This window comes from Amycolatopsis sp. NPDC051106 (genome assembly GCF_040682775.1).
Taxonomy (GTDB): domain Bacteria; phylum Actinomycetota; class Actinomycetes; order Mycobacteriales; family Pseudonocardiaceae; genus Amycolatopsis.
On the sequence record NZ_JBFBBQ010000073.1, the window covers coordinates 1 to 44,128 of the forward strand.

Sequence of the window (44,128 nt, forward strand, 5' to 3'; positions counted from 1 at the left end):
CGACGTCGCGAAGGTGTGGGACAGGCCCTCGTGTCGGCGTTCGTGGCGTGGGCGCGGGACCGCGGGGCGAACGAGCTGACCGTGCAACCCGTCCTGTTCGGACGGGAAGCGCCTCCGTGCGGCCGGGTTCAGTGGCCGGCGACCAGGTCGAGCACCACCTTCGCCACCTCCGGCGTCACGGCGTCGGGCCGTTCCGCGGGCGGTGGCGGCGTGATCCGGCACCGCTGCGGACCGGTCCCGGGCACGACGAAGCCGGGTTCGTCGGTGAGCACCGAGATCGCGACCGCGTCGGAAGGCACCTTCACGGGCTGGTCGTTGCGGCAGGCCAGCAGGAAGGCGAGCCAGGTCCGGTACGACACCAGCAGCTCGGAGAACGCCAGGGGCGCCTTGCTCAGGCCGAGCCGCTTCGCCAGCCCCGCCAGCCCCTCGGTCATGAGCTGTTCCATCCCCGCGATGCAGGACCACGGATCGCCGTCCAGGTCGGGGCAGGGCAGGTCGGCCACGCCCAGCTTTCCCTGGAACTCGGCGAACCGCTCGGTGACGTGGTCCGTGCCGGGCCAGGTCGGCTGCACCAGGATGGCCGTGACCTCCCGGTCGCCGGCCAGCCGGTCGGCGATCTGCAGGGACAGCGCGGCCGCGCTGCAGTGACCCACGACGAACACCCGCCGGTCGGGTGCCCCGGAGGATTCGGCGGCGCGGAAGAGCGCCGCGGTCTCGTCCGCCAGTTCCGGCACGGCGGCGTAGAGCCGGTCGCCGGAGAGCGCACCGCGGGGATCCACCTGGTGGACCGGGTGCCCGGCGGCCGCGTCGCTCACCAGCTTGCTGAGCCGCGGTGCCGCGGTGAGCGGCTGGAAGTCGGCAACCAGGATGGCCGCCCCGTCCCCGGAGCTGAGCCGGCTGCACAGTGGTCTGGTACCCACGACGGCCTGCATCGAAGTGTCCTTTCCTCGGGCGCTTCAGCCCTTCAGCAGCAGCGGGACTTCGGCGGGCCCGTTGAAGATGAACGTCGCTGCGGGCTTCAGCTCGGTGGCCGGGACGGCCAGCTTGAGGTCGGGGAACCGCTCGAACAACGCCGGCAGCGCGACCATCGCCTCCATAGTGGCCAGCGCGGGGCCGAGGCAGCGGTGCCGGCCGTAGCCGAAGCCGAGGCTGCTCTTGTCCTCGCGGGTGATGTCGAACTCGTCGGCGGTGTCGCCGTACTTCGCGGGGTCGCGACCGGCCGCGAGGTAGTTGATGAGCACCAGGTCGCCCTTGGCGATCGTCACCCCGCCGATCTCGATGTCCTCGAGCGCGCAGCGGAACGGCATCGAGCCGACGGCGCCGTCCTTGCGGACCTCCTCGTCCCACGCCGCTTCCCAGCTCGCTTCCCCGGCGAGGATCGCGGCGAGCTGGTCCGGGTGCGTGAGCAGGTCGACCAGCGTGTGGCACAGGACGTTGGCCGTGGTTTCCGTGCCACCGCCGATGAGCAGGTGCACCGAGCCGACGACCTCTTCGTCGGTGAGGGGCGCCTCGTCGTCTTCGGTCGCCTTGATGATGATGGTGGTGAGGTCGTCGCCCGGCTCGCGCCGCTTGGTCTCGACCAGCCGGCCGAGCGCCTCGTGCCACTGGTGGAGGTTGGCCTCGGCCTCCTCGGCGGTGTTGTCCGTCTTCGCGTTCACCTGGGCGCCCTGCAGCATGGCCTTCTGGTCCTCTTCGCGGATTCCCAGCAGGTCGCAGACGAGGATGGTCGACAGCGGGTAGAAGAACCGGCCCTTGATGTCCACCACCTCGTCGGCGGGCACCGTCGCGAGGTCGTCGAGGAGGCGGTGCACGATGCCTTCGATGATCGGCCGGGACTTCGCCACCTGGCGGCTGGTGAACGCCCGCGCGACGAGCTTGCGGAGGCGGTCGTGCTCCGCGCCGTCCCGGGTCTGCATGTTGTCCATGGCGACCCAGGTGAACAGCTCCCAGTCCTGCGGCACCCGGCCCGCCTGGAACTCGGGCCAGTTGTCCTTGGTGTTCTTCGCGATCCGCGGGTCGACGAGCAGCTGCCTCGCCTCTTCGTAGCCGGTCACCGACCACGCGGTGTACCCGCCGTGCAGTTCGACGCGGGTGACCGGACCGCGGGCGCGCAGGTTCTTGTTCTCCTGGTGGAGATCACTGCCGCTCCGGTCCAGTACGTAAGGGCACTTGTCCATTTCTTACTCCATACTGCCGGCGACACCGGAAAGGTGAAGAAATCTGTGGGCGCTGATCCCGGCCGGGACAGGAATCTCTTGAATCATCCGCACGTTCCGCGCCGACGGCGTCTCGCAGGCTGCTCCGGATCGGCGCAACCCGGAGGTTGCCGGCCGGAGCGGGACACGGAAACGAGCCGGACCGCTTCTGCCCGTTACCTCCCGCTTGCGCGGATTCGCGGGATCTCCGTTCGCACAACCGGTTCGGCAACTTGGGATACGCGGGTGCGGTTCGCGGCTGGTTGACTCGGTGGAACCGTTGGTTTTCCCGAGTCCCGTGAGGAGAGTGCTGAGCCTTGTTCACCACTGAGGCGATTGCCGCGCCGGCAGAAGGTGCCCCGCTCGGGGCCGCGACGATCGACCGTCGCGAGGTCGGGCCGCAGGACGTGCTGATCGACGTGGCGTACTGCGGGATCTGCCACACCGACATCCACCACGTGCGCGGGGAGTGGGGGCCGCAGCCCTACCCGCTGGTGCCCGGCCACGAGATCGTCGGGACCGTCACCGCGGTCGGCGCGGAGGTCACGCGGTTCTCGCCCGGGGACCGCGTCGGGGTCGGCTGCATGGTCCGCTCCTGCGGCGAGTGCGGGAGCTGCCAGGCCGGGCAGGAACAGGACTGCGCGGGCATGGTCGGCACCTACGGCGGCACCGACGCCGACGGCACGATCACCCAGGGCGGTTACTCCGGGAAGATCGTGGTCGGCCAGAACTTCGTCCTCCGCGTCCCGGAAAGCCTCGACCCGGCCGGCGCGGCGCCGCTGTTGTGCGCCGGCGTCACCATGTTCTCCCCGCTGCGCCGCTACGGGGCCGGCCCCGGCAAGAAGGTCGCCGTGCTCGGACTGGGCGGCCTCGGCCACGTCGGCGTCAAGCTCGCCGTCGCCATGGGCGCCGAAGTCACCGTGCTTTCCCAGACGCTGAAGAAGCTCGAGGACGGCCAGCGGCTCGGCGCGGCCCACTACCACGCGACCAGCGACGCCGACGCCATCGCCGGGCTCGCCGGCCGGTTCGACCTCCTGATCAGCACCGTCACCGCGGCCCCCGACGTCGCCACCCTGCTGTCCCTGCTGGCGCCCGGTGGCACCCTGGTGAACGTCGGCCTCCCCGGCGAACCCCTTGTCCTGCCTGCCTTCTCCCTCGTCATGGGCCGCAAGACCCTCGCCGGCTCCCTGTTCGGCGGCATCGCCGAGACCCAGGAAATGCTCGACTTCTGCGCGGCCCACGGCATCACCGCGGACGTCGAGGTCATCACGCCCGACGCCGTCAACGCCGCCTACGAGCGCGTCCTGGCTTCCGACGTCCGGTACCGCTTCGTCATCGACACCGGCAGCCTTTCCTGATCCCGACGGGGAAAGCCCTGGGGTGAGCACGCTTCTCGCTCGCGCGAGTGCCCGCACCCCGGGGCTTTCCCCGTTCGCGTCCGCGCGCTACGTTACGTTCGGCGCTCGTCCGGGCACCCCACGCGTGCAATTCCAGAAGGCGTCGGCACGTGTTCCCCCGTGCGAAACTCCTCGTGCTGCCAATCACGAAAGCAGGAGCAGGGAGTAGATCCATGTCGCAGGAAGCAACCCAATCCCGTTCGGGGCCGGCCCCGGCGCGAAATCTGACCACGCGTTTGCCGTCGCTGACCGGACTCCGTTTCATCGCGGCTTTGATGGTGTTCGCCTTCCACGCGATCGTATTGGCTCCCTTCGCCTCGGAAGGCGCCCAGACCGTCACGAACACGGTGTTCGGCGGCGGCGGCTTCACCGGCGTGACCTTTTTCTTCATCCTGAGCGGTTTCGTCCTCACCTGCGCCCTGCGGCCGCGGGACACCGCCCCGAAGTTCTGGCGCAGAAGGTTCTTCAAGATCTACCCGAACCACCTGATCACCTTCGCGGTCGCGCTCATCCCGGTCACGGCGATCACCGGCACGGTGCTCCAGGGCGGTGTGCTGAACGCGCTGCTGCTGCAGAGCTGGAGCCCCAGCCTCGACGTCCGCACCAGCTTCAACCCGGTCGCCTGGTCGCTGTCGTGCGAGCTGCTGATGTACGCCGCGTTCCCGTTCATCATCAAGCTGATCAACAAGGTCCGGCCGGAGCGGCTGTGGCTCTGGACGCTCATTTCGGCCGCCTCGGTGCTGTCGCTCCCGAGCTTCGCCAAGCTGCTGCCGGCCGGCCAGCAGTTCCCGCAGGGCTTCAGCGACCTCGAGCTGTGGTTCGTCTTCCACTGCCCGGCGGGCCAGCTGCTGACGTTCATCTTCGGCATCTTCATGGCGAAGGTCGTGCTCGCCGGGCGCAAGCTCCCGCTGAAGCTGGGCGGTGCGGTCGCCCTGACCGTCGGCGCCTACTTCGTCACCCCGCTGTTCGGACCGCTCTACCAGTTCAGCGCGGTCATGCTGATCCCGCTCGGCCTGCTCATCGCCGCCGGCGCGCGGGCCGACCTCGACCGGTTGCCGACGTTCCTCGGCAGCCGGCTGATGGTGTGGCTGGGCGACATTTCGTTCGCCTTCTACATGTGGCACCACCTGGTGCTCGTCACCGGCCACAACCTGCTGGGCCAGGGCGAGAACTGGAGCACGCTGACCTCGGCCGCCGTGCTGGCGCTGCTGTTCGCGGTGACCCTGCTGCTGTCCTGGTTGACGTTCAAGTTCGTCGAACAGCCGATCATGAAACGGTTCGCCACGTCCCGCCGCGGACGCGGCACGGCCGTGATCACGTCCGTCCCGACCGGTACCCAGGTCGACCGCGCCGCCTGACGCGCCGCCGCACGAAGAAGGGCGCCCGGAGTGATCCGGGCGCCCTTCTCGTCGTCAGTTCCGGACCGGCGCCGGAATCCCCGCGGCCACCAGTGCCGCGGTGATGGGGGTCAGCGCGGCCACCAGCTCGTCGAGCTCGGCGGGCGAGAGAGCGTCGTACGGCGGGGTGGCGAGGTCGTCGGTGAGGGCTTCGACGTGCTGCTTGGTCTTGCGGCCGGCGTCGGTGAACCAGCCGTCTTCGTCGACGAACCCGCGTTCGCGCAAGCCGGCCATGACCGCGGCCAGCCGCTCCTCGGGCAGGTGGTGGACGCGCCCGAACGACTCCGGCGGATGGATCCCCATCTCCAGCGCGGACAGCACGTGGGCCTCCGTGCCGCCGATGGACGCGCCGACGAGCGCGGCGATGTGCCCGTCACAACGGTGCTCACGCAGCATGGTCGCGGAATGCCACAGCCGGGCGACCGGGTCGCCCGGCACCGGGATCGCGCGCATCCCGGCGTACATCATCCGGCCTTCGGTGGGCGCGCTCGTCGCGGCCTTGGTGGTCAGTTCGGCGGCGCGCAGCAAGCCGGGGGAGCCGGCCAGCTCGTCGCCGAGGATCCGCCGGAGGGAGGCCGCGCTGCCCCGCTCCCGCGCGGCGAGGGAGGCCTCGGGCGGGATCGTCTCCCACGCGCTGGGGATGTGCCGCGCGGCCTCGCCCTCGGCGAAGCTGTAGAAGGCCGCGTGCACGACGGAGGCCGGCACCCGCCCGAGCGGCGCGGCCCGGCTGGCGAAATAGCCGTCCCAATAGGTGCGGTGGCCGAGCGCGGCCAGTTCCTCGTTGCATTCGTCGGCGAAGAAGGTGACCAGGCAGATCGGCTCCAGGAGCTCGAACATGCGACGGGCAAGGCAAGTCATGACGGACATCATGCACACGGTCACGGTGCGTTGACCAGACCGGCCGGCGCGATTCCCGCCGATCGTGCATTTCGTGGCCGCGGGCATCTCCGAAAGTGCGGAGTTCCTTGACAGCGAAAGGTCCTTCCCCCGCGGAATGCGCGAAGGAAGGACCTTTCGTGGAGTGCGTCAGCCGGCCAGGAGGTCGTCCGGGGTCACGGGCGGGTAGGCGAGGGCCGCCGCGTTGTAGCGGTCGAGCAGGTGCTGCGCTTCCTCGGTCGCCGCGCGGAAGCGGGCCGCCGGCTCCGCGTCCCGGAGCAGCACGTCCGCCATCGCCTCGGTGAGGACGACGTTGATGCCGTTGAGGTTGCCGACCATCGGGCCGGCCGCCGCCGGGGTCTGGTCAGCAGACGTCACTTGCGCTGTGGCGCACTGGAAACCGGGGAACGGATCGGCCCAGCCGGCCGCCTTCGTGCGCTCGTAAGCGGCCTGGGTGATCGGCAGCGAGGTCATCGGGTTCCCGGGAACGCTGATCCGGGTCACCGCGTGTTCCGCGTTCAGCTGGTGCTGGAGGAAAGCGAGAGCGCCGTCCTCCTTCTCCTTCGGCAGCCCCGCGGTCAGGAAGAGGGAATGGCCGCCGAGGGGGCCGCCGGGGGAGCGCTGCTCGTCCGGGCGCGGCAGCTGGCCCGCCGTGAGCTCGAAGCCGGCCTCGGCGGCCATGCCCACCATCATCTGGCCGACGGCCGAAGACGTGACCACGAACGCGATTTCCTGGCGCGCGAAGGCCTGCATGCAGGTGAAGTAGTGGAGTTCCTCGGTCGGGAGGTAGTACCCGCTCTCGAGCATTTCCTTCCACCAGCTCGCGTAACCGAGCAGCTCCGGCGAGTCCAGGAAGACACGGGTGGCTCGGCCGGTCCGGCCGTTGCCGCCGTTGGTGAGCAGCGCGTCCTGGCCGGCGAGCTCCTGGTGGAACACCCAGCCGTAGTTGGGCCAGCTGACGCCGTGCCCCGGTCCGTCCGGCAGCGCGGCGAGGGTCGCGCACGCGGCCGTGAGGTCCTTCCACGTCACGGGCATCCGCTCGATCCCGGCGCGGTCCAGCACCGTTTTGTTGCCGTACAGGAGGTTCGTCGTCACCATGCTCGGCACGGAGACCAGTTCACCGCCGACGCTGTAGTACCGGCGGACCGTGGGCACGAGGTCTTCGACGACCACCGGCTCGCCGAGGATCTCGGTCCGGCCGGCGATCGCCCGCTGGATCGGGACGAACATCGGTGCGCCGTCGGCCGCGCGCGTGTCCAGTGCCGTCTGGGTGGACGAGTACGTGTACTCCACGACGTCCGGGGGATTTCCCCGGGCGATCGCCTCGACGACCGCTTCGGGCATCAAGTGGACCTCGACGCGGCGGATGCGCACCTCGAACTCCGGGTGCGCCCGGTTGAACGACTCGGCCGCGAGCACCAGCGGGTCGCCGAAGCCGGGAAGGGTGCTGCCGGGGCTTTCCGTGATCCAGAGATCGATGACTGTCGTCACGAGAGTCCTCCGCCGTTGTCCGACATTCCCGACGCCTGCCCGCGGTCCCAGACCTGGTCCGGCCGCTCGGCCATCGCCAGGATCAGGTCGATGTACTCGGCACCCCAGCGATCGACCGTGCTCGCGTCCACCGCGCTGGGCTCGTACTCGACGACACAGCGGAATTCTCCTGAGGGCACGACGAGGAAGGTCCAGATGAACGCGCCGCGGCGGAACGACGAGGGCTGTTCTTCCGCCAGGGTCACCGGTTCGACGCTGGTGGTGAACCCGGTGTCCTCGTGGTCCGCCGGCGAGCTGATGTAGTTGAACCCGGCCGGCAGGGCCAGCGGATCGCCCGGGCCCTTCATCAGGTCGGGGTACAGCTCGAGGATCGACCCGAGGGGAAGCTGGTGCTGCTGGGCTTCCGCGCTCGCCTTCCGGGCCCGGAGCATGAGGTCGGCGTAGCTCACGCAGTCGTCGAACTCCAGGCGGACGGGCACGAGGTTGGCGAAGAACCCGATGGTGTCGTAGAACTCCCGCGCCGGCCGGCCGCTGTTCACGGTCAGCAGGGTGAGGTCGGCCCGGCCGGAGATCTTTTCCACGAGCGCCATGTAGGCGGCGAGGAAGACGTGCCAGACGCTGCACCGGTGCCGGGCGGCGCCGGCGGTGACCTTCGCCAGGGTGTCCGGATCGATGGTGAAGTTCCGCACCGCGGCCCGCGGCGCCTGCGTTTCGGGGCTGAAGGGCCGATCGGTGGGCATCGTGCACATCTCGGCACCGGCCAGCTTGCCCTGCCAGAAGCGCCGGGCCGCCGTCGCCCGTTCGCTGCGCAGGAACTCCTGTTCCCAGGACGCGAACTCGCGGTACGGAACCGGCTTCGGCAGCGTGTGCGGCACCCCGGTCACCCGGGCGCGGTAGCAGGCCGCGATTTCGCGGCGGAGCACGCCGATCGACCAGCCGTCGCTGAAGAGGTGGTGGGAGACGACGGTGAGCACGGCGTCACGGTCGTCGAACCGGTGCAGGGTGGCGTGCAACGACGGCGTGACCGCGAAGGACACCGGCTCTTCGTTCACCGCGGTGAGCAGCTCGATGGCGATCTCGTCCCGGGATTGGCCGGCCGCCGGCGCGACGTCGTGCACGGCGAGCGGAACCGGCAGCGGCGGCAGCACCACCTGGACCCCGCGGGTCCCGTCCGTCTCGTCGTAGTCGAGCCGGGTGCGCAGGGCCTCCTGCCTTTGCACCACTTCGTCGAGCGCGCCCTCGAGCGCGTCGACGCGCAGTTCTCCCTTGATGCGCAGGGCGAGGGCGACGATGTGCCGGGGCGAGCGGCCCAGGCCGTCCGGGTCCAGCTGCCGCGAACTCAGCGGATACACGTCCACAGTGGAGCTCCATACTCTATCGGGTGAGGTCGGGTACCTGCCAGCCGTCCAGGTCGTACTCGGCGAGGCAGCGGTCGACGAACGCGCGGTAGCTGTCCAGCTTCCCGTCGCCGATCTGGCCCCGCAGCAGCTCGATCCTGGTGTTTTCGTGGTTTCCGGTGTAGTTGAGCTCGTAGAGCTCGTGCCGGCCGCCGAATTCGGTGCCGACCGCGTCCCACAGCAGCTTCATCACCTTCACCCGCTCGACCGCGTCGACACCGTGCGAACCACGCAGGTAGGCGTCCAGGTACGGCCGGATCTCGGCGTTGTGGAAGTCGTCCGCGCCCGAGGGCAGGTAGATCAGCCCGCTCGCGATGTCCTGCAGCACGATCTCCTTGACCCGGGCGTAGCCCACCTGGGAGAACCACCGGTAGGCCATGATGTAGTCCGGGTTGGGCAGGACGGCGTTGTCCCGCCACATCACCGGGTTCCGCGCCGCCGCGTCGGACAGGCCCCAGAACAGGTTCCGCCAGGCGAGCACCTCGCCCAGCCGGGCCTGCACGCCGTGGAAGCCGGCGGCCCCGGTGATGTCCAGGGCCTTGGCCAGCAGCCCGGCGATGAACTCCAGCTTCACCGCGAGCCGGGTGCAGCCGTGGAACATGGCCCGCTCGAAGAACCCGGAATGCCCGCTGAACATGCCGACCTTGACGGCGTCACCGTAGATGAACACGTTCTCCCACGGGATCAGCACCTTGTCCATCACCAGGATGGCGTCGTTCTCGTCCATCCGGGACGACAGCGGGTAGTCGAACGGGCTGCCCGTCGCCTCCGCCGCGGCCGAGTACGACTGGCGGCAGATCAGCTTCAGGCCGGGAGCGTCCATCGGCACGGTGGCCACGATGGCGAACTTGCGGTCCTTGATCGGCAGCCCGGTGTGGGCGATGAAGTTGTAGTGCGTGAGCGCGGAGTTCGTCGCGACGACCTTCGCGCCGGTCACGATCACGCCGCTGTCGGTCTCCCGCTCGACGTGCACGAACACGTCGCCGACCTGGTCCGGAGGGAGATGCCGGTCCACCGGCGGGTTCACGATGGCGTGGTTCCAGTAGAGGACCTTCTCCTGCGATTCCCGGTACCAGCGCCGCGCGTTGGCGGCGAAGGGGTTGTAGAACTCGGCGTTCGCGCCGAGCGTGCCGAGCAGCGAGGCCTTGTAGTCCGGGCTGCGCCCCATCCAGCCGTAGGTCAGCCGGGACCACGTGGCGATGGCCCGCTGGTCGGCGACCAGGTCCTCGGCGCTGTGCGGCGTGGTGAAGAAGCGGTGCGTGTAGCCGTCGGAACCTTCGGCGTCGGTGGCGGTGGTGAGCACGTCGCGGTGCTCCGGGTCGTGCAGCGCGTCGTAGAGCCGGGCGATCATCCGCGCCGGGTTGCGGAACGCCGGGTGCTCGGTGACGTCGTCGACCCGCTTGCCGTGGTGGTAGATCTCGCGTCCGTCGCGGATGCTCTCGAGGTACTCGGCGCCGGTCAACGGCCGTGTCATGGCATTCTCCGGTTTGGCTCGGCACATTCGGCTGGAGGTCGGGAAAAGAACACGCGCGGCATTTTTCTCGGGATCGTCTTCGCGTTCTCGGTAAGTATGCTCCGGTCTCGGATCCGGTCATCTTCATGCTTGCTCGCCCCGGCCGGCCGGGGGCCACGCAACCTGGAAGACGTTGGCCGGCGCTCTTTCCGGCAATCATGGATGCCCATGGGCTCTCCGCCCCTCGGCGATTTCCCGCGACAGATCACTCGAGCCGTTCTCTCACGTCAGGAGTGACGAATGATCCACAACGACGACCGGACGGGGCCCGGCCGGCTGTCCGTGGCTGTGCTCGGCGCGGGCCTCATCGGCATCGACCTCATGACCAAGGTCCTCCGTTCCGACCGGCTGGAGCTCGGGCTCGTCGCGGGCCGGGACGAAGCCACGTCGGGACTGCGGCAGGCGGCCAAGCTCGGCGTGCCGGTGTCGGCGGGCGGCATTCAGTCCCTTGTGGACAACGAGCGTCCGTTCGACGTGGTGTTCGACGCCACCAGCGCCGCCGCCCACGCCGAGCACGTGGCGAAGCTCGCGCCCTTCGGCACGATGCTCATCGACCTGACGCCCAGCCGCCACGGGCAGATGATCTTCCCGACCGTCAACCGGGCGGACATCGCCACGCACCGCGACTTCAGCATGGTGAGCTGCGGCGGGCAGGCGGCCGTGCCGATCCTGCACGCGATCACGCGGACCCACGAGATCGACTACATCGAGGTGGTGACGACCGCCGCCACCCTGAGCATCGGCCGCGGGACGCGCATGAACCTCGACGAATACGTCGACACCACGCAGGAAGCGGTCCGCGGCTTCACCGGTGTCGCGGACGTCAAGGCGATCCTCAACATCAGCCCTGCGCGGCCGCCGGCGACCTTCCGCGTGGCCATGTCCTTGCTGGGCAAGGATCTCACCACCGAATCGTTGCGCTCGGCCGTGCAGGGCGCCGCGGCCGAAGTCCGGTCGTTCGCCCGGGGCTTCGAAGTGAAGGCGTGCAGCGCCGACGACGGCAAGGGCTTCGTCGCCGTGGAGGTCACGTCGTCCGGGGACCGCATCCCGCGCTACGCCGGGAACCTCGACATCATCAATTCCGCCGCGCTCCTGGTCGCGGAGAGCTACGTGGCGGACCGGCTCCCGATGGCAGGCGTGGTGAACTCATGAGCGAGGCAACGACCCCGGACGCCGTCCCCGGCAAGCCGATCCAGATCCACGACCCGAGCCTGCGGGACGGCCACCACGCCGTCCGGCACAGCCTGAGCGCGGAGCAGCTGCGTGCTTACGCACAGGCCGCGGACGCCGCGGGCGTGCCGGTGGTCGAGGTCGGCCACGGCAACGGGCTGGGCGCCTCCTCGCTCCAGGTCGGCCGGGCCAGGCTCAGCGACGACGAGATGCTGTCGGTCACCCGGGAGGCCCTGACCAACAGCAAGCTCGGCGTCTTCATGCTGCCCGGCTGGGGCACGATCAAGGACCTCGAGAACGCCATCGCGCACGACGTCGACCTGGTGCGCATCGGCACCCACTGCACCGAGTCCAGCCTGGCCGAACGGCACCTCGGTTACCTGCGCGAGCGGGGGGTCGAGGCGCACGCGGTGCTCCTGATGAGCCACATGGCGACCGTGGAACAGCTCGCCGGGCACTGCGCGCGCCTGGTCGGCTTCGGCGCCACCGGGGTGGGCATCATGGACTCCGCGGGCCACTATCTGCCGGCCGACGTCACCGAGCGCATCACGGCCATGTGCGGCGCCGTCGACGTGCCGGTGATGTTCCACGGGCACAACAACCTGGGCATGGCCGTGGCGAACTCCATCGCGGCGGCCGACGCGGGCGCGTCCATTTTGGACGCCTGTGCCCGGGGTTTCGGCGCCGGGGCGGGCAACACCCAGCTCGAGGTCCTGGTGCCGGTGCTCGAACGCGTCGGTTACCGCACGGGCATCGACCTGTACCGGCTGCTGGACGCGGCGGACGTCGCCGAACGCGAGCTGATGCCCGCGCCGCCAAAGGTCGACTCCCTCTCCATCGTCAGCGGCCTGGCCGGGGTGTTCTCCGGGTTCAAGCCCCGGGTGCTCGACATCTCGGCCCGCGAGGGCGTCGACCCGCGTGACGTCTTCTTCGAGCTCGGCCGCCGTCAGGCCGTCGCGGGCCAGGAGGACCTCATCGTGGACGTCGCGCTGGCCCTGCGGGGCGCCGGGGCCGAGTCGTGACGGATCCGGTGGATCGCGCGGTCGTCTGCGGCATCGGCTATTGGCTGCCGGAGCGGACGGTCACCAACACGCAGCTGTGCGAGCGGCTCGACGTGTCGGAAGACTGGATCGAAGGCCGGACCGGGATCTCCCGGCGCCGCTGGGTCGAGCCGGGGGAGGCGACGTCCGACCTCGCGGTCGAGGCGGGCCGCGCCGCGCTCAAGTCGGCGGGCGGCGGGCCGGTCGACGCCGTCGTGCTGGCGACCACGACCCCGGACTACCGCTGCCCGGCGACCGCGCCCGACGTGGCCGCGCGCCTCGGCCTGAGCGGCGTCGCCGCGTTCGACGTCTCCGCCGTGTGCACGGGGTTCGTCTACGGCTTGGCGACGGCGGCGGGCTTCATCGCGGCCGGGCTGGCCGAGCGCGTCCTGCTGATCGCCGCCGAAGCGTTCTCCACCCTGCTCGACCCGGACGACCCGACGACCCGGCCGATCTTCGGTGACGGGGCGGGCGCCGTGGTGCTGCGGCGCGGCCGGGCCGGCGAGCCGGGCGCCATCGGCCCGCTCGTCCTGGGCAGCGACGGCGACCGCAGCGAGCTGATCACGGTGCGGGCCGGCGGCTCGCGGCTGCCCCTCCGGGAGCCGGCACCCGACGACGGTTCGCAGTACTTCCGGATGCGCGGACGCGAGGTGTTCCGGCAGTCGGTCGAGCGGATGAGCGCCGCGGCGACCGAGGCGCTGGCGGCGGCGGGCTGGCAGCTGGGCGACGTCGACCGCGTGATCACCCACCAGGCGAACGCGCGCGTCAGCGCCGCCCTGGCCACCCGGCTCGGCCTGCACCGGGACGCGGCGACGACGAACATCGCCGAAGTCGGCAACACCGCCGCCGCCTCGATCCCGGTCCTGCTCGCCCAGGCGGCCGCGAACGGGACCCTCGAGCCCGGCCACCGGGTGCTGCTCGCCGCGTTCGGCGGCGGCCTCACCTGGGGCGCCACCACACTGACCTGGCCCGAGCTCGACATCCACGACGCATAGGCATCCGGCAACGGACACGGGAGGACGCAATGTACGAGCTGCTGAAGTCGGTCATGACCGAGGTGCTGCTGCTGGACGCCGACGCGGTGAGCCCGGACGCGAGCCGCGAAGACGCGGGCCTGGACTCCCTCGCCGTCGTCGAGCTGTCCATGGTGCTCGGCGAGCGCCACGGCATCGAGATCAGCGACGACGAACTGCTCGAGCTCGACACGGTGGCGGAGATCGTCGCGCTCATGGAGCAGCGGAGCCGGAGTGCCGCGGCCTGAGGTCCCCGGCTCCGCCGCCCGGTCAGGTCCGCAGGTACGAGGCGCCGTTCAGGTCGAGGATGGTGCCGCTGGCCCACTCGGCCTCGGCGGAGGCCAGGTAGAACACGCCGGCGGCGATCTCGGCCGGCTCGGCGACCCGGCCGAACGGGCTCTGCGCCCGGATCTCGTCGCCGCCCGGCGGCTTGAGCCAGTCCGTGGTCATGTCCGTGGCCACGAAGCCCGGCGCCACGGCGGAGACCGCGATCCGGTACGGCGCGAGCGCGATCGCCAGTGACTGGGTCAGGGAGTTCAGGGCCGCCTTGCCGGCGCCGTAGGCCGGCACCTCCGGCTCGCCGCGGAAGGCACCCCGGGAGGAGACGTTGACGATCCGCCCCCCGCGTCCCTGCTCCTTCATGTGCTTGACCGCGCACCAGGTCACGTTGGCGGCGCCGATGAGGTTGACCCCCAGCGTCAGCTCCCAGTGCTTCTGCCAGGTCGCGTAGTCGACCTCCGTGATCGGGTGCGCGACGAAGATGCCGGCGTTGTTCACCACGACGTCCAGCCCGCCGAGCTGCCCGGCGGCGGAGTCCACCGCCGCCGACACGGCGTCGCCGTCCAGCAGGTCGGCCTCGACGACGACGTGCCCCTCGCCGTCGAGCCCGGCCACCAGGTCCCCGGCGAGGGCGGCCGGCACCTTGTCCAGGATCGCCACCCGGTCCCCGGCCGCCGCGAACCGCCGCGCGACGGCCTGCCCGATACCCCGGGCCGCGCCGGTCACGAGCACCGCGCGCCCCCTCACGTTCTCACCCATGGGTCAGTACCCCGTTCGCCAATCGGTCGACAGCTTCGGCAATTACCTCGTCCGGCAGGGAAAAACAGGCGCGGACGTACGGACGATCCGGCGGGTCCAGGTAGAACGCTTCGCCGGGCACCGTGCCGACGAGGGCGTTCTCCAGCAGGATCTCGGCCGCTTCCACCCCGGTCGCCACGCCCAGCCGCGAGCAGTCGACGAACAGGTAGTAAGCGCCTTCCGGTTCGTTGGGCGACAACCCGGCGGCGGCGAAGCCCGCCGCCAGGGCGCGGCGTTTCCGGTCGTACATCGCGCGGAAGTCGCGGTAGTAGTCCTCACCCAGGTTCAGGGCCTCCGCACCGAGCGCCTGGAGCGGAGCCGGGGCGCAGACCACGAACGCGTCGGCCGCGACCCGGATCGCGCCCATCAGCTGTTCCGGGCCGCAGGCGTACCCCAGCCGCCAGCCGGGCACGCTGAACGACTTCCCCAGCGATCCCAGCGTCACCGTGCGTTCGGCGAGGTTCCCGACCGTCGCCGCGGCGAGGTGCGGGTCCGGGCCGAAGTAGATGTCTTCGTAGACCTCGTCGGTGATGACGAGCAGATCGTGGTCGGCCGCGACGGCCGCGACGATCTTGAGCTCCGCCGCGGTGAGCCGGCGCCCGCTCGGGTTGTTCGGCGTGCAGATGATCATCGCGCGCGTCCGCTCGGTGACGGCCGCCCGCAGCGCTTCCTCGGTGATTTCGAAACGCGGTCCGGTCAGCCGGACCGGCTCCGGGCGCAGGTTCAGCATCCTGGCCGCGGAAAGGTAATAGCCGTAGAAGGGTTCGAAGACGATGACGCCGTCTCCCGCGTCGAGCAGCGCCGTGAGCGTCGCCATGAGCGCGCCCGTCGCGCCCACCGTGGCGACGACCTGGGTGGCGGGCTCGACGCTGAGCCCGCTGCACCTCTTCACCTTGTCGGCGACGGCTTCGCGGAAGACGGCGAGTCCTTCGGGCTGGCTGTACGAATGTCCGGCGTGTTCGAAGTTCCGCGCGGCCTCCGTCAGCAGCGAGGCGGGCGGCGGAACCCGGCTGAGTCCTTGCGCGAGGTTGACGGCGCCGATCTCCTGGCAGCGCACCGTCATGGCCCCGATGACGGACGCCTGCAGGCCCCGCATCCGGTCGGCGATCTTGACCATCGTCAGCCTCCGGTGCTCATCCGGTCCAGGAGCTGGTCGAGTTCCGCGACGGTGGGCGCGTCGAACAGTTCGTTCATCGAGATCTCCAGGCCGAACGCCGGGCCCACCCGGCTCGCGATCAGCATGGCGTCGATCGACTCGCCGCCCATGATGAAGAAGTCGTCGTCGACCCCGCACCGGGTCCGGGAGAGCACCTCGGCGAAGATCGTGCACAGCGCTTCCTGGCGAGGGGTGCCGGGTGACCGGTAGGGCAGGAGGCCACGCAGGTCGGGTGCGGGGAGTGCTTGCCGCTCGGGCGTTCCCTCGGAGTCCACCGGGATGGCGTCGACGACCACGATGGTGGCCGGCACCGCGCTGCCCGGCAGCAGCTCCCGGACGTACTTGTGCAGCGCCACCAGGTCGAGGCCCGGGCTGGTGGGCACGACGTAGGCCACCAGGACCTCACCGACGGGTTCCTGGACGTGCGGCACGACCGCGACGTCCGCGAGTCCGGGGTAGGCGGCCAGCACGTCTCGCACGTCCTGGATCGCAGTAACAGCCATCAGCCGCTCACCTTCCATTCGGGCTTCGAGAGTCTCCCGGACCACCTTCGCAGGCCCGGGCGGGCCGGCAACCTCCCGCATTGCTCAGATTCCGGTGCCGGCTCGGCAATTCAGGAGTTGTGTTCCCGGTAACGGGAGCGGCACGGTAATGCTCGAACTGCGCAATTGCGGCGGTGCGCACCGGGTCGCGGGGCGAATGGCCGGAAGACCCGGCAACGTAGGAGGTGCGCCGCCATTCGGCGTAGCGCGAGGATGGGTTCGCCGGACCTCGGGCACACATTCCGGCCGATTTCCCCGACAGCCGCGATCGTACTGATTTGAGGCGAGCATGCAGCCGTACCGAGTCGAGATCCCGCAGGCAGCCATCGACGATCTGCGCGAGCGGCTGGCCGCCACGCGCTGGCCGGAGGAACTGCCCGGCACGGGGTGGGACCGCGGCGTGCCGCTCGCGTATTTGCGAGAGCTGGCCGAATACTGGCGCACGTCCTATGACTGGCGCGCCACCGAAGCGGCACTGAACAGCCACCCGCAGTTCGTCACCGAAATCGACGGCGCGCCGGTTTATTTCCTCCACGTGCGTTCGCCGGAACCCGATGCCCGCCCGTTGCTGCTCACCCACGCCTGGCCCGGTTCGGTCGCCGAGTTCCTCGACCTGATCGGCCCGCTGACCGACCCGCGTGCGCACGGCGGCGACCCGGCCGACGCCTTCCACGTGGTCATCCCCGCGTTGCCCGGCTACGGTTTCTCCAGCCCGCTGCGCGAGACCGGCTGGGACGTGCCGCGCATGGCGCAGGCCTGGGCCGAGCTGATGCGCAGGCTCGATTATCGCGAGTACATCGCCCAGGGCGGCGACGCCGGCGCGGTGATCTCGTTGGCACTGGGCACTTTGGACCCCGAGAACTGCGCGGGCGTGCACGTCAACATGCTCATGACGTTCCCGAGCGGCGACCCCGCCGAGCTCGCCGCGCTCGGCGAGGAAGACTTGGCGCGCCTCGGTTTGCTGGCCAAGTTCGACGAGGAGCTGTCCGGCTACATGAAGCTCCAGCAGACGCGCCCGCAGACGGTGAGCTACGCGCTCACCGATTCGCCGGTCGGCCAGCTGGCCTGGATCGTCGAGAAGTACAAGGAGTGGACCGACTCCGACAAGGTGCCCGAGGACGCGATCGGCCGCGACAAGATCCTCGACGCGGTCTCGATCTACTGGCTGACCGCGACCGCGGGCACGTCCGCGAACTTCTACTACGAGGGCGCCGCCGCGTTGCGCGCCATCGCCGCCGGCCGGAAGCCGCCACCGCCCGCCGTCCCGGTCGGGGTCGCGGTGTTCCCGCACGACATCTTCCTGCCGGTCCGCAGCTTCGCCGAACGCGATCTGCCGACGCTCGCGCACTGGACGGAGTTCGACCGCGGCGGTCACTTCGCCGCGCTCGAGCAGCCCGAGTTGCTCGTCGGCGACATTCGCTCCTTCGCTCGTTCTCTCCAGCCGCTCGAAAGGTGAACCCGATGGAAAGCCGTTGCCCAGTCCTGGACACGACGGGACGTGACATCCACGGAGAGGCCGCTCGCCTGCGGGCTCTGGGCCCGGCGACCCGGGTCGAGCTGCCCGGTGGGGTGCTCGCCTGGTCGGTCACCCGGGCCGAGGTGATCAAGAAGCTGCTCGCCGATTCGAGGGTCACCAAGAACGCGCGCAACTACTGGCCGAAGTTCATCAACGGCGAGATCCCGCCCGACTGGGAGATGATCAGCTGGGTCGCGATGGACAACATGGTCACGGCCACCGGCAAGGACCAGGTCCGCCTGCGCCGCCTGGTCGGAAAGGCCTTCACCCCGAAGCGAACCGAGGCGATCCGCCCTCGGATCGTGGCCCTGACCGAGATGCTGCTCGACGCGCTCGCCGCGGCCGGGCCGGACGAGGTGGTCGACCTGCGCGAGCGGTTCGCCTACCCGCTGCCGGCGATGCTGGTCGCCGAGCTGATCGGAATGGACGAGCAGGCCCGCGCGGCCACCGCCAAGGTGATCGACATGATGGTGGACACCACTGTCACCCCCGAGCAGGCCCAGTCGGTCCTCGCCGGCTGGCGCGGCGCGATGGACGAGCTGATCGCGACCAAGCGCGCCAACCCGGGCGAAGACATCACCAGCGACCTGATCGCCGCCCGCGACGAGGACGGCTCCCGCCTGTCGGAGCAGGAGCTCGCCGACACGATCTTCGCGATCCTGGGCGCCGGCTCGGAGACCACGATCAACTTCTTCGACAACGCGATCACGGCGCTGCTCACCCACCCCGACCAGCTGGCGCTGGTGAAATCGGGAGAGGTCGCCTGGAGCGAGGTCATCGACGAGACCCTGCGCGTCGAGTCCCCGCTCGCTTCGCTCCCGCTGCGCTACGCGATGGAGGACATCGACCTCGGCGAAGGCGTCACGATCCCCAAGGGCGACCCGATCCTGGTCAACTACGCGGCCATCGGCCGCGACCCGTCGCTGCACGGCGAGTCGGCGTGCGAGTTCGACATCACCCGAGCGGACAAGGAGCACCTGTCCTTCGGCCACGGCCCGCACTTCTGCCTCGGCGCGGGAATCGCCCGCTTGGTGGCCACGGTCGGCTTGTCCAGCCTGTTCGAGCGCTACCCCAACCTGGCGTTGGCGGTCGATCCGGCCGACCTCCAGCCGTTGTCGACGTTCATCATGAACGGCCACCGTGCCCTTCCGGTGCACTTGAAGGGCGTGGAGCCCGCGACGGTCGTGTAGTTCTCTGCCCGCCCGTGAAGGCGGCCTCTGTCCGGCAGGCGCTGGGCAGGGGCCGCCTTTTCGCGCCTGGCGCGCGGTGGCGCATCGCCGGCTTGCCAGGCCGCGCCGCCCAAACGCCGGGCGTGCCCAGCCGCGGGCTGGGCACCGCGCCGGCGTCTGGTGTGCGCACGGCCGCGGGGCGGGTGGCGCATCGCTGGCCACCGGGCTGCGCCGCCCGGCGGACTGGGTCGCAGAGGGCGGTGAACGCCGGGGTCCAGTGTCGGGATGCCCGGCCGCGTCGCCGGCGTCTGGTGTGCGCACGGCTGGGCAGGCGCCGGCGACTGCCCAGCGTCGGGGGAGTAGCCCGAGCGAGGTCAGGCGGCGTCCGATGTGGAAGGCGGTGCCTCGGTGGGTGGCTCTCCGGGTTCCGGTACCCGTCCGGCCCGGTCGGCCAGGTAGCGCAGCTTGGTCAGGTGGCGCCGGACCAGGCCGGCGCGGCGGGCTTCGTCCAGGGCCGTGCGCGTGGCGCGGTTGGCGCGGCGGCGCCGGTGGCGTCCGGCGGGTTGTTCGGGGTCCACGGTGGGGTCGGCCTCCTTCGTTCGGGGCGCGGTCGGATTCGCTCGATCGGGTGGTCTTGGTGATGCCGGTCGTACTGGGGGGTGCCATCGCTGGGCGTGACGGTTCGGCTGCGCAACAGTGGCTTCGCCGCCGGAGGTCACAAGGTTGTCTCGGGATGAACTCGGTAGGGCCCCGTTGGGCCACCTGGCCGCTCACGCGGTGCGACTTCCGGACTCCTCGGGCACAGGAGCGCGCACGACGATCGTCCACAGTGGGGGCACGTCGACGGCACCCGAGCAGGGTCCCGGCATGAGACCGATCACGTGGCCAGGGTGCGTCGTGCGCAGCCGCGCACGACGTCTTCCCTGGTGGCGCCCCCGGCAGGACTCGAACCTGCGACCTAGAGATTAGAAGGCTCTTGCTCTATCCAGCTGAGCTACGAGGGCCCGCGCCGACGGCTGCTGCCGGTAACCCGGCACTGGCAGCTTAGTCGTCGCCATCCTCTCGATCGTTCGACACCGGCGAATCGTTTCAGGTCTCGTTCGACGGAATTCGGAAGTTCGGGCCAAGCGCCGTCGAGAACGTGGTGTGGACCTCCTTGAGTGTCGGGTGCGGTGCTGAGGGTGACCGAACGGGCTTCCCGGCGCGCCGCGAACCTGTAATCTGGCGATCAGAAGGCTCTTGCTGTGTCCAGCCCGACCACGCTCGCCCGCACGACCAGCGGCCGGGCAGGCAGCGCCGCGAGCGTCCGCACGCCGCTGCCTCCCAGCCGCGGCGGGCGGCGCGGTCGTCACCTCACCTCCGTAAACGTGTCGCGGGCTCTCCCCGCTCGACCACTCGCGCGACCGGCGTCCGTCCTCCGCGGTCGGCTTGGTCGCTTAGCCGGAAGAGGGCCAGCTGAACCCGGCGTGGAGCCGCCGGGCCGTCCATAAGCCTCGCTGACGCGTTGCAGGCCCCTCAACGACCGAGGGGACGCCACAGCGGCCGCCGAACCGGCCGAGAGCCGCCCCGCCCGGCCGCCGGAACCTCCGCGTGCGTGAGAGCCGCGAGAACGGTGAGAGCCGTGGGAAGCCCGTGGGCGCGCCCCGCCGCTGGGGCGCGCCCACGGGGTGGGGCCGCTGTCGGGGGAGCGGCCCCGGTCGGGTCCGGCCGCCGCCGCGAGCCGGCTCTCCCCCTGGAGCGGACGGCGGTGCGGGCCCGGGTCAGGCCGTCACTCCCAGATCTGGATCCCGCGGACCAGGAACGGCGCGTCCGGGACGAACGTGCCGCCACCCGGGTAGGTGACGAAATCTCCCTCGGTCGAGCATTCCTCGCTCTGGTACACCGTGACGTCCCGCGTCAGCAGATTCGCGAACGACGATCCGGCGAATCCCTCCGGTAGGGGAATGCATTCCCCCGGATTCGCGGTGCGCAGGTCGAAACGCTGGGCGTCGCCGCCGTAGTCGCCGGTCGGCCACAGGCAGAATTCGCCCTTCTGACACCCGGGAGCTTCCTGTGCCGGCGCGGCTTGAGCGGTTCCGACGCTGGTCAGCAGACCCAGTGCCGCCAAGACCAACAGGTGCGGCAGCCGGGCACGGAGACGGCGTGAAGACATCGTGGATTTCCCCTCTGGAATCGCGGCTTCGGGGCCGCGGTGAACTGGTGATTCCAGATTGACGGGCGGCGGAAGATTTGTCAGCCCGCGATTTCGGATCTGTGGACAGGTCGCCGGGCGGGAGCCGGTTGTCCACAGATCCGCGAACGGTCTTGCGGACGAAAGAAAACGGTGCTAAGCGTGGCCCGGCCGCCCGCCTCAGCCACGCTGGAGACCACGCTGAGGCCACACTGGGATCACGGAAAGGGGGACGGATGCGGGACCGGATCGCGGTGTTCGCCGTCTTCGCGCTCAACGGCCTCGCGCTGGGCTCCTGGGCGTCGCGCACCCCGGCACTGGCGGCGCAGGTGCACGCCTCACCAGGCGTTTTCGGGCTGGCGTTGCTCGGCGCGAGTGTCGGGATGCTCGCCGCCGCGTCGGTGTCCGGCCGGATCATCGAACGGGCCGGTGCCCGCGTCGTCGTGGCCGGCAGCACCGTGAGCGCGGCCGGCTCGATGGTGCTGGTCGGGTTCGCGCCGACCGTGCCGCTGCTGGCCGGCGCCCTGCTCCTGATCGGCGCGAGCGTCGGGATGCTCGACGTCGCGATGAACGTCGCCGCGGTGGCTGTCGAACGCCGGATCCGCCGCCCGATCATGCCGGAGTTCCACGCGGGCTTCAGCTTCGGCGCGCTCGCCGGTTCGCTGGCCGCGGGCCTCGCCGCCGGCCACGACTGGTCTCCCGGCCGCCACCTGAGCGTGGCCGCCGTCGTCGCCGTCACGATGCTGCTGGTCATCATCCGCGCGGTCCCCGGCAGCCGTCCCGAGCACAGTGAAAAGGCCGCGCCGAGCCGCGCGCCGGTTCGCCGTCCGGTGCTGTGGCTGCTCGCCGCGGTCGCGCTCTCCTCGGCCATCGCGGAGGGTGCGTCCTCGGACTGGTCCGCCTTGCTGATGGCCGCCGAACGCGGCGTCGGCCAAGGTGCCGCGGCCCTCGCGTTCGCCGGCTTCCAGCTGGTCATGGCGCTGACCCGGCTCGCGGGGTCGTGGGCGCAGCGCCGGTTCGGCCCCACCCGCTGCCTCGCCGCGGGCGCGGTCCTGGCCGCCGCCGGATTGCTCGCCGCGGCCGCGATCCCGGTCGCCGCCGTCGGGTACGCCGGCTTCGCGCTCGCCGGCGCGGGCCTGGCCGCGTCGTTCCCGCTCGCCCTCAGCCTGGCCGGCGACGCCGGGAAACGCGGCGACGGCACCGGTGGCGAACGGGAGATCGGCTTCGTCACGGCCATCGCCTACACCGGCTTCCTCGGCGGGCCGCCGATCGTCGGCGGCATCGCGCAGGTGACGGACTACAGCGTGGCGTTCGGGTTCGTCGGGCTGGTCGCCGCGCTGATCCTGCCCGCCGCCCTCGGCGCCCGGCGGGCGCGGAAGCGCGAAGACGCCGCGCTGGCGGCCGAATCGTGACTCCAGGGCGAAGCCGACTGGCCGCCGCGAGGTTCCGGCAAAGGCGCTCGCGGGTGCCTTGAGGTCACGTAAGCGCGGGTTCGTCGGGCTGGTCGCCGCGCTGATCTTGCCCGCCGCCCTCGGCGCCCGGCGGGCGCGGAAGCGCGAAGACGCCGCGCTGGCGGCCGAATCGTGACAAAAAGCCGGGAGCCGCTGTCTCCCGGGCCGCGTCTCTCTTCGCGAACGGCCCCTATCGCCGAAGCCCCCGTTGACAGTGTGGAACCAGGCGGGGCAAGCTGAGCTCGTCGTAAACTGAAATGAATGCACCGACGTTACGAGTTCAGGTGGGCTGGTCAGGGTAGGGGCCTTGACCCGGGGAGGACGTCGTGAGGGTTGTGCTGCTCGGCGGCGCGGGGGCGCTCGCCGGCGGGGCCGGGCTCCCGCTCGTGCAGGGGGCGGTGCCGAGGCTCGTGCTCGTGCCGGTCGCGTTCCGGCTCGCCTTGTTCCTGCAAGCGATCTGGGCCGGCGGCCCGCTGGGCGCTCCGGTGCTCGCGCTCGCCATCGTGCTCTACCTCGTGCCGAACCTGGCCGAGGTGGCCTGGGTCTTCCACCGCAGCACCGGCATCCGGCGGGTGCTCGCCGCCGACACCGCGTACACGCTCGTCACGAGCCTCGCGGCGGCGGCGTTCGCGCCCGGTCTCCTCGCTCTGACCTTGCCGAACATCATGGGCACGGTCATGGTCTGGACGCTGCTGCGCGGCGCCCCGGCCGGCGCGATCGCGATCACCGGCGCCGTGCTCCTGCGCTACGGCATGGCCGTGGTGTCCGGCACGTCGGCGCCCGCGACGTGGATCGTGCTCGCCCTGGTCGCGGCCGCCGCGACGGCGCTGGCGATCGTCATGCTCGTCGCCGGGGCGATGCGGTTCGCGCACCGGCTCGGGGAGCAGCGCGGCCGCGCCGCCGAACGGGAGCGCTACCGGCGCGACCTGCACGACACGGTCCTGCAGGTGATGGAGTCGCTCGCGCTGCCGGCGCCCCGCGACGGCCTCGACCCGGTCGGCAGCCTCGACCAGGTCCGCCGCATCGCCCGCGCGCACGCCCTGCGCCTGCGGCTGAGTCTCGACGGCGACGCGCCCGCGGAGCCGGGCGGCCTCGAGCACCGCCTCGGCGCGCTGGCCGTCGAGATGACGGCGGAGGGCCTGCGAGTCGACCTCGTCTCGCTCGCGAAGCCCGCCGAAGTCCCGGAGAGCGTTGTCAACTCCCTGCACGACGCGGCTCGCGAAGCGCTGCGAAACACGTTGAAGCACGCGAAAACGGCCAAAGCCGTCATGTGCCTCGAAGAGCACGACGGCATCGTCACGGTGTCCGTGCGCGACCACGGGACCGGCTTCGACGTCGGCGCGCACCGCGCCGGGTTCGGCATCGAGAACTCGATCCACGCCCGGCTGGCCGAGATCGGCGGCACCGCGCGCATCGATTCGGCGCCCGGCCAGGGCACCCGTGTCGTGCTGACCGCGTCACTGGAGCCGTCAGAGCTGCGTTTCCCCGTCGGGTGAGTCCCGCCACTGCGCGAACGGGCGGTCCAGCGCCCACTTGCCGTCCTGCTCTTCGAGGACGCGGTACTCGCAAGTCCCCGGGTTGGACAGCGACTCGAACAGCTCGATGCTCCAGCCGAAGAGCCGGCGGCACAGCAGCCGCATCGTGAGCCCGTGCGACACGATCAGCACCGTCTCCGGGTGACTTTCGTCGCGCAGGCGCAGGTCCGAGAGGAACGCCGCGACGCGGTCGTCGACGTCCGCACCCGACTCCCCGAACGGCAGCCGGTAGAAGAAGTGCCCGAACTCGTTGCGCCGCGCCCGCTGGATCTCCTGCTCGGCCGGGTCCTGCAGGTTGCCCCAGTCCTGCTCGCGCAGCCGCGGCTCCTGCAGCAGCCGCTCGCACGACGCCCGGATGTCCAGCAACCGCAACGTTTCCCGCGTCCGCAGGTACGGGCTGACGTAGACGGCGGGCCGCTCGCCGTCGAGCAGCCGGGCGATCTCCGGACCGGCGGCAAGCGCTTCCCGCTCGCCCTTGTCCGTCAGCGGCAGGGCGTGGTCCGGGATCCGCGTGTAGGCGAGTTCGTCGACGTTGCCGAGCGACTCGGCGTGCCGCAGCAGGATCATTCTCACGCTCCCATCCTGCCCGTCACACCGGCCTGACCGGGGCTGGGCATACCCTCTGGGGCGTGTCCAGCGAGCCCGTGACGAAATCCGACGTTCCCGCGCAGCGCCGGGCCAGCGTGCTGCCCCTGATTTCGGTCGGCGTGCTGCTGGCCGCCGTCGTCGCGATCGGGCTGATCGCGCTCACCGGCGGGGCCGGCTACGCCATCGCCGGCCTGCCGGATCCGGGGCTGGTCACCAAGTACGGCATCACGGTCATGCGCGTGCTCTCCGAGGCCGCGTCGGTGATCTGCGTCGGGGGCCTGCTGCTGGCCGCGTTCCTGGTGCCGCCGCAGAAGTCCGGCACGCTCGGCCCGGAGGGCTACGGCGCTCTCCGTGCGGCCGGCATCGCCGCCTGGGTCTGGTTCGGCGCGGCCCTGCTCTCGGTCGCCTTCACCGCCGCCGACACCGCCGGGAAGCCGTTCGGCGAGGTCTTGGACCCGCAGACGCTGCTCGACCTGGTCGGCGCCATCGAGCAGCCGAAGGCCTGGCTGTGGACCGCGCTGATCGCGGTCCTCGTCGCGCTCGGCTGCCGGCTCGCGCTCTCGTGGGGCTGGACGGCGGTGCTGTTCTTCCTGGCCGTCGGCGGCCTGGTCCCGGTCGCGGTCACCGGCCACTCCGCCAGCGGCGGCTCGCACGACGTCGCCACCAACAGCCTGCTGTTCCACCTCGTCGCGGCGTCCCTCTGGGTGGGCGGGCTGGTCGCACTGCTGGCGCTGGGCTACCGGCGCGGGAACCACCTGAGCCTGGCCGCGCAGCGGTTCTCGCGGCTGGCGCTGGTCTGCTGGATCGTGATGGCGATCTCCGGCGTGGTCAACGCGCTGGTGCGGATCGGCTTCAACGACCTGTTCACCACCGACTACGGCCTCCTGGTCGTCGCCAAGACGGTCGCGCTGCTGCTGCTCGGCGTCTTCGGCCACCAGCAACGCCGCAAGGGCGTCGCGGACCTCGTCGACGGCAAGGGCGGCAGCCAGCTGACGCGGCTGGCCGCGGTCGAGATCCTGGTCATGTTCGTCACGCTCGGCATCGCGGCCGGGCTGGCCAGGACGCCACCCCCGGCGGACGCCGTCACCCAGCCGTCCACCACCGAACTGCTGATCGGCTACGACCTCGACGGTCCGCCGACGGTGTGGCGGTTGCTCTTCGACACCCGTTTCGACCTGGTCTACGGCACCCTCGCGCTCGTCCTCGGCGGGCTGTACCTCGCCGGGGTGCAGCGGCTGCTGCGCCGCGGCGACTCCTGGCCGGTCGGCCGCACCGTCGCGTGGATCGCCGGCTGCGTCGTGCTGCTGATCGCGACGTCGTCGGGCATCGGCCGCTACGCGCCCGCGATGTTCAGCGTGCACATGGGCAACCACATGCTGCTGTCGATGGTGGCGCCGGTGCTGTTCGTGCTCGGCGGGCCGGTGACACTCGCCTTGCGCGCCCTGCCGGCCGCGGGCAAGGACACCCCGCCGGGGCCGCGCGAGTGGCTCGTCGCGGCGGTGCACTCGCCGGTGTCGCGGTTCCTGACCCACCCGGTGGTCGCGCTGCTGCTGTTCGTCGGCTCGTTCTACGCGTTGTACTTCTCCGGCCTGTTCGACAACGCGCTGAACTACCACTGGGCGCACCTGGCGATGAACGCGCACTTCCTGCTCGCCGGGTACGTCTTCTACTGGCCGGTGATCGGCGTCGACCCGTCGCCGCGGCGGATCCCGTACCTCGGCCGGCTCGGCATGATGTTCGCCGCGATGCCGTTCCACGCCTTCTTCGGCGTGATCCTGATGAGCAAGCAGACCGTGATCGGGCAGGCGTTCTACGGCTCGCTGCACCTGCCGTGGGTGTCGGACCTGCTCACCGACCAGCGGCTCGGCGGCGGCATCGCCTGGGCGTCGGGCGAGCTCCCGGTGCTGCTGGTGCTGATCGCGCTGCTGGTGCAGTGGTCGCGCCAGGACGAGCGCGAGGCGAAGCGGCGAGACAGGCGCGAAGCGGCGACGGGCGACGAAGAGCTGAACGCCTACAACGCGATGCTGAAGAACCTCGCCGACGGCAAGCGGGCCGACTGAGTCTCGACTTCCGGTTGAGGGTGAGACCCGTCCGGAGCCCGGCAAAACGACGGTTTCGGTGACCCCGGGCTGACTTTCGGTAGTCCGACGGTGACCGGCGTCGGGTCGCGATCAGGTGCGCTCTACGATCGTGGGTATGGCCGAGTTCATCTACACCATGAAGAAGGTGCGCAAGACCGTCGGGGACAAGGTCATCCTCGACGACGTCAGCACCGCGTTCTACCCCGGCGCCAAGATCGGCGTGGTGGGGCCGAACGGTGCCGGTAAGTCCACCGTTCTCAAGATCATGGCGGGGATCGAGCAGGCCAGCAACGGCGAGGCGTTCCTCCAGCCCGGTGCGAGCGTGGGCATCCTCATGCAGGAGCCGGAGCTCAACGAGGAGAAGACGGTCCGGCAGAACGTCGAGGAGGGGCTCGGCGACATCAAGACCAAGCTGGACCGCTACAACGAGATCGCCGAGCTGATGGCGACCGACTACAGCGACGCCCTGATGGAGGAGATGGGCCAGCTCCAGGAGGAGCTGGACCACGCCGACGCCTGGGAGCTCGACTCGACCGTCGAGCAGGCGATGGACGCGCTGCGCTGCCCGCCGCCCGAGGAGGGTGTCACGCACCTGTCCGGTGGTGAGCGCCGCCGCGTCGCGCTGTGCAAGTTGCTGCTGTCGGCGCCCGACCTGCTGCTGCTCGACGAGCCCACCAACCACCTGGACGCCGAGAGTGTCCTGTGGCTGGAGCAGTTCCTCTCCCGCTACGCCGGCGCCGTCCTCGCCGTCACCCACGACCGGTACTTCCTGGACAACGTGGCCGAGTGGATCATGGAGATCGACCGCGGCCGCGTCGTCGGGTACGAGGGCAACTACTCGACGTACCTGGAGAAGAAGCGCGAGCGCCTCGAGGTCCAGGGCAAGAAGGACCAGAAGCTCGCCAAGCGCCTGAAGACCGAGCTCGAGTGGGTGCGGTCCAACGCCAAGGCCCGCCAGACGAAGTCCCGGTCGCGGCTCGACCGCTACGAGGAGATGGCGGCGGAGGCGGACAAGCACCGCAAGCTCGACTTCGAAGAGATCCAGATCCCACCGGGCCCCCGGCTGGGCAACGTCGTGGTCGAGGTCGAGAAGCTGCGCAAGGGCTTCGACGACCGCGTCCTCATCGACGGCCTGTCGTTCGACCTGCCGCGCAACGGCATCGTCGGCGTGATCGGCCCGAACGGCGTCGGCAAGACCACGCTGTTCAAGACCATCGTCGGGCTCGAGGAGCCGGACGACGGCATCGTCAAGATCGGCGAGACGGTCAAACTGTCCTATGTGGACCAGAACCGCGGCGGGATCGACCCGAAGAAGACCGTGTGGCAGGTCGTCTCCGACGAGCTGGACTACATCCACGTCGGGCAGACCGAGATGCCGTCGCGCGCGTACGTCAGCGCGTTCGGCTTCAAGGGCCCGGACCAGCAGAAACCGGCGGGCGTGCTCTCCGGTGGTGAGCGCAACCGGCTCAACCTGGCGCTGACGCTCAAGCAGGGCGGGAACCTGATCCTGCTCGACGAGCCGACGAACGACCTGGACGTCGAGACGCTGGGCTCGCTGGAGAACGCGCTGGAGCAGTTCCCCGGCTGCGCCGTCGTGATCTCCCACGACCGGTGGTTCCTCGACCGGGTCGCGACGCACATCCTGGCCTGGGAAGGCACCGACGAGAACCCGTCGCAGTGGTTCTGGTTCGAGGGCAACTTCGAAGGGTACGAGAAGAACAAGGTGGAGCGGATGGGCGCCGAGGCCGCCCGCCCGCACCGTGTCACCCACCGCAAGCTGACCCGCGACTGAGGGGGCGGGTTTCCCCGTGGAAGCCAGCAAGCAGCACCGGACGGGCCCGTCCTCCCGAATGGAGGGCGGGCGCTCCGCCACTGCCGGGGGAACCCTCTCCGCGGTCGGACGGCTGATCGAGCGGGCGGACGCCCTGCACCTGCGTGCGCCCGAGCTCGCGCTCGTCCTGGGTGAGCGCGCGGCCGCGTTGTCCGAAGCCGCCGGCGCCGACGAGCAGTGGATCCGGTCCGAGAGCCTGGTCGTGTCCGCGCGCGTCCGGCTCGGCGAGCGGCCGGGCACGGTCGGCCGGGCGGTCGCGGCCCTGCGCGCGGCCGAGCACGCCGGCTACGGCGACATCGCCGCCCGGCTGCGCATCGACCTCGCCGTCTGCGCCCGCAGCCTGGGCGTGCCGCTGACCGGCCTCGCCGCGCTGCGGCCGGTGCTCACCGATCCGGTCGTCTCGCCGGTGCACCGCGCCGCCGCGCTGACCCACCTCGTCGGCTGCCTCGGTCTGCTGGGCCGGAAGGCCGAGCTGGACCGGGCGCTCGTCGAGGCGGACAAGCTCGTCCTCGGCGACGAGTCCCTCGGCGGCGACACCCAGCTGCTGGTGCGGGCGCTGCTGCGCGTCGGCACGGCCGCGCACCGGCGCCGGCACGGCGACCTCACCGCGGCCGCCGACGCGGCCCGGACCGGCCTGGGCTTCCTGGAGAAGCTGGACAACCCGGCCGACGACGGCGGTCTCGTCCGGATCCGGCTCGTGCTGCTGCTGGTGAGCACGCTGCTCGACCGCGGCGACGCCGAGATGGCGTACGAGATCGCCGAGCCGGTCCTGGCCGAGCCGGTGCGGGCGGCCGGGGTCGCGCCCATGGGCTGGCTGCGGCTGGCCGTCGCGACCCGCATCCACCTGCCTTCGGGCTCGGGCGAAGCCGCGATCGAGCAGGTCCGCGAAGCCGTGGCGAGCACCGACCGGCACGGGCTGTCCGCGGTCACCGCGAGGTTGTGGCTGGAGCTGGCGCAGCTGGAGGAGCGGTTCGGGCAGGCCGAAGAGGCCATCGCGTGCCTGTACCGCTCGCGGGCGGCCGAGCAGCTCCACGCGCGAGCCCGGCGGCAGGCGTGCGGGGTGCTGGCCGGCGAGTTCGGCACGGGGGAGCCGGCGTCGATCGACCTCGACGAGGTGCTGAAGGCAGTGCCGTCGCGGCCGGTCCCGGTCGTGGCGGCGGCCCCCGCCGCCGAACCGGTCGCCCCGGAGCCTTCGCCGCGGACGCCGGCCTGGTCGTTCGACCGCGAGGAGACACCCGCACCGAAGCCCGAGCCGCGGCAGCAGGCGCCCGCGTGGTCGTTCGAACGGCCGCGCGTGACCGCCGACGCGGCCGAGACGTCGGTGATGCCGGCGGTGCGGGACGAGCCCGCGGAGCCGCGCGTGCGCCCGGAGCCGGTGGTCGTCGAGCGGCGGCGGCCGGAGCCGGTCGAGGTGCGATCCGGGACCGAGGCCCAGCCGGGGGGACGCCGTCGGGAGCCGGAGCCGATCGAGGTGCGGTCGGGGGCCGAAGTTCCGCCGGGGGGCCGTCGTCCTGAACCGGTCGTGGTTCGGCCGGAGTCCGATGCGCAACCGGCTGGGCGCCGCCACAAGCCGGAGCCGATCGAAGATCCGGCCGAGTCCGAGGCTCAGCCCGCCGGACGCCGCCGGGTGCCGGATGCGAGCGAGGTGCGGTCGGGATCCGAGGTCCAGCCGGGGGGCCGCCGCCGGGCGCCGGAGCCGGTCGAGGTGCGCTCGGAGTCCGAGGTTCAGCCGTCCGGGCGCCGCCGCGAGCCGGAGCCGGTCGACGTGCGGCCGGCACCCGAGGTCCGGGCCGAACGTCCTCGTGAGCCGGAGTTCCGGGCCGAGCCGGCGCGGCCGGCCACGCCGGAGGTCCGCCTGGAGCCGGTGGAAGTGCGGCAGGAGCCGGAGCGCCGGAGCGAGCCGGAGCCCGAGGCCGCCGAAAGCGGGAAGACCAAGTTCTCCTGGGCGGCGCTCGCCGAAGCGCGGCTGCGGGAGACGGCCGCCGAACGCGAGTCGGCGCCCACGCGCGTCACGCCGGCGTTGCCGCTCGCGCCCGAGCCCGCCGCCGAGCGGGAACCGTGGGAGCCGGAGACACGGCGCGAACCGCAGCCGTCGACCCGGCACGACGCCGAGCACGGCTCGGAAGCCGCCCGGTCGGTGCTGGACCGCCTGGGGATCTCGTCGTCGGGTGGTGGTGCGGGCCGGGGCCGTCGCCGGGCGGAAGACGCGGAAAGCACGCACGAAACCGGCAGCGAGGACAGCCCGCGCCGCGAACGCGCCGAGCCCGAGCTGGCGCCACCGCCGCGGCCGGAGGACCAGCCGCCGTCGGTGCCGGACTACCGCGACGAAGCCGAACCCTGGCTGCCGCGGCTGCGGATGCCGCCCGCGCTGGAGCCGATGGAGGACTTCGGCCACTGGACGCCGGCGACGGCCCCGTTCCCGGAGAGCTACGCGCGCGCGATCGCGGAGGACGAGCCCCCACCGGACGCGGGCCTCGCCGACCTGCTGGCCCGCGCGCTGGCCGAGCACCAGGCGGGCACGGCGAGCGCGGCGGCGCTGGTCAAGCAGCTGGGTCCGAACGACACGGGCCGCCGCAACGGCCACGGCCGCAACGGTCACGGCGCCGAGGTCGGGGACTCCCGCCGCCACGGCACGGGCGACTGACGGAGTCCGCTTCCCTCGCCGGCAATGTCTTGAATGACTCATTCATGTCGTCGGACGAGGTGAATGAGTCATTCAAGACGTTCGAGCCGCCGCCGACCGCGTGAGCCGGGCGCGGTCAGCACCGGCGGACCGGCCCCGCGTCGGCGAGACACCCCTATTCGTCGCCGACCTGCCACGGCCCGGGAATCAGTGGGATCCGTCGCACCCCGGCGTCGCCGACCGGCCGACAACGTTCGCCGAACGGCTTCGCCGGGCCTCAGCTGAACCGATCATGTCGGCCCCACCTCAGGTGATGCCCGACGGGCCCGGCTGGTCAGGGCCGCGCGGACGCTTCGGACGCAACCCGTCAGTAGCTTGACCGATCACGCGAATCCGCTGGCCCGGAAGGGTTTTCCGAGACTGGGGAACCCCCGGGTCTTCATGTGATCCCCGACCGCCGCGCATTAGTGTGGGGTCGTCCGGTTCACCGTCGAACCGGCGCGGTGCCACCTCACGAATACTGGAGAGTTGCCTCAAATGAGCTCGACCGGAGTCTCGTCCCTACCCGGAACCGGAGCCGAAACCGAACCCGAATTCGGTCAGCGCTCCCCGGTCAGCCCGGAGCAGATCAGGGACGACCTGATCGACGTCGCCGCCGGCCTGGCGCCGGAGATCGGGGAGCTCATCCGGCTCTACTACCGGCACATCCCGGCCGAGGAGATCGTCGGCGACGAGCCCGTCAACCTGGTCGGCGCGGTGCGCTCGCACCTGCAGCTCGCCCGGTCGCGGATGCCCGGCCGCCCGGCCGTGCGGCTGCTCAACCCCACCGTCGCCGAAGACGGCTGGGCGCGCGAAGCCACCGTCGTGCAGGTCGTCACCGACGACATGCCCTACCTGGTCGACTCGATCGCCGCGGAGTTCGCCCGGGACGGCGTGCAGGTGCAGCGGATCGTCCACCCGATCGTCGTCGTCAGCCGGGACCTGACCGGCGAGCTCCTGGAAGTCCACCCCGACGCCGACCCGGCCGATCCGCCCGCGAACTCGGCCGCCGAGTCGTGGATGTACATCGAGATCGACTTCGTCACCGACCCGAACCGCGCGCGCGAGCTCGACAACCGCCTCTCCAGCGTCCTCGGGGACGTCCGCGAGGTCGTCGAGGACGCCGAGAAGATGGCCCAGACGGCCTGCCAGCTCGCGAGCGAACTGGAAACCGAGCCGCCGCAGCTGCCGCAGGCCGAGGTCGCCGAGGGCGCCCGCCTGCTGCGCTGGCTGGCCGACGGCCACTTCACCTTCCTCGGCTACCGCCGCTACGAGCTCGTCGACAACCCGCACCCGGACTCGGACGAGCCGGCCCTGCGCGCGGTGCTGGCCTCCGGGCTCGGCGTGCTGCGCCAGGACAGCCTGGCCGCCCGCGGCCTCACCGCCGGCCCGGACACCGCCGCGTCGGCGCTCTCGCCGACGCTGCTGGTGCTGACCCAGGCGAGCGCGCCCTCGACCGTGCACCGGCCGGTCTACCCGTACTACGTCGGCGTGAAGACGTTCGACGCCGAAGGCACCGTCACCGGCGAACACCGCTTCCTCGGCATGTTCACCACCACCGCGTTGCACGAGAACGTGCTCGACATCCCGGTGGTGTGCAAGCGGGTCCGCGAGGTCATCCACCGCGCCGGGTTCCCCATGGAGTCGTTCTCCGGCCAGCGGATGCTCGAGGTGCTGCAGAACTGGCCCCGCGCCGACCTGTTCTCCGCCGACACCGATTCGCTGTACTCGACGACCACCGGCGCGATCACGCTGTCGGATCGCCGCCGGCTGCGGCTGTTCCTGCGCCGCGACCCGTACGGCCGCTTCTACTCCTGCCTCGTCTACCTCCCGCAGGACCGCTACACGACGCGGTCGCGGCTGGCGATGCAGGAAGTCCTGCTGGAAGAGCTCGAAGGCACCCAGCTCGAATACAGCGCGCGCATCGGCGAGACCGTCCTCGCCCAGGTGCACTTCATGGTCCACACCGACCCCGCGCGCCGGCTCGAGCCGGACACGGCGAAGATCCAGGACCGGCTGAACGACGCGGTCCGCAGCTGGGACGACCGGATGGTCGAGGCGGTCCTCGACGAACGCCGTGAGCGCTCGGACGGCGGCGTCGCCGTCGGCGTCCTCGGCGAGGAGTCGGCGACCGAGCAGGGCCAGCGCTTCGCGAGCGTCTTCCCCGAGGGCTACAAGGAGGACTTCTCGGCCGGCGAGGCACTGGCCGACCTTCGCGCCCTCGACTCGCTGACCGACGAGGGCGACCTCGCGCTGTCGTTCTACCGGCCGGCCGACGCCGAGCCGGGCGAACGGCGCTTCAAGCTCTACCTGCGCGGCGAAGGCGTCACCCTCTCGAAGGTGCTGCCGGTGCTGCAGGCCATGGGCGTCGAGGTGGTCGACGAACGGCCGTACGAGCTGCACCGCGAAGACGGCGGCGCCTGCTGGATCTACGACTTCGGCCTGCGCGTCGCCCAGAAGATGCTCGACGAGGGCGACGACCACGCGGTCGACCAGCTGCGCGGCCGCTTCCAGGACGCCTTCGAGGCCGCCTGGCGCGGTGACGCCGAGGTCGACGGGCTCAACGGCCTGGTGCTGCGCGCCGGGCTCACCTGGCGCCAGGCCGCCGTGCTGCGCGCCTACTCGCGGTACCTGCGTCAGGCCGGCAGCGCGTTCTCGCAGGACTACATCCAGAACACGCTGCTCAACCACACCCAGGTCGCGACGAAGCTGCTGCGGCTGTTCGAGGCCCGCTTCGACCCGCACCTGGGCGACGCCGACCGCGAAGCCGCCACCGAAGCGCTGACGAGCGAGCTGAGCGCGATGATCGACGAGGTCACCAGCCTCGACGAGGACCGCATCCTGCGCCGGCTGATGGCCGTCATCCGGGCCACGCTGCGGACGAACTACCACGTCACCGACGCCGACGGCAAAACGCGGCCGTACCTGGCGATCAAGCTCGACCCGGCCGGCGTGCCCGACCTGCCCGAGCCACGGCCGCGCTTCGAGATCTTCGTGTACTCGCCGCGCGTCGAAGGCGTGCACCTGCGCTTCGGCGAGGTCGCGCGCGGTGGCCTGCGCTGGTCGGACCGCCGGGAGGACTTCCGCACCGAAATCCTCGGCCTGGTCAAGGCGCAGGCGGTCAAGAACGCCGTGATCGTGCCGGTCGGCGCGAAGGGCGGCTTCGTCGTGAAGCGCCCGCCGGCCACGACCGGCGACTCGAGCATCGACCGCGACGCCCAGCTGAACGAGGGCATCGCCTGCTACCGCATGTTCATCTCCGGCCTGCTCGACCTGACCGACAACCGCGTCGAGGGCAAGACCGTGCCCGCGCCGGGCGTCGTCCGGCACGACGCCGACGACTCGTACCTGGTCGTCGCGGCGGACAAGGGCACCGCGAAGTTCTCCGACATCGCCAACGAGATGTCCGCGCGGTACGGCTTCTGGCTCGGGGACGCCTTCGCGTCCGGCGGCTCGGTCGGCTACGACCACAAGGCCATGGGCATCACGGCGAAGGGTGCCTGGGAGAGCGTCAAGCGGCACTTCCGCGAGCTGGGCAAGGACACCCAGACCGAGGACTTCACCGTCGTCGGCATCGGCGACATGATGGGCGACGTCTTCGGCAACGGCATGCTGCTCTCGGAGCACATCCGGCTCGTCGCCGCGTTCAACCACATGCACGTGTTCCTCGACCCCAACCCCGACGCGGCGTCGACGTTCGCCGAGCGCCGCCGGCTGTTCGACCTCCCGCGCAGCTCGTGGGACGACTACGACCGGTCGCTGATCAGCGAAGGCGGCGGGATCTACCCGCGCTCGGCGAAGTCGATCCCGATCAGCCCGCAGGTCCGCGAAGCCCTCGGCCTCGACGAAGGGGTCACCGCGCTGGCACCGATGGACCTGATCCAGGCCATCCTGCTGGCACCCGTCGAGCTGCTGTGGAACGGCGGCATCGGCACCTACGTCAAGGCGGAGTCCGAAACCCACGCCGCCGCCGGCGACAAGGCCAACGACGCCATCCGCGTCGACGGCAAGCAGCTGCGCGTCAAGGTGTTCGGCGAGGGCGGCAACCTCGGCCTGACCCAGCTGGGCCGGATCGAATTCGCCCGCAACAGCGGCAAGATCAACACCGACGCGCTGGACAACTCGGCCGGTGTCGACTGCTCCGACCACGAGGTCAACATCAAGATCCTGCTCGACCACCTGGTGCAGACCGGGAAGCTCGAGGAGGCGCAGCGCAACGAGCTGCTGGCGGAGATGACCGACGAGGTCGGCGCGCTGGTGCTCGACGACAATTACCGGCAGAACGCCGTCCTCGGCGTCAGCCGGGCGCACGCCGCGCCGATGCTGTCGGTGCACGCGCGCCAGGTCCAGGCGCTGGTGGCCGCGGGTGCCTTCGACCGGAAGCTCGAGGCGCTGCCGAGCAACTCCGAGTTCCGCGAGCTGGAGAAGGCGGGCAAGGGCCTCACCTCGCCGGAGCTCGCGACCCTGCTCGCGCACGTCAAGCTGGAGCTGAAGGACGAGCTGCTGGCCAGCGACCTGCCCGACTCGAAGGTGTTCGCCGGCCGGCTGTCCGAGTACTTCCCGAAGCCGCTGCGCGAGCGGTTCGCCGACGCGATCGGCGAGCACCCGCTGCGCCGCCAGATCATCACCACGATGATCGCCAACGAGGTGGTCGACGGCGGCGGCATCTCCTTCGTCTACCGGCTGATGGAGGAGATGAGCGCCACGGCGACCGACGCGGTGCGCGCGTACGCCGTCGTGACCCGGGTGTTCGACCTCCCGGCCCTGTGGAAGGAGATCGACGCGCTCGACAACGTCGTGCCCACCGACGTCGCCGACTCGATGGTGCTGGAGACGCGGCGGCTGCTGGACCGGGCCGCGCGCTGGTTCCTCACCAACCGGCCGCAGCCGCTGGCGCCGCTGTCGGAGATCAAGCGCTTCGGCCGGGTGCTGAGCAAGCTCGTCCCGAAGATCGGCGACCTGCTCCGCGGCCGTGAGGCGGAGTCCGTGCAGGCGAAGGCGGACGAGCTGATGGCCGCGAACGTCCCCGAGGGGCTGGCCCGCCGGGTCTCGCTGCTGCTGCACACCTACGGCCTGCTCGACGTCACCGAGGTCGCCGAGCTCGCCGAGCAGCAGGTCGGCGTGGACGCCCCGCACAGCCCGGCGGAGACGGCGGAGCTGTACTACGCGCTCTCGGACCACCTGGACGTCGACAAGATGCTGACCGAGATCAGCGCGCTCGAACGCGGCAACCGCTGGCACGCGCTCGCCCGGCTTTCGCTGCGCGACGACGTCTACGGCTCGCTGCGGGCGATCACGCTGGACGCGTTGCGGCACAGCGACCCCGGTTCGTCCGGGGACGCGAAGATCGCGCAGTGGGAGAAGACGAACGCCTCGCGGCTGCAGCGGGCGCGCGCCGCGCTGGACGAGATCCACAAGTCCGGCCGGCTCGACCTCGCGACGCTCTCGGTGGCGGCCCGGCAGATCCGGAGCACGGTGCGGTGACCTACGTTGCGCACGTCCGCCCGCGCTGGACGGACATGGACGTCTACGGCCACATCAACCACGCGAAGATGGTGACGCTGCTCGAAGAGGCCCGTATCCCGCTGCTGTTCAAGGGCGCCGTCGAGGCGGGGCTCGATCAGCTGCCGAAGGGCATCGTCGTGGTCAAGCTGGAAGTGGCCTACAAGGCGCCGATCGTGGTGTCCGGGCAGGAGCTGCGCGTCGGCATCGACCTGACGGAGCTGCGCGCGGCGAGCTTCACGCTGGCCTACCGCGTCCACACCGGGCCGGCGGAGTCCGACCCGGTCGCGGTGACGGCGGAGACGGTGCTGGCGCCGTACGACACGGTCGCGTTGCGGCCGCGTAGGCTCAGCCCGCCCGAGTCGGAGTTTCTGAAGCAGGGGTTCGCGGATGCCTGAGTTGTTCGTACCGGACGCGGCGGACCGGGAGACCCTCGGTGCGTTCGTCGCCCGCGCGGTCCGGCTGGACGGCCAGACGGCCGTCCGGCTGCGGCAGCGCGGCGACGGCGTGGTCGAGGCCTGGACGGCGACGCCGTTCGAATGCTTCGCGACCCGCGCGGTGGCCGGGGACGTCACCCCCGGCGACGTGACGGTGTCCGGCAACGAGCTGCTGGCGGCGCTGACGGTGGCGGGTGGGCCGCGGATGGACCCGGGCCCGGCCCGCGACCTGCTGTGGCACGGCGAACTGCCCCCGTCCGGCCGCTGGCCGCTGGTCGACGAGCTGCCGGCGCGGGTCGTCGCGGAGCTGGCCGACCGGGGCGTGACGCTGGCCAGGGACAACGCCGGTCCGCACGGCAACCCGCCGTCGTCCCTGATGGACCAGGCGGTGCTGACCGTGTCCGGCGAAGCGGTCGAGGTCAAGGTCCAGATGCGCTGCCTGTTCGCGATGTCCGGGATGGGTTTCGTGGATGCGGACCTGGCCGAGGACGTCGTCCGCGTGTCGGCGACGGATTCGTGGCTGCGCCTGGACGCGCGGTACGGCGCGATCGTGCGGCGCCGGCACGCGCTGCTGCCGCTGCTGTTCTGACGGTTTGCTTACGACCGCCACCGTTCGTGCCGAACGGTGGCACGCTGGAACCATGACCCCGGATGACGATCCGACCGCTGAATTCCTCGACGGTGTCCGCGCCGAGGAAACGCCGTGGCGGCGCGAGCGTTCGCCGGGGGAGCAGGCGCCGGAACGCGCCGAGCGTCCTGAGAGGTGGGGCCGCACGCGAGCGGCGGGCCGGGCGGCCGCCCAAGCGGCGCCCTACCTCCAGGCCGCGGCGCTGGCGGCGTGGCTGGCGAGCGGCGCCTTCGACGACGGCTCGGGCGACCAGAGCGGTTGACAGGCTCGTGACCGATTGGTTACAGTCCGCGCCTTCCCGGAGGTGAGCCAGTTGATGAGGTTCCCGGCGTTCACCGTGGCCGTGACCCGCGAAGCCGGTCTGTGGACGGCGAAGGTGACCGACGGTCTCGACGGCGCCGAGGGTGAGTTCAAGCAGTTCGGCGACGTCGACCCCGGCATGCGGAAGATCGTCGCGAACCTGACCGGTCTCCCGGCCGAGCGGTTCCACCTCCGGTGGCGCTACGAGTTCGACGACGCGGACGCGACCGAACTCGTCCTGCAGTACCAGGAAGCGGAGAGGCTCGCCGAAGAGGTGGCGCAGTGGCGGGAAGGGGTCCGCGCCCGCCTGGTCGCCACGCTGAACGGGCAGATCCCGCAGCGGGCGATCGCCGACCTGGTGGGCTTGTCGCACCAGCGCGTGAACCAGATCGCGCGCGGCCCCGCGCCCGAGGCGGCCACCGTGGCCAAGCCCGGCCGGTGGGTGCCGCTCTAGACGAGCCAGGCGGCCGAGTCCGCCGGCAGCTTCCCGTCCACCAGCGGGCTGCTGCTCAGCAGCACCTCGCCCGGCGGCAGGGCGATCGGGCTCGCCGACGTGTTCAGCGCGCACACCAGCCCGCCGCTCTTGCGGCGGAACGCGAAGCAGCCGGCCGGGGCGCCGTACCACTCCAGCTCGTCGCCGCTGAACGCCGGATGCGTCTTCCGCAGCTCGATCGCCTGCCGGTACAGCGAAAGCGTCGAATCGGCGTCTTCGATCTGCTTCTCGACCGTCAGCCCGGCCCACTCGCCCGGCATCGGCAGCCACGTCCGCGGGTTGCGGGAAAACCCGAACGGCGGCAGGTCGCCTTCCCACGGCAACGGCACCCGCGAGACGTCCCGCCCGAACTCGGCCCCGCTGGTCTTCGCCCTCGGATCGGCCATCTCCTCGACCGGGATGTCCACGTTGGCCAGGCCCAGCTCTTCGCCGTTGTACAGGTAGACCGCGCCGGGCAGCGCCAGCTCGACCAGCGCCATCGCCCGCGCGCGGCGCACGCCGGCGGCGCCCCCGCCGTAGCGGCTGACCTGCCGCCAGACGTCGTGGTTGCCCAGCGTCCACGTCGCGGGCGCGCCGACCTTCGCCGGCACCGTCAGGGAGCGCTGGATGGCCGTGCGCATCGCGTCCGCGTCGAAGTGGGTGAGCACCAGCCGGAAGTTGAACGCCAGGTGCAGCTCGTCGGGCCGCAGGTACCGGGACAGGCGTTCCTCATCGGTCACCCAGATCTCGCCGACGGCCATCGCTTCCGGGAACTCGTCGAGCACCTTGCGGATCATCTGGTGGATCTCGTGGACGCCGTCGTGGTCCCACCGCGGGTCGTAGTAGTGGCTCGGCCCGTGCGCGTCGGCGCGCGGGTCCATGTCCGGCAGGCCGGGCGGCTTGGCCATGCCGTGCGCGACGTCGATGCGGAAGCCGTCGACACCGCGCTCGAGCCAGAAGCGCAGCGTCCGCTCGAGATCGGCGGCGACCTCGGGGTTGGTCCAGTTGAGGTCCGGCTGCTGCGGCGCGAACAGGTGCAGGTACCACTGCCCGTCCGGCACCCGGGTCCACGCCGGGCCGCCGAACGCGCTGACCCAGTTGTTCGGCGGGTCCTCGCCCTTCGGGCCGACGCCGTCGCGGAAGATGTAGCGGTCGCGCTCCGGGCTGCCCGGCTTGGCCGCCATCGCGGACTTGAACCAGGCGTGCTGGTTGCTGGTGTGGTTGGGCACGACGTCGACGGTGACCTTGATGTTGCGCTTGTGCGCCTCGGTCAGCAGCACGTCGAAGTCGCCGAGGGTGCCGAACATCGGGTCGACGTCGCGCGGGTCGGCGATGTCGTAGCCGTGGTCGGCCATCGGGGAGCGGTAGAAGGGCGTCAGCCACAGCGCGTCGACGCCCAGCAGCTCCAGGTAACCGAGCCGGGAGTGGATGCCTTCCAGGTCTCCGACGCCGTCGCCGTCCGAATCGGCGAACGAGCGCACGTAGACCTGGTAGAAGACGGCGTCCCGCCACCAGTCGGGAGCTCCCGGCTCCGGTCTCATCAGACGAAGCTGTTCATCATGCTGTGGGCGGCCATCTCCAGGTAGGCCCAGAGCTGCCCGCGGTAGGGCTCCTCGAGGTTCTCCTCGTCGACGGCGATCCGGATGCAGCGCAGCCAGGCGTCGCGCTCGATCGGCCCGATCTTGAACGGCGCGTGCCGCATCCGCAGCCGCGGGTGCCCGCGCTGGTCGGAGTAGGTGTGCGGGCCGCCCCAGTACTGCATGAGGAACAGCCGGAAGCGTTCCTCGGCCGGCCCGAGGTCCTCCTCGGGGTAGAGGGGGCGCAGGATCTCGTCCCGCGCGACTTCTTCGTAGAACCGCGCGACGATCCGGCGGAACGTGGGTTCGCCGCCCACCGCTTCGTAGAGGTTCGCCGGTTCGCTCACTGCAGACACGCCTTCCATTTTGCCCTCCGGGTGCGGGTTCCCGACGCCCGGTCCCGCCCCTCGCCGGAAGGTCGCGAACCCGTTTCCCAGCGTAACCACGCGGGCCGGGTCGTGAGCGACCTCACGACCCGGCCGCGGGACGCTACTTCTTCGCGGCCACCGAGGCGGCGTTGGGGAACAGCCGGCCGAGCGGGGGCTCGAAGCCGGCCTCTTCCAGGGCGGCCAGCAGCTGGGCCCGCAGGGCCCGCTGGACCGCCCACTGCTTGCCCGGCCGCACCTTCACGGTCAGGCGCAGCTGAAGCCCTTCCGGGGTGACGCTTTCCACGCCGAGCATCTCCGGGGGCTCGAGGATGTTGTCCTTCAGCAGGTCGCTCTCGGTCGCGGCCGAAGCCGCCTCGCCGAGCACGCTGGTCGCGCGCTCGACGTCGGCGGAGTAGCCGAGCGGGACGTCGACGACCGCGACCGCGAAGCCCTGGCTCGAGTTGCCGACGCGCAGGATCTCGCCGTTGCGGACGTACCAGACCGTCCCCTTGAGGTCGCGCAGCGTGGTGATGCGCAGGCCGACCGACTCGACGGTGCCGGAGGCTTCGCCGACGTCCACGACGTCGCCGACGCCGTACTGGTCTTCGACCATCATGAAGATGCCGGACAGGAAGTCCTTGACGAGGTTCTGCGCGCCGAACCCGATCGCGACGCCGATGATGCCCGCCGAGGCGATGATCGGGCCCAGGTTGATGCCCAGTTCGCCCAGCACGAGGATGAAGGCGAGGCCGTAGACCAGGAACGTCGCCATCGACTTCAGCACCGAGCCGATGGTCTGCGCCCGCTGGCGGCGGCGTTCGATCACGGCGGAGCCGAGCACTTCGGGAGCGCGCTCACGCAGGGGGCGCAGCAGGGCCGGCAGCTTGCCACTGGACCGGGGAAGCGTGGTGACGCGGTTGATCAGCCGCTTGATCAGCAGGCGCACGACGAACGCGATCACGACGATCATCAGGATCTTCAGCGGCTTGGTCAGCAGCCAGTTCGCCGAGCCTGCCAGCCACTCGTTGTTCGTCGCCAGATACACCTGGTGACAGAAGGTGCTCACGTCGTCGACGCAGGGCGGCTTGGCGGAGGGGAGCAGGGGGGACACGGGAGTTCGATCATCCTTCCGATCAGGTCGGTGAGCCCAACTGTAAGTGGATGTTGGGTCGCGCGGATGTGACACGTCTTGTAACACACGTGCGCTGGGGGGCTGTTTTGTGGTCGACTATGCCTACGCCCCTGGAGGTGGTCGAGTGCCAGACCGACAACCCAGCCCCCGCGGCGTCTCCGGCCAAGCCATGGCCGCCGAGACGCCAGAGGTGGTTCTGCGCGCCTATCCGGGGGGTTCCGCATCCGGCGGAGCCGTCCCGGCCGGGCCGGGGAACCGCCCAGGGGGAATTACCCGCCCGCCCGGACAGCGTAGAGGCCGGGATCCGGCCGCCCCTTCGTGGGGCCGACGCCGGGTGCTCCTGCTCAACGCCACTTTCGAGCCGCTGACCGCGTTGCCGTTGCGCCGAGCCGTCGTGCTGGTGATGTGCGGCAAGGCCGAAGTGGTGCACGGTGATCCCGGCGGCATCGAACTGCATTCGGCGAAGGTGTCGCTGCCGGTGCCCTCGGTGATCCGGCTCAGCACGTACGTGCGCGTGCCCTACCGGGCGAAGGTGCCGCTCACCCGCGCCGGGCTGATGCACCGCGACCGGTACCGCTGCGCCTACTGCGGGGGGCGGGCCGAAACGATCGACCACGTCATCCCGCGCAGCCGGGGCGGGCCCCACGCCTGGACGAACTGCGTCGCCTGCTGCGCCAAGTGCAACCACCGCAAGGCGGACCGGCTGCTCTCGGAGATCGGCTGGCGGCTGCGGGTCGTCCCGCGGGCTCCCCATGGCCCGCACTGGCGGCTGCTCGCGCACTCCAAGGAGGCCGATCCGCTCTGGCGTCCGTATCTGGGCTCCGCCGCCTAGCTACTCCGGCGGAGCTTGGACATGCCGGCGCCCCGGCTGCCTTGCGGCGGACCGGGGCGAGCCGGGTGCTTGCGCGTGTTCAGGTAAGGCGTACGGACCTGGAGCGAAGGGTCAGGCAGCGAGCGCGTAGTCGCTCTGGCAGGTGACGCGGGTCCCCATGGTGACGCGCGTGCCGCGGGTGACCCGCGTTCCTCGCGTGACGCGAGTGCCGCAGGTGACGCGCGTCCCGGCCGTGACACGCGTGCCCATCGTGGCGCGGGTGCCCCGGGTGACCCGGGTACCTCGCGTGACCCGCGTCCCCGCTGTCACCCGGGTGCCCATGGTGACGCGCGTTCCCGCCGTGACGCGTGTACCGCGAGTGACGCGTGTACCCCGCGTAACCCTTGTGCCCGCCGTCACACGCGTTCCGGGCACGAATTCGATTTCGCTGGGTGACGAGGTGGCCTCGGTGATCGCCTGTGCGGGGGTGTGGACGCTGTTCATGGCAAGGCCTCCTGGGACCGGTGCGTTACCTGCTGGGGCTGGGGAGCGGGGCGCAAGGCCCGTACAGGTGAAAAAGCTACGAGGATTTCAAGGCTGCGACAAGATGACAGCGGCGGGTGCGGCCGCCTGTACGTTGAGTTGCAACCTTTCGGCCCGACGCTCTTCGCCCCAACGTTCCAGTGGCCGCGAGCCAAGCGGCGGACGGCAGTCGGCTTACGACGAACGGTCGAGTGCAGCGCGCGCGGTGGGCGCGGAGGTCATCCGATACGCTCAGCGCCGTGAACGTTGTCGAGACGATCGTGGTCTTCGCCGTGATCCCGCTGGCCATCTACGGCCTCGCCGGGCTGCTGACGCTCCGGCGCAGGTCCGGCGGTGCCCCGCGGCACCGGTCCGGCCAGGCCTGGGACTACCCGGCCATGTGGTGGAGCGCCAACCCCGAAGGGGTCGGTGCCGGGCACCACGCCGCCACCGAGAACAGCGCGCCCGAGGGCGCCCCGACCGCGGCAGGAGGCGCTCGTGGCAACTGGTGAGCTGACGAAGCGCGTCGACGAGTCCGAACTGGGCTACGGCGAGGCTCTGACGTCCAGCGGCCGCTTGTCGGCCGCCAAGATGTACGAGCCGGAAGCGCCGACGAGCCCGTTCAACACGCGCCAGCTGGCCCGCCTCGACGAGGCGCTGACGTTCGCGAGCCGCGAGACCGGCCTCGACTTCAGCCTGTACCTCGGCGAGCTGGGGGCGGACAGCCGATCGGCGGCGGAGAAGCTCCACGCGACGACGGCGAACCCGGCGAACTCGGTCCTGATCGCGGTTTCCCCGGGCGAGCGCCTGATCGAGATCGTCACCGGCAAGGCGGCGTACGTCCGCCTCCCCGACCGCGGCGCCAAGCTGGCGGTGGCGAGCATGGTGGCGTCCTTCAAGGAGGGCGACCTGGTGCGCGGGTTGGTGAACGGCCTGGTGAACGCGCTGCGCATGCTGTCCGACCAGGCGGGCCCCGCGCCCCGCTGATCTTCAGGCACGTAGAGAGCCCCGCACCTCGACGAGGTGCGGGGCTTTTCACGTCCGGCGCGGGTCTCGAGCGCCCCAATGTGGCCTTCGGTGCGTCAGACGCACCCAAGGCGGCCTTCGGTGCG

37 protein-coding genes and 1 tRNA gene are annotated in these 44,128 nt (G+C 71.1%); 21 read left to right on the forward strand and 17 right to left on the reverse strand.

Annotation, left to right across the window (positions count from 1 at the left end; genetic code table 11):
* Positions 1–128 precede the first annotated feature (128 nt).
* Together AB0M83_RS36830 and AB0M83_RS36835 are read right to left on the reverse strand one after the other, a co-directional pair.
* Positions 129–932, reverse strand: a complete 804-nt coding sequence (locus AB0M83_RS36830; protein ID WP_364524414.1) for a hypothetical protein — start codon at positions 930–932, stop codon at positions 129–131.
* A gap of 24 nt (positions 933–956) precedes the next feature.
* Positions 957–2,177: a cytochrome P450 gene (locus AB0M83_RS36835; RefSeq protein ID WP_364524416.1), complete on the reverse strand. Its 1,221-nt coding sequence runs from the start codon at positions 2,175–2,177 to the stop codon at positions 957–959.
* A gap of 335 nt (positions 2,178–2,512) precedes the next feature.
* On the opposite strand from AB0M83_RS36835, the gene AB0M83_RS36840 reads away from it, so the two are divergent.
* Positions 2,513–3,553 (forward strand): NAD(P)-dependent alcohol dehydrogenase, encoded by a 1,041-nt coding sequence (locus AB0M83_RS36840; RefSeq protein WP_364524418.1) that lies wholly within the window; start codon positions 2,513–2,515, stop codon positions 3,551–3,553.
* 212 nt (positions 3,554–3,765) lie between these two features.
* On the forward strand, positions 3,766–4,950 hold the full coding sequence (locus AB0M83_RS36845; protein ID WP_364524420.1) for an acyltransferase: 1,185 nt from the start codon (positions 3,766–3,768) through the stop codon (positions 4,948–4,950).
* Positions 4,951–5,004: 54 nt separating this feature from the next.
* Here the strand turns inward: AB0M83_RS36845 and AB0M83_RS36850 are convergent, their stop codons facing one another.
* The 4 genes from AB0M83_RS36850 to AB0M83_RS36865 form a co-directional block, all read right to left on the reverse strand.
* Positions 5,005–5,826: a MarR family transcriptional regulator gene (locus tag AB0M83_RS36850; protein WP_364524422.1), complete on the reverse strand. Its 822-nt coding sequence runs from the start codon at positions 5,824–5,826 to the stop codon at positions 5,005–5,007.
* Between the two features lie 189 nt (positions 5,827–6,015).
* On the reverse strand, positions 6,016–7,356 hold the full coding sequence (locus tag AB0M83_RS36855; protein WP_364524424.1) for an extracellular solute-binding protein: 1,341 nt from the start codon (positions 7,354–7,356) through the stop codon (positions 6,016–6,018).
* Positions 7,353–8,714: a condensation domain-containing protein gene (locus tag AB0M83_RS36860; RefSeq protein WP_364524426.1), complete on the reverse strand. Its 1,362-nt coding sequence runs from the start codon at positions 8,712–8,714 to the stop codon at positions 7,353–7,355. The genes AB0M83_RS36855 and AB0M83_RS36860 overlap by 4 nt, the downstream gene beginning before the upstream one ends.
* A gap of 16 nt (positions 8,715–8,730) precedes the next feature.
* Complete coding sequence (locus tag AB0M83_RS36865; protein WP_364524428.1) at positions 8,731–10,227, reverse strand: 4-hydroxyphenylacetate 3-hydroxylase N-terminal domain-containing protein; 1,497 nt, start codon at positions 10,225–10,227, stop codon at positions 8,731–8,733.
* A 279-nt stretch (positions 10,228–10,506) separates the two neighbouring features.
* Here AB0M83_RS36865 and AB0M83_RS36870 point away from each other — a divergent pair, with 279 nt between their 5' ends.
* From AB0M83_RS36870 to AB0M83_RS36885, 4 genes are read left to right on the forward strand one after another with little or no spacing between them, the layout of a single operon-like run.
* The gene (locus AB0M83_RS36870; protein WP_364524430.1) at positions 10,507–11,418 is read left to right on the forward strand and encodes a hypothetical protein; all 912 of its coding nucleotides are present in this window, start codon (positions 10,507–10,509) and stop codon (positions 11,416–11,418) included.
* Positions 11,415–12,458 (forward strand): 4-hydroxy-2-oxovalerate aldolase, encoded by a 1,044-nt coding sequence (dmpG, locus tag AB0M83_RS36875; protein WP_364524432.1) that lies wholly within the window; start codon positions 11,415–11,417, stop codon positions 12,456–12,458. Before AB0M83_RS36870 ends, dmpG begins: the two co-directional genes overlap by 4 nt.
* Entirely contained in the window at positions 12,455–13,471 is a 1,017-nt protein-coding gene (locus tag AB0M83_RS36880; protein ID WP_364524434.1) for a beta-ketoacyl-ACP synthase III, read from the forward strand. The genes dmpG and AB0M83_RS36880 overlap by 4 nt, the downstream gene beginning before the upstream one ends.
* Positions 13,472–13,500: 29 nt before the next feature.
* On the forward strand, positions 13,501–13,737 hold the full coding sequence (locus AB0M83_RS36885) for a phosphopantetheine-binding protein (RefSeq protein WP_364524436.1): 237 nt from the start codon (positions 13,501–13,503) through the stop codon (positions 13,735–13,737).
* Between the two features lie 22 nt (positions 13,738–13,759).
* Here AB0M83_RS36885 and AB0M83_RS36890 read toward each other — a convergent pair whose 3' ends face one another.
* The 3 genes from AB0M83_RS36890 to AB0M83_RS36900 are packed head-to-tail and all read right to left on the reverse strand — an operon-like array spanning position 13,760 to position 16,225.
* On the reverse strand, positions 13,760–14,527 hold the full coding sequence (locus AB0M83_RS36890; protein ID WP_364524438.1) for an SDR family oxidoreductase: 768 nt from the start codon (positions 14,525–14,527) through the stop codon (positions 13,760–13,762).
* Entirely contained in the window at positions 14,520–15,683 is a 1,164-nt protein-coding gene (locus AB0M83_RS36895; protein ID WP_364524440.1) for a pyridoxal phosphate-dependent aminotransferase, read from the reverse strand. The genes AB0M83_RS36890 and AB0M83_RS36895 overlap by 8 nt, the downstream gene beginning before the upstream one ends.
* 2 nt (positions 15,684–15,685) lie before the next feature.
* Positions 15,686–16,225, reverse strand: a complete 540-nt coding sequence (locus AB0M83_RS36900; protein WP_364524442.1) for a phosphopantetheine-binding protein — start codon at positions 16,223–16,225, stop codon at positions 15,686–15,688.
* 328 nt (positions 16,226–16,553) lie between these two features.
* Here AB0M83_RS36900 and AB0M83_RS36905 point away from each other — a divergent pair, with 328 nt between their 5' ends.
* Together AB0M83_RS36905 and AB0M83_RS36910 are read left to right on the forward strand one after the other, a co-directional pair.
* On the forward strand, positions 16,554–17,720 hold the full coding sequence (locus tag AB0M83_RS36905; RefSeq protein WP_364524443.1) for an epoxide hydrolase family protein: 1,167 nt from the start codon (positions 16,554–16,556) through the stop codon (positions 17,718–17,720).
* Positions 17,721–17,725: 5 nt separating this feature from the next.
* Positions 17,726–18,970 (forward strand): cytochrome P450, encoded by a 1,245-nt coding sequence (locus tag AB0M83_RS36910; protein ID WP_364524445.1) that lies wholly within the window; start codon positions 17,726–17,728, stop codon positions 18,968–18,970.
* A 353-nt stretch (positions 18,971–19,323) separates the two neighbouring features.
* Here the strand turns inward: AB0M83_RS36910 and AB0M83_RS36915 are convergent, their stop codons facing one another.
* The 3 genes from AB0M83_RS36915 to AB0M83_RS36925 form a co-directional block, all read right to left on the reverse strand.
* Positions 19,324–19,527, reverse strand: a complete 204-nt coding sequence (locus tag AB0M83_RS36915; RefSeq protein ID WP_364524447.1) for a hypothetical protein — start codon at positions 19,525–19,527, stop codon at positions 19,324–19,326.
* A 349-nt stretch (positions 19,528–19,876) separates the two neighbouring features.
* A tRNA-Arg gene (locus AB0M83_RS36920) sits at positions 19,877–19,953 on the reverse strand.
* Between the two features lie 764 nt (positions 19,954–20,717).
* A complete protein-coding gene (locus tag AB0M83_RS36925) occupies positions 20,718–21,101 on the reverse strand; it encodes a peptidase inhibitor family I36 protein (RefSeq protein ID WP_364524449.1) in 384 nt (127 codons plus the stop codon).
* Positions 21,102–21,355: 254 nt separating this feature from the next.
* Between AB0M83_RS36925 and AB0M83_RS36930 the strand changes: the two genes are divergently transcribed.
* On the forward strand, positions 21,356–22,531 hold the full coding sequence (locus tag AB0M83_RS36930; RefSeq protein ID WP_364524451.1) for an MFS transporter: 1,176 nt from the start codon (positions 21,356–21,358) through the stop codon (positions 22,529–22,531).
* A 374-nt stretch (positions 22,532–22,905) separates the two neighbouring features.
* Positions 22,906–24,066 (forward strand): ATP-binding protein, encoded by a 1,161-nt coding sequence (locus AB0M83_RS36935; protein ID WP_364524480.1) that lies wholly within the window; start codon positions 22,906–22,908, stop codon positions 24,064–24,066.
* On the opposite strand, the gene AB0M83_RS36940 is transcribed toward AB0M83_RS36935, so the two are convergent.
* Positions 24,040–24,678, reverse strand: coding sequence for a histidine phosphatase family protein (locus AB0M83_RS36940; RefSeq protein ID WP_364524453.1), 639 nt, complete (start codon positions 24,676–24,678; stop codon positions 24,040–24,042). The genes AB0M83_RS36935 and AB0M83_RS36940 overlap by 27 nt on opposite strands.
* Positions 24,679–24,734: 56 nt before the next feature.
* On the opposite strand from AB0M83_RS36940, the gene AB0M83_RS36945 reads away from it, so the two are divergent.
* The 8 genes from AB0M83_RS36945 (at position 24,735) to AB0M83_RS36980 (ending at position 38,588) form a co-directional block, all read left to right on the forward strand.
* A complete protein-coding gene (locus AB0M83_RS36945) occupies positions 24,735–26,753 on the forward strand; it encodes a cytochrome c oxidase assembly protein (RefSeq protein ID WP_364524455.1) in 2,019 nt (672 codons plus the stop codon).
* Between the two features lie 136 nt (positions 26,754–26,889).
* Positions 26,890–28,566, forward strand: a complete 1,677-nt coding sequence (gene ettA, locus AB0M83_RS36950) for an energy-dependent translational throttle protein EttA (protein WP_364524457.1) — start codon at positions 26,890–26,892, stop codon at positions 28,564–28,566.
* Positions 28,567–28,582: 16 nt separating this feature from the next.
* Complete coding sequence (locus AB0M83_RS36955) at positions 28,583–31,249, forward strand: hypothetical protein (RefSeq protein WP_364524459.1); 2,667 nt, start codon at positions 28,583–28,585, stop codon at positions 31,247–31,249.
* A 516-nt stretch (positions 31,250–31,765) separates the two neighbouring features.
* Positions 31,766–36,751: an NAD-glutamate dehydrogenase gene (locus AB0M83_RS36960; protein ID WP_364524461.1), complete on the forward strand. Its 4,986-nt coding sequence runs from the start codon at positions 31,766–31,768 to the stop codon at positions 36,749–36,751.
* The gene (locus AB0M83_RS36965; protein ID WP_155545552.1) at positions 36,748–37,167 is read left to right on the forward strand and encodes a thioesterase family protein; all 420 of its coding nucleotides are present in this window, start codon (positions 36,748–36,750) and stop codon (positions 37,165–37,167) included. Before AB0M83_RS36960 ends, AB0M83_RS36965 begins: the two co-directional genes overlap by 4 nt.
* A complete protein-coding gene (locus AB0M83_RS36970) occupies positions 37,160–37,795 on the forward strand; it encodes a hypothetical protein (protein ID WP_364524463.1) in 636 nt (211 codons plus the stop codon). Before AB0M83_RS36965 ends, AB0M83_RS36970 begins: the two co-directional genes overlap by 8 nt.
* Before the next feature lie 52 nt (positions 37,796–37,847).
* A complete protein-coding gene (locus AB0M83_RS36975) occupies positions 37,848–38,096 on the forward strand; it encodes a hypothetical protein (protein ID WP_364524465.1) in 249 nt (82 codons plus the stop codon).
* 54 nt (positions 38,097–38,150) lie between these two features.
* The gene (locus AB0M83_RS36980) at positions 38,151–38,588 is read left to right on the forward strand and encodes a hypothetical protein (protein ID WP_364524468.1); all 438 of its coding nucleotides are present in this window, start codon (positions 38,151–38,153) and stop codon (positions 38,586–38,588) included.
* On the opposite strand, the gene AB0M83_RS36985 is transcribed toward AB0M83_RS36980, so the two are convergent.
* The 3 genes from AB0M83_RS36985 to AB0M83_RS36995 all read right to left on the reverse strand — a co-directional run bounded on the left by AB0M83_RS36985 (position 38,585) and on the right by AB0M83_RS36995 (position 41,662).
* Positions 38,585–40,147 (reverse strand): glycoside hydrolase family 13 protein, encoded by a 1,563-nt coding sequence (locus AB0M83_RS36985; protein ID WP_364524470.1) that lies wholly within the window; start codon positions 40,145–40,147, stop codon positions 38,585–38,587. The two genes, AB0M83_RS36980 and AB0M83_RS36985, sit on opposite strands and share 4 nt — an antisense overlap.
* Positions 40,147–40,530 carry a globin gene (locus AB0M83_RS36990; RefSeq protein ID WP_364524483.1) on the reverse strand — a complete coding sequence of 128 codons (384 nt, stop codon included), beginning with the start codon at positions 40,528–40,530 and terminating at the stop codon, positions 40,147–40,149. The genes AB0M83_RS36985 and AB0M83_RS36990 overlap by 1 nt, the downstream gene beginning before the upstream one ends.
* 142 nt (positions 40,531–40,672) lie before the next feature.
* Positions 40,673–41,662 (reverse strand): mechanosensitive ion channel family protein, encoded by a 990-nt coding sequence (locus tag AB0M83_RS36995; protein WP_364524473.1) that lies wholly within the window; start codon positions 41,660–41,662, stop codon positions 40,673–40,675.
* Between the two features lie 355 nt (positions 41,663–42,017).
* On the opposite strand from AB0M83_RS36995, the gene AB0M83_RS37000 reads away from it, so the two are divergent.
* Positions 42,018–42,515, forward strand: coding sequence for an HNH endonuclease (locus AB0M83_RS37000; RefSeq protein WP_350310664.1), 498 nt, complete (start codon positions 42,018–42,020; stop codon positions 42,513–42,515).
* A gap of 111 nt (positions 42,516–42,626) precedes the next feature.
* Here the strand turns inward: AB0M83_RS37000 and AB0M83_RS37005 are convergent, their stop codons facing one another.
* Complete coding sequence (locus AB0M83_RS37005; RefSeq protein WP_364524475.1) at positions 42,627–42,998, reverse strand: hypothetical protein; 372 nt, start codon at positions 42,996–42,998, stop codon at positions 42,627–42,629.
* A gap of 278 nt (positions 42,999–43,276) precedes the next feature.
* On the opposite strand from AB0M83_RS37005, the gene AB0M83_RS37010 reads away from it, so the two are divergent.
* Positions 43,277–43,528 carry a hypothetical protein gene (locus AB0M83_RS37010; protein ID WP_284742167.1) on the forward strand — a complete coding sequence of 84 codons (252 nt, stop codon included), beginning with the start codon at positions 43,277–43,279 and terminating at the stop codon, positions 43,526–43,528.
* Entirely contained in the window at positions 43,515–44,003 is a 489-nt protein-coding gene (locus AB0M83_RS37015; RefSeq protein ID WP_364524477.1) for a DUF5130 family protein, read from the forward strand. The genes AB0M83_RS37010 and AB0M83_RS37015 overlap by 14 nt, the downstream gene beginning before the upstream one ends.
* Positions 44,004–44,128: the final 125 nt, after the last annotated feature.

What these genes read in the sequence shown, in the direction of transcription:
- AB0M83_RS36925 (WP_364524449.1), bottom strand. Translation starts at nt 21,101, where the DNA reads ATGTCTTCACGCCGTCTCCGTGCCCGGCTGCCGCACCTGTTGGTCTTG.
- AB0M83_RS36905 (WP_364524443.1), top strand. Translation starts at nt 16,554, where the DNA reads ATGCAGCCGTACCGAGTCGAGATCCCGCAGGCAGCCATCGACGATCTG.
- AB0M83_RS36910 (WP_364524445.1), top strand. Translation starts at nt 17,726, where the DNA reads ATGGAAAGCCGTTGCCCAGTCCTGGACACGACGGGACGTGACATCCAC.
- AB0M83_RS36960 (WP_364524461.1), top strand. Translation starts at nt 31,766, where the DNA reads ATGAGCTCGACCGGAGTCTCGTCCCTACCCGGAACCGGAGCCGAAACC.
- AB0M83_RS36975 (WP_364524465.1), top strand. Translation starts at nt 37,848, where the DNA reads ATGACCCCGGATGACGATCCGACCGCTGAATTCCTCGACGGTGTCCGC.
- AB0M83_RS36835 (WP_364524416.1), bottom strand. Translation starts at nt 2,177, where the DNA reads ATGGACAAGTGCCCTTACGTACTGGACCGGAGCGGCAGTGATCTCCAC.
- ettA (WP_364524457.1), top strand. Translation starts at nt 26,890, where the DNA reads ATGGCCGAGTTCATCTACACCATGAAGAAGGTGCGCAAGACCGTCGGG.
- AB0M83_RS36830 (WP_364524414.1), bottom strand. Translation starts at nt 932, where the DNA reads ATGCAGGCCGTCGTGGGTACCAGACCACTGTGCAGCCGGCTCAGCTCC.
- AB0M83_RS36930 (WP_364524451.1), top strand. Translation starts at nt 21,356, where the DNA reads ATGCGGGACCGGATCGCGGTGTTCGCCGTCTTCGCGCTCAACGGCCTC.
- AB0M83_RS36890 (WP_364524438.1), bottom strand. Translation starts at nt 14,527, where the DNA reads ATGGGTGAGAACGTGAGGGGGCGCGCGGTGCTCGTGACCGGCGCGGCC.
- AB0M83_RS36980 (WP_364524468.1), top strand. Translation starts at nt 38,151, where the DNA reads ATGAGGTTCCCGGCGTTCACCGTGGCCGTGACCCGCGAAGCCGGTCTG.
- AB0M83_RS36885 (WP_364524436.1), top strand. Translation starts at nt 13,501, where the DNA reads ATGTACGAGCTGCTGAAGTCGGTCATGACCGAGGTGCTGCTGCTGGAC.
- AB0M83_RS36845 (WP_364524420.1), top strand. Translation starts at nt 3,766, where the DNA reads ATGTCGCAGGAAGCAACCCAATCCCGTTCGGGGCCGGCCCCGGCGCGA.
- AB0M83_RS37005 (WP_364524475.1), bottom strand. Translation starts at nt 42,998, where the DNA reads ATGAACAGCGTCCACACCCCCGCACAGGCGATCACCGAGGCCACCTCG.
- dmpG (WP_364524432.1), top strand. Translation starts at nt 11,415, where the DNA reads ATGAGCGAGGCAACGACCCCGGACGCCGTCCCCGGCAAGCCGATCCAG.
- AB0M83_RS36900 (WP_364524442.1), bottom strand. Translation starts at nt 16,225, where the DNA reads ATGGCTGTTACTGCGATCCAGGACGTGCGAGACGTGCTGGCCGCCTAC.
- AB0M83_RS36985 (WP_364524470.1), bottom strand. Translation starts at nt 40,147, where the DNA reads ATGAGACCGGAGCCGGGAGCTCCCGACTGGTGGCGGGACGCCGTCTTC.
- AB0M83_RS36865 (WP_364524428.1), bottom strand. Translation starts at nt 10,227, where the DNA reads ATGACACGGCCGTTGACCGGCGCCGAGTACCTCGAGAGCATCCGCGAC.
- AB0M83_RS36870 (WP_364524430.1), top strand. Translation starts at nt 10,507, where the DNA reads ATGATCCACAACGACGACCGGACGGGGCCCGGCCGGCTGTCCGTGGCT.
- AB0M83_RS36850 (WP_364524422.1), bottom strand. Translation starts at nt 5,826, where the DNA reads ATGTTCGAGCTCCTGGAGCCGATCTGCCTGGTCACCTTCTTCGCCGAC.
- AB0M83_RS36970 (WP_364524463.1), top strand. Translation starts at nt 37,160, where the DNA reads ATGCCTGAGTTGTTCGTACCGGACGCGGCGGACCGGGAGACCCTCGGT.
- AB0M83_RS36895 (WP_364524440.1), bottom strand. Translation starts at nt 15,683, where the DNA reads ATGGTCAAGATCGCCGACCGGATGCGGGGCCTGCAGGCGTCCGTCATC.